Source organism: Burkholderia sp. 9777_1386 (assembly GCF_015712265.1).
Classification (GTDB): domain Bacteria; phylum Pseudomonadota; class Gammaproteobacteria; order Burkholderiales; family Burkholderiaceae; genus Burkholderia; species Burkholderia cenocepacia.
This window is the reverse complement of sequence record NZ_JACCQB010000002.1, coordinates 230,687-286,170: the sequence shown is the minus strand read 5'-3', so window position 1 is coordinate 286,170 and position 55,484 is coordinate 230,687. Positions and strand designations below refer to the sequence as shown.

The 55,484-nt window shown below is 68.3% G+C and carries 55 protein-coding genes (2 of these 55 running past the window's edge); 27 read left to right on the top strand and 28 right to left on the bottom strand.

Features of this window, described 5'->3' with window-relative positions:
• Together H0X91_RS03330 and H0X91_RS03325 are read left to right on the top strand one after the other, a co-directional pair.
• Positions 1-1,063, top strand: partial view of a glycosyltransferase family 4 protein gene (locus H0X91_RS03330; RefSeq protein ID WP_058902862.1) — the 3' portion only. The gene continues 122 nt to the left of window position 1, outside the view; only the last 1,063 of its 1,185 coding nucleotides appear in the window; its start codon lies beyond the left edge, outside the window; the stop codon is at positions 1,061-1,063.
• Positions 1,063-2,229, top strand: coding sequence for a glycosyltransferase family 4 protein (locus H0X91_RS03325; RefSeq protein WP_006482818.1), 1,167 nt, complete (start codon positions 1,063-1,065; stop codon positions 2,227-2,229). Before H0X91_RS03330 ends, H0X91_RS03325 begins: the two co-directional genes overlap by 1 nt.
• Positions 2,230-2,472: 243 nt before the next feature.
• On the opposite strand, the gene H0X91_RS03320 is transcribed toward H0X91_RS03325, so the two are convergent.
• Positions 2,473-3,708 (bottom strand): MFS transporter, encoded by a 1,236-nt coding sequence (locus H0X91_RS03320; protein ID WP_196432800.1) that lies wholly within the window; start codon positions 3,706-3,708, stop codon positions 2,473-2,475.
• A 154-nt stretch (positions 3,709-3,862) separates the two neighbouring features.
• Here H0X91_RS03320 and H0X91_RS03315 point away from each other — a divergent pair, with 154 nt between their 5' ends.
• Positions 3,863-4,333: a winged helix-turn-helix transcriptional regulator gene (locus tag H0X91_RS03315; RefSeq protein WP_171984176.1), complete on the top strand. Its 471-nt coding sequence runs from the start codon at positions 3,863-3,865 to the stop codon at positions 4,331-4,333.
• Between the two features lie 81 nt (positions 4,334-4,414).
• Here the strand turns inward: H0X91_RS03315 and H0X91_RS03310 are convergent, their stop codons facing one another.
• From H0X91_RS03310 to H0X91_RS03300, 3 genes are all read right to left on the bottom strand, one after another.
• Positions 4,415-5,923: an MFS transporter gene (locus H0X91_RS03310; RefSeq protein WP_196432799.1), complete on the bottom strand. Its 1,509-nt coding sequence runs from the start codon at positions 5,921-5,923 to the stop codon at positions 4,415-4,417.
• Between the two features lie 126 nt (positions 5,924-6,049).
• Positions 6,050-6,823, bottom strand: coding sequence for a helix-turn-helix transcriptional regulator (locus tag H0X91_RS03305; protein ID WP_006482167.1), 774 nt, complete (start codon positions 6,821-6,823; stop codon positions 6,050-6,052).
• A gap of 26 nt (positions 6,824-6,849) precedes the next feature.
• Positions 6,850-7,191 carry an FKBP-type peptidyl-prolyl cis-trans isomerase gene (locus tag H0X91_RS03300; protein ID WP_006479474.1) on the bottom strand — a complete coding sequence of 114 codons (342 nt, stop codon included), beginning with the start codon at positions 7,189-7,191 and terminating at the stop codon, positions 6,850-6,852.
• A 581-nt stretch (positions 7,192-7,772) separates the two neighbouring features.
• Here H0X91_RS03300 and H0X91_RS03295 point away from each other — a divergent pair.
• Together H0X91_RS03295 and H0X91_RS03290 are read left to right on the top strand one after the other, a co-directional pair.
• A complete protein-coding gene (locus H0X91_RS03295) occupies positions 7,773-8,690 on the top strand; it encodes a metal-dependent hydrolase (protein WP_012493182.1) in 918 nt (305 codons plus the stop codon).
• A gap of 444 nt (positions 8,691-9,134) precedes the next feature.
• Positions 9,135-10,625, top strand: coding sequence for a sigma-54 dependent transcriptional regulator (locus tag H0X91_RS03290; protein ID WP_020979476.1), 1,491 nt, complete (start codon positions 9,135-9,137; stop codon positions 10,623-10,625).
• Positions 10,626-10,653: 28 nt separating this feature from the next.
• On the opposite strand, the gene H0X91_RS03285 is transcribed toward H0X91_RS03290, so the two are convergent.
• On the bottom strand, positions 10,654-11,037 hold the full coding sequence (locus tag H0X91_RS03285; RefSeq protein ID WP_080331778.1) for a GtrA family protein: 384 nt from the start codon (positions 11,035-11,037) through the stop codon (positions 10,654-10,656).
• A 589-nt stretch (positions 11,038-11,626) separates the two neighbouring features.
• Between H0X91_RS03285 and H0X91_RS03280 the strand changes: the two genes are divergently transcribed.
• Positions 11,627-11,875, top strand: coding sequence for a hypothetical protein (locus tag H0X91_RS03280; RefSeq protein ID WP_077020940.1), 249 nt, complete (start codon positions 11,627-11,629; stop codon positions 11,873-11,875).
• Between the two features lie 224 nt (positions 11,876-12,099).
• Here the strand turns inward: H0X91_RS03280 and H0X91_RS03275 are convergent, their stop codons facing one another.
• Entirely contained in the window at positions 12,100-12,882 is a 783-nt protein-coding gene (locus H0X91_RS03275) for an ABC transporter substrate-binding protein (protein ID WP_006490696.1), read from the bottom strand.
• Between the two features lie 235 nt (positions 12,883-13,117).
• Here H0X91_RS03275 and H0X91_RS03270 point away from each other — a divergent pair, with 235 nt between their 5' ends.
• Both H0X91_RS03270 and H0X91_RS03265 read left to right on the top strand, forming a co-directional pair.
• Positions 13,118-13,537, top strand: a complete 420-nt coding sequence (locus H0X91_RS03270) for an MbcA/ParS/Xre antitoxin family protein (protein WP_006490694.1) — start codon at positions 13,118-13,120, stop codon at positions 13,535-13,537.
• A complete protein-coding gene (locus H0X91_RS03265; RefSeq protein WP_006490695.1) occupies positions 13,534-14,235 on the top strand; it encodes an RES family NAD+ phosphorylase in 702 nt (233 codons plus the stop codon). The genes H0X91_RS03270 and H0X91_RS03265 overlap by 4 nt, the downstream gene beginning before the upstream one ends.
• Positions 14,236-14,269: 34 nt before the next feature.
• Here H0X91_RS03265 and H0X91_RS03260 read toward each other — a convergent pair whose 3' ends face one another.
• The gene (locus H0X91_RS03260; RefSeq protein WP_006493108.1) at positions 14,270-15,001 is read right to left on the bottom strand and encodes a metallophosphoesterase; all 732 of its coding nucleotides are present in this window, start codon (positions 14,999-15,001) and stop codon (positions 14,270-14,272) included.
• Positions 15,002-15,134: 133 nt separating this feature from the next.
• Between H0X91_RS03260 and H0X91_RS03255 the strand changes: the two genes are divergently transcribed.
• Positions 15,135-15,788: a DUF1345 domain-containing protein gene (locus tag H0X91_RS03255; protein WP_006486145.1), complete on the top strand. Its 654-nt coding sequence runs from the start codon at positions 15,135-15,137 to the stop codon at positions 15,786-15,788.
• Between the two features lie 6 nt (positions 15,789-15,794).
• Here the strand turns inward: H0X91_RS03255 and H0X91_RS03250 are convergent, their stop codons facing one another.
• Both H0X91_RS03250 and H0X91_RS03245 read right to left on the bottom strand, forming a co-directional pair.
• Entirely contained in the window at positions 15,795-16,463 is a 669-nt protein-coding gene (locus H0X91_RS03250) for a glutathione S-transferase (protein WP_077190843.1), read from the bottom strand.
• Between the two features lie 97 nt (positions 16,464-16,560).
• Entirely contained in the window at positions 16,561-17,268 is a 708-nt protein-coding gene (locus H0X91_RS03245) for a class I SAM-dependent methyltransferase (RefSeq protein WP_048988747.1), read from the bottom strand.
• A 318-nt stretch (positions 17,269-17,586) separates the two neighbouring features.
• Between H0X91_RS03245 and H0X91_RS03240 the strand changes: the two genes are divergently transcribed.
• Positions 17,587-19,239, top strand: a complete 1,653-nt coding sequence (locus H0X91_RS03240; protein ID WP_006486141.1) for a DUF3459 domain-containing protein — start codon at positions 17,587-17,589, stop codon at positions 19,237-19,239.
• A 69-nt stretch (positions 19,240-19,308) separates the two neighbouring features.
• Here H0X91_RS03240 and H0X91_RS03235 read toward each other — a convergent pair whose 3' ends face one another.
• The 5 genes from H0X91_RS03235 to H0X91_RS03215 form a co-directional block, all read right to left on the bottom strand.
• Positions 19,309-19,893 carry a thiamine phosphate synthase gene (locus tag H0X91_RS03235; RefSeq protein ID WP_034178569.1) on the bottom strand — a complete coding sequence of 195 codons (585 nt, stop codon included), beginning with the start codon at positions 19,891-19,893 and terminating at the stop codon, positions 19,309-19,311.
• Between the two features lie 22 nt (positions 19,894-19,915).
• The gene (locus tag H0X91_RS03230; protein ID WP_006486244.1) at positions 19,916-21,259 is read right to left on the bottom strand and encodes a hemolysin family protein; all 1,344 of its coding nucleotides are present in this window, start codon (positions 21,257-21,259) and stop codon (positions 19,916-19,918) included.
• A 76-nt stretch (positions 21,260-21,335) separates the two neighbouring features.
• Positions 21,336-22,115, bottom strand: a complete 780-nt coding sequence (locus tag H0X91_RS03225; RefSeq protein ID WP_196432798.1) for a sensor histidine kinase — start codon at positions 22,113-22,115, stop codon at positions 21,336-21,338.
• Positions 22,116-22,182: 67 nt separating this feature from the next.
• Positions 22,183-23,106 (bottom strand): DMT family transporter, encoded by a 924-nt coding sequence (locus tag H0X91_RS03220; RefSeq protein ID WP_059722571.1) that lies wholly within the window; start codon positions 23,104-23,106, stop codon positions 22,183-22,185.
• A 37-nt stretch (positions 23,107-23,143) separates the two neighbouring features.
• Positions 23,144-24,001 (bottom strand): LysR family transcriptional regulator, encoded by an 858-nt coding sequence (locus H0X91_RS03215; RefSeq protein ID WP_012493188.1) that lies wholly within the window; start codon positions 23,999-24,001, stop codon positions 23,144-23,146.
• Positions 24,002-24,114: 113 nt separating this feature from the next.
• On the opposite strand from H0X91_RS03215, the gene H0X91_RS03210 reads away from it, so the two are divergent.
• From H0X91_RS03210 to H0X91_RS03200, 3 genes are all read left to right on the top strand, one after another.
• Positions 24,115-24,498: a tautomerase family protein gene (locus H0X91_RS03210; RefSeq protein WP_006486465.1), complete on the top strand. Its 384-nt coding sequence runs from the start codon at positions 24,115-24,117 to the stop codon at positions 24,496-24,498.
• A gap of 139 nt (positions 24,499-24,637) precedes the next feature.
• Entirely contained in the window at positions 24,638-26,263 is a 1,626-nt protein-coding gene (locus H0X91_RS03205) for a CHAD domain-containing protein (RefSeq protein WP_196432797.1), read from the top strand.
• A gap of 53 nt (positions 26,264-26,316) precedes the next feature.
• Positions 26,317-27,153: a TOBE domain-containing protein gene (locus H0X91_RS03200; protein ID WP_043205172.1), complete on the top strand. Its 837-nt coding sequence runs from the start codon at positions 26,317-26,319 to the stop codon at positions 27,151-27,153.
• 174 nt (positions 27,154-27,327) lie between these two features.
• Here the strand turns inward: H0X91_RS03200 and H0X91_RS03195 are convergent, their stop codons facing one another.
• The 4 genes from H0X91_RS03195 to H0X91_RS03180 all read right to left on the bottom strand — a co-directional run bounded on the left by H0X91_RS03195 (position 27,328) and on the right by H0X91_RS03180 (position 30,412).
• A complete protein-coding gene (locus tag H0X91_RS03195; RefSeq protein WP_006486467.1) occupies positions 27,328-28,029 on the bottom strand; it encodes a sulfate/molybdate ABC transporter ATP-binding protein in 702 nt (233 codons plus the stop codon).
• Positions 28,030-28,093: 64 nt separating this feature from the next.
• Positions 28,094-28,771 carry a molybdate ABC transporter permease subunit gene (modB, locus tag H0X91_RS03190; RefSeq protein WP_006486472.1) on the bottom strand — a complete coding sequence of 226 codons (678 nt, stop codon included), beginning with the start codon at positions 28,769-28,771 and terminating at the stop codon, positions 28,094-28,096.
• Positions 28,772-28,781: 10 nt separating this feature from the next.
• Positions 28,782-29,576, bottom strand: coding sequence for a molybdate ABC transporter substrate-binding protein (gene modA, locus H0X91_RS03185; protein ID WP_006486460.1), 795 nt, complete (start codon positions 29,574-29,576; stop codon positions 28,782-28,784).
• Positions 29,577-29,713: 137 nt separating this feature from the next.
• Positions 29,714-30,412, bottom strand: coding sequence for a phosphatase PAP2 family protein (locus H0X91_RS03180; protein ID WP_058902873.1), 699 nt, complete (start codon positions 30,410-30,412; stop codon positions 29,714-29,716).
• Positions 30,413-30,670: 258 nt separating this feature from the next.
• On the opposite strand from H0X91_RS03180, the gene H0X91_RS03175 reads away from it, so the two are divergent.
• Both H0X91_RS03175 and H0X91_RS03170 read left to right on the top strand, forming a co-directional pair.
• A complete protein-coding gene (locus H0X91_RS03175; protein ID WP_196432796.1) occupies positions 30,671-31,780 on the top strand; it encodes an extracellular catalytic domain type 1 short-chain-length polyhydroxyalkanoate depolymerase in 1,110 nt (369 codons plus the stop codon).
• Positions 31,781-31,860: 80 nt separating this feature from the next.
• Entirely contained in the window at positions 31,861-32,037 is a 177-nt protein-coding gene (locus tag H0X91_RS03170; protein ID WP_006486452.1) for a DUF3563 family protein, read from the top strand.
• Positions 32,038-32,146: 109 nt separating this feature from the next.
• Here the strand turns inward: H0X91_RS03170 and H0X91_RS03165 are convergent, their stop codons facing one another.
• The 5 genes from H0X91_RS03165 to H0X91_RS03145 all read right to left on the bottom strand — a co-directional run bounded on the left by H0X91_RS03165 (position 32,147) and on the right by H0X91_RS03145 (position 35,653).
• Positions 32,147-32,566: an organic hydroperoxide resistance protein gene (locus H0X91_RS03165; protein WP_048988685.1), complete on the bottom strand. Its 420-nt coding sequence runs from the start codon at positions 32,564-32,566 to the stop codon at positions 32,147-32,149.
• 154 nt (positions 32,567-32,720) lie between these two features.
• Positions 32,721-33,173 carry a MarR family winged helix-turn-helix transcriptional regulator gene (locus H0X91_RS03160; RefSeq protein WP_006496011.1) on the bottom strand — a complete coding sequence of 151 codons (453 nt, stop codon included), beginning with the start codon at positions 33,171-33,173 and terminating at the stop codon, positions 32,721-32,723.
• A 188-nt stretch (positions 33,174-33,361) separates the two neighbouring features.
• Entirely contained in the window at positions 33,362-34,171 is an 810-nt protein-coding gene (locus H0X91_RS03155; RefSeq protein WP_006486425.1) for a BPSS1780 family membrane protein, read from the bottom strand.
• Positions 34,162-35,160, bottom strand: coding sequence for a homoserine kinase (locus H0X91_RS03150; protein WP_006486428.1), 999 nt, complete (start codon positions 35,158-35,160; stop codon positions 34,162-34,164). The genes H0X91_RS03155 and H0X91_RS03150 overlap by 10 nt, the downstream gene beginning before the upstream one ends.
• Before the next feature lie 97 nt (positions 35,161-35,257).
• A complete protein-coding gene (locus H0X91_RS03145; RefSeq protein ID WP_006486478.1) occupies positions 35,258-35,653 on the bottom strand; it encodes a hypothetical protein in 396 nt (131 codons plus the stop codon).
• A 129-nt stretch (positions 35,654-35,782) separates the two neighbouring features.
• Between H0X91_RS03145 and H0X91_RS03140 the strand changes: the two genes are divergently transcribed.
• Positions 35,783-37,309 carry an AMP nucleosidase gene (locus H0X91_RS03140; protein WP_012493190.1) on the top strand — a complete coding sequence of 509 codons (1,527 nt, stop codon included), beginning with the start codon at positions 35,783-35,785 and terminating at the stop codon, positions 37,307-37,309.
• A 114-nt stretch (positions 37,310-37,423) separates the two neighbouring features.
• On the opposite strand, the gene H0X91_RS03135 is transcribed toward H0X91_RS03140, so the two are convergent.
• Both H0X91_RS03135 and H0X91_RS03130 read right to left on the bottom strand, forming a co-directional pair.
• Positions 37,424-37,714 carry a hypothetical protein gene (locus H0X91_RS03135; protein WP_006486461.1) on the bottom strand — a complete coding sequence of 97 codons (291 nt, stop codon included), beginning with the start codon at positions 37,712-37,714 and terminating at the stop codon, positions 37,424-37,426.
• Between the two features lie 380 nt (positions 37,715-38,094).
• Positions 38,095-38,853 carry a TIGR00730 family Rossman fold protein gene (locus H0X91_RS03130; protein WP_006486470.1) on the bottom strand — a complete coding sequence of 253 codons (759 nt, stop codon included), beginning with the start codon at positions 38,851-38,853 and terminating at the stop codon, positions 38,095-38,097.
• Position 38,854: 1 nt separating this feature from the next.
• On the opposite strand from H0X91_RS03130, the gene polA reads away from it, so the two are divergent.
• The 3 genes from polA (at position 38,855) to H0X91_RS03115 (ending at position 44,399) form a co-directional block, all read left to right on the top strand.
• The gene (gene polA / locus H0X91_RS03125) at positions 38,855-41,608 is read left to right on the top strand and encodes a DNA polymerase I (protein ID WP_112750702.1); all 2,754 of its coding nucleotides are present in this window, start codon (positions 38,855-38,857) and stop codon (positions 41,606-41,608) included.
• Positions 41,609-41,886: 278 nt separating this feature from the next.
• Positions 41,887-43,221, top strand: a complete 1,335-nt coding sequence (locus tag H0X91_RS03120; protein WP_006486476.1) for an NAD(P)/FAD-dependent oxidoreductase — start codon at positions 41,887-41,889, stop codon at positions 43,219-43,221.
• Positions 43,222-43,523: 302 nt separating this feature from the next.
• Positions 43,524-44,399: a dienelactone hydrolase family protein gene (locus tag H0X91_RS03115; RefSeq protein WP_006486435.1), complete on the top strand. Its 876-nt coding sequence runs from the start codon at positions 43,524-43,526 to the stop codon at positions 44,397-44,399.
• 54 nt (positions 44,400-44,453) lie between these two features.
• Here the strand turns inward: H0X91_RS03115 and H0X91_RS03110 are convergent, their stop codons facing one another.
• Together H0X91_RS03110 and H0X91_RS03105 are read right to left on the bottom strand one after the other, a co-directional pair.
• Positions 44,454-45,323, bottom strand: a complete 870-nt coding sequence (locus tag H0X91_RS03110) for a sulfurtransferase (protein ID WP_006486463.1) — start codon at positions 45,321-45,323, stop codon at positions 44,454-44,456.
• 117 nt (positions 45,324-45,440) lie between these two features.
• A complete protein-coding gene (locus H0X91_RS03105) occupies positions 45,441-46,547 on the bottom strand; it encodes an aromatic ring-hydroxylating oxygenase subunit alpha (protein WP_006486437.1) in 1,107 nt (368 codons plus the stop codon).
• A gap of 270 nt (positions 46,548-46,817) precedes the next feature.
• Between H0X91_RS03105 and H0X91_RS03100 the strand changes: the two genes are divergently transcribed.
• From H0X91_RS03100 to folE2, 4 genes are all read left to right on the top strand, one after another.
• Positions 46,818-47,111 carry an exodeoxyribonuclease VII small subunit gene (locus tag H0X91_RS03100; protein WP_006479428.1) on the top strand — a complete coding sequence of 98 codons (294 nt, stop codon included), beginning with the start codon at positions 46,818-46,820 and terminating at the stop codon, positions 47,109-47,111.
• A complete protein-coding gene (locus tag H0X91_RS03095) occupies positions 47,108-47,992 on the top strand; it encodes a polyprenyl synthetase family protein (RefSeq protein ID WP_006479426.1) in 885 nt (294 codons plus the stop codon). The genes H0X91_RS03100 and H0X91_RS03095 overlap by 4 nt, the downstream gene beginning before the upstream one ends.
• A gap of 81 nt (positions 47,993-48,073) precedes the next feature.
• On the top strand, positions 48,074-49,978 hold the full coding sequence (gene dxs / locus H0X91_RS03090; protein ID WP_006486458.1) for a 1-deoxy-D-xylulose-5-phosphate synthase: 1,905 nt from the start codon (positions 48,074-48,076) through the stop codon (positions 49,976-49,978).
• Positions 49,979-50,132: 154 nt separating this feature from the next.
• Entirely contained in the window at positions 50,133-50,942 is an 810-nt protein-coding gene (gene folE2 / locus H0X91_RS03085; RefSeq protein WP_006486446.1) for a GTP cyclohydrolase FolE2, read from the top strand.
• Positions 50,943-51,036: 94 nt separating this feature from the next.
• On the opposite strand, the gene tsaD is transcribed toward folE2, so the two are convergent.
• Positions 51,037-52,077, bottom strand: a complete 1,041-nt coding sequence (gene tsaD, locus H0X91_RS03080) for a tRNA (adenosine(37)-N6)-threonylcarbamoyltransferase complex transferase subunit TsaD (RefSeq protein ID WP_006496003.1) — start codon at positions 52,075-52,077, stop codon at positions 51,037-51,039.
• Positions 52,078-52,207: 130 nt separating this feature from the next.
• Between tsaD and H0X91_RS03075 the strand changes: the two genes are divergently transcribed.
• The 4 genes from H0X91_RS03075 to dnaG all read left to right on the top strand — a co-directional run.
• Positions 52,208-53,428 (top strand): NAD(P)/FAD-dependent oxidoreductase, encoded by a 1,221-nt coding sequence (locus tag H0X91_RS03075; protein ID WP_048988677.1) that lies wholly within the window; start codon positions 52,208-52,210, stop codon positions 53,426-53,428.
• A 105-nt stretch (positions 53,429-53,533) separates the two neighbouring features.
• Positions 53,534-53,746, top strand: coding sequence for a 30S ribosomal protein S21 (gene rpsU / locus H0X91_RS03070; protein ID WP_006479415.1), 213 nt, complete (start codon positions 53,534-53,536; stop codon positions 53,744-53,746).
• A 194-nt stretch (positions 53,747-53,940) separates the two neighbouring features.
• A complete protein-coding gene (locus tag H0X91_RS03065; protein WP_006489061.1) occupies positions 53,941-54,387 on the top strand; it encodes a GatB/YqeY domain-containing protein in 447 nt (148 codons plus the stop codon).
• Between the two features lie 70 nt (positions 54,388-54,457).
• Positions 54,458-55,484, top strand: partial view of a DNA primase gene (gene dnaG, locus H0X91_RS03060; protein WP_059722584.1) — the 5' portion only. It continues 851 nt past the right edge of the window; the window shows 1,027 of its 1,878 coding nt (coding positions 1-1,027); its start codon is at positions 54,458-54,460; its stop codon lies beyond the right edge, outside the window.

Sequence of the window (55,484 nt, the reverse complement as noted above, 5' to 3'; positions counted from 1 at the left end):
CGCGCCCGAGCTGCTGGCCGACCCGCGCGTGCGCTGGGTGCCGGTGAAGGTCGGCGGCTTCTGGCCGTCGAATCTCGTCAAGCAGCAGGTGTTCGCGCTGAAAAGCGCGGCGTGGCTGCGCGCGCACCGCGGCGAATACGACGTGCTGCACGTGAACGGCTTCATCTCGTGGATCAAGGCCGACGTGAATACCGCGCACTTCGTGCACGGCGGCTGGTTCAAGAGTCCGTACTATCCGTTCGGGCCCACCAAGGGGCTGTGGTCGGCTTACCAGTACGTCTATACGCGCGTGAATACCGGGCTCGAGCGCTGGGCGTACAAGCGTTCGCGCGCGATTACCGCGGTATCGCAGAAGGTGGCCGACGAGATTGCCGGGCTCGGCATCGACAGCCGCAAGATCAGCGTGATCTACAACGGCGTCGACGGCAGCGCGTTCGCGGGCGCGCAGGCCGACCGCGCGGCGTTCAAGCTGCCGGACGACGCGTTCCTGCTGCTGTTCGTCGGCGACCTGCGCACGCCGCGCAAGAACCTCGGCACCGTGCTGAAGGCGCTGACGAAGCTGCCCGCGAACGTGCATCTGGCGGTGGCCGGCTATCTGCCCGGCAGCCCGTATCCGGAAGAAGCGCGCGCGCTCGGCATCGATTCGCGCGTGCATTTCCTCGGTCTCGTGAAGAACATGCCGACGCTGATGCGCTCGGTCGACGCGTATGTGTTTCCGTCGCGCTACGAAGCGATGAGCCTGTCGCTGCTGGAGGCGATGGCGGCCGGGCTGCCGGTCGTCACCGCGCGCACGGCGGGCGGCGCGGAAATCATCACGCGCGAATGCGGGATCGTGCTGGAGGACCCGGACGATCCCGCCGCGCTCGCGCAGGCGATCGGCGCGCTCGCGGCATCGCGCGACACCTGTCGCGCGATGGGCGACGCGGCCCGCGAACTGATGACCCGTTTCGGCTGGGCGCACATGGGCGCCCAGTACGTCGCGCTTTACCGGCGCATCGGCCAACCCACGCAGCCGTCCGCCTTCGAGCGGGTCGAGCATGCAATCACGCAGGAGCAACCGTGATGTCCCAATCTTCCCGGCCGATCAAATCGTTGCAGATCGGCATGCACTGGTTTCCCGAACGCGCGGGCGGCCTCGACCGGATGTACTACTCGCTCGTCGGCGCGCTGCCCGGCGCGGGCGTCGAGGTGCGCGGGCTCGTCGCCGGCTCGCCGAAGGTCGCCGACGACACGGGCGGGGCGATCCAGGGTTTCGGTCCCGCGTCGGAGCCGCTCGCGCGCCGGATGCTCGCCGCGCGGCGCGCGCTGCGCGACGAGATCCGCAGCGCGCGGCCGGACGTGATTTCGTCGCACTTCGCGCTGTACACGTTCCCGGGGCTCGACGTGACGCGCGGGATTCCGCAGGTGTCGCACTTCCAGGGGCCGTGGGCCGACGAAAGCCAGGTCGAGGGCGCCGCGTCGCTCGGACAGCGCGCGAAGCGCTATCTCGAACAGGCCGTCTATACGCGCTCGTCGCGGCTGATCGTGCTGTCGCAGGCATTCGGCCAGATCCTGACGAACCGCTACGGGATCGATCCGTCGCGCGTGCGTGTGATCCCGGGCTGCGTCGATACCGCGCAGTTCGACACGCCGCTCACGCCCGCCGAGGCGCGGCATAAGCTGCAACTGCCGCAGGACCGGCCGATCGTGCTGGCCGTGCGCCGGCTCGTGCGGCGCATGGGGCTGGAGGACCTGATCGATGCGATCGGCCTCGTCAAGCGCCGTCACCCGGACGTGCTGCTGCTGATCGCCGGCAAGGGCAAGATCGGCGAGGAACTGCAGCAGCGCATCGACGAAGCGGGGCTGCAGGACAACGTGAAGCTGCTCGGTTTCGTGCCCGATCATCATCTCGCGGCGTTGTACCGCGCGGCGACGGTCAGCGTCGTGCCGACGGTCGCGCTTGAGGGCTTCGGCTTGATCACCGTCGAATCGCTGGCGTCCGGCACGCCGGTGCTGGTCACGCCGGTCGGCGGGCTGCCGGAGGCGGTCGCCGGGTTGTCGAACGATCTGGTGTTGCCGTCGACGGGCGCCGACGCGATCGCGGAAGGGCTCGGCGGTGCGCTGTCGGGCGCGATCGCGCTGCCCGACGAGGCCGCGTGCAAGCGCTATGCACGCGATCATTTCGACAATGCGGTGATCGCGCGCCGCGTGGCCGGCGTGTACGAGGAGGCGATTCAGGCAGCCGGCTGAACGCCCGCGGCGCGCCGCGGAACCGCAGTGGGACCGACGCGGAACCGCAGCGGAACCGACATGCGCCGCGACGTTGCCGGCGCGCCAGCTTCTCCGCCGCGGGGATGCCCCAAGCCGAACCGAAGCGGAATCGCAGCGAACCGAAAGCCCGACCGGCGCGCGTGCGCGGCCGGTTCGCGTGCCGGCCGCCCGCCGAGGGCGGACCGGCGTTTCCCGGTCGTTCCTCCGCATGGCCGGCGCGCCTCACGCGCGCCTGAGCGTCGCGGCCCACACGCCGAGCGCGGCCACGCTCACCGCCGCACCGAGCACGCAGACGCCGGTCCAGCCGGCGCGCGCGTACATCATCGTCGCCGCAATCGCGCCGAGCCCGCTGCCGGCCGAATAGAACAGCATGTAGCAGCCGACGAGGCGCGCATGCGCGTCGGGCCGCGCGCCGAGAATCATGCTCTGGTTGACGACGTGCACGGCCTGTCCGCCGACGTCGAGCAGCACGATGCCGACGATCAGCAGCGCGATCGACGTATTGCCGAACGCGAGCGGCAGCCACGCGCATGCGAGCAGCGCGAGTGCGGCGCCGGTCGTCGCTTCGCCGCGCCCGCGATCCGCGAGCCGGCCCGCGCGGGCGGCGGCCGCCGCCCCGAGTGCGCCGACGAGGCCGAATGCACCAATTTGCGTGTGCGACATCGCGTGCGGCGGCGCGCTCAGCGGCAGCACGAGCGCGCTCCAGAAGATGCTGAACGCCGCGAACATCAGCAGCGCGATCGCGCCGCGCACGCGCAACACACGTTCATCGCGCAGCAGCGCCACCATCGACCGCAGCAGCGCCGCGTAACCGATGCGTTCGCGCGGTTCGCGCATAGCGGGCAGCAGCCGCGACAACACGACCAGCATCGCGATCGCGAGGGCGCCCGATACGAGATAGACGGCCCGCCACCCCGCGATGTCGGTGACGACACCCGCCAGCGAGCGCGCGGCCAGCAGCCCGACCACGACGCCGCCTTGCGCGGCGCCCACCACGCGCCCGCGTTCGCCTGCGCCGGCGAGGGCGGCCGAGCACGCGATCAGTCCTTGCGTCATCGCGGTGCCGAGCAATCCGACCGCGACCATTCCCGCCAGCAGCGCGATGCGTGTCGACGCGGCGGCCACGCCGATGCAGGCCGCGGTCAGCAGCAGAAGCTGCACGGCGATCAGGCGCTTGCGGTTCAGCAGGTCGCCAAGCGGCACGACGAACAGCAGCGCGAGCGCGCAGCCCAGCTGCGTCGCGGTGACGACGCCGCCGACGGCGGCCAGCGATACGCCGAAATCCCGCGCGATCGAATCGAGCAGCGGCTGCGCGTAGTAGACGTTCGCGACGCTCGCCGCGCAGCAGACGGCAAGCAGCACGACGCGCGCCGACGACAGGCGGGCGCCCTTAGCCGGATGGATCGCGCCGGTTGGCGCGTTCGATGCAACGGTGCCGGAATGGCAGGACGATTCCATGGGTTGCCTCACGCAATGTAGTTGCAATTTGAAACTGGTTTGGAGTGTAGGGAAAGTAGTTTTAAAATGCAACCTGTTGGGTGACGGGCCAGCGGCCCGTGCCCGGATGGCCGGCATGCCTGCGAAGGCGGCCGGCGTGATTGCGGAGAGCAACATGGCCAGGCAGAAAAGTCTTGCGGATTCGCCGTGCCCGGTGGCGCGCGCGACCGATATCGTCGGCGATCGCTGGGCGTTGCTGATCGTGCGCGATGCGTTCGACGGCGTGCGCCGCTTCGGCGATTTCCGCGCGAGCCTCGGCGTCGCGAGCAACATCCTGTCCGACCGGCTGAAGATGCTGGTGGACGCGGGCGTGTTCGCCGTCGTGCCGGCGTCCGACGGCACCGCGTATCAGGAGTACGTGCTGACCAAAAAGGGCGAGGGGCTGTTTCCGGTCATCGTGATGCTGCGGCAGTGGGGCGAGGCCAACCTGTTCGCGCGCGGCGAGCGGCATTCGGTGCTGATCGATCGCGGCACCGGGCGCGCGATCCGCAAGCTCGCGCTGCGGCACGACGACGGCCGGCCTTTGAAGGCGGCCGATACGGTCGTGAAGAAGATCGATGACGAAGCGGGCGCGGCGCGTCGGTGAGCGTCATGCGCGAGGGTCGTGCCGTCGGATGGCATTCGGTGCGACAGCACGAGCGCGGCACTGCCGGCTACGCGAGTCGATTCACGCAGACCTTCTTTCGTCGGCGTTACCTGATCCAGCCTCACCTCGGTGACGCGTGACCGCACGCGTGCGATCGACCGGTGGCGTCGCCCGAGGCGCGGGAGAGGCACCGCGATCCGCATCGGTCCGCACACGGGTCGCGAGCAGTGCGGCCGCGACCAGCAGCGCGACCGACACGGCGGTTTCGATCCGCAACCCGCTGACGACCTGCGCTGCACCGCCGTCGCCGGCGAGCGCACCGAATGCCGCGACGCCGATTGCACCGCCGGCCTGCCGTGCGGTATTCAGCACGGCCGACGCGATGCCGGCCCGGTCGGGCGCGACCGATGCGAGCACGGCCGTCGTCATCGCGGGCACCGCGAAGCCCATGCCCGACGGAATCAGCAGGAACGGCACGAGCAGCGCGCCCAGCGGCGTCGCGGCATCGACGACATGCAGCGACCCGTAGCCGAGCGCGGCGACGAGCGCGCCGGCCACCATCGGCATGCGCGGGCCGTGGCGGGCGACGACGCGTCCGCTCGCGAGATTCGACAGCAGGAACCCGCCGGTGAGCGGCAGGAACGCGAGCCCGGCCTGCAACGCCGATTCGCCGCGTGCGCGTTGCAGGTACAGCGCGAGCACGAACACGGTGCCGTAGTACGTGAGGTTCACGCAGATCCCGAACAGCACGGCCGCACTGAACGAGGGGCGGCGGAACAGCGTCAGCGGCAGCATCGGCGTGGCCGTGCACGATTCGATCGCGACGAACGCGAGCGCGGCCAGCGCCGCCAGCGTGAAGCCGCCGGTCACGACCAGGTGCGTGAAGCCGAGCGGCCGCCATTCGATCACGGCGCCGGTCAGCGCGGTCAGCATCGCGATCGCGACGAACTGGCCGCGCGGATCGAGCGAACGGGCCGAGCGTGCCGGGGCAACCTGCTCGCGGCGCGTGGGCACCCACGCGAACGTAGCGGCGAGCCCCGCCGCGCACAGCGGCAGGTTCACGAGGAAGATGCCGCGCCAGCCCCATGCGGCAATCAGCAGGCCGCCGACGACCGGGCCGGCCGCGATCGCGATGGACCCGGCCGCCGTCCACCCACCGACCGCGCGGGCGCGCAGGCGCGGGTCGTGCCGGCACGCGTCGTTGAGCAGCGCGAGCGAATTCGGCAGCATGGCCGCGGCGCCGACGCCTTGCAGCGCGCGGGCCGCGATCAGCATCGCGGGCGCGACGGCGGCGCCGCATGCAAGCGACGCGAGCGCGAACAGCAGGAGGCCGGCGACGTACAGGCGGCGCGCGCCGAAGCGGTCGCCGAGCGCACCGGCCGACAGCATCAGCACCGCGAACGCGAGCGTGTACGCATCGACGACCCATTGCAGGCCGGCGACCGGCAGGTGCAGGTCGGCGGCGAGATGCGCGAGCGCGATATTGACGATCGTCACGTCGAGCTGCGTGACGACGAAACCGATGCTGACGGTGGCGACGACGCGCGCGAGCGCGGGCGGGAAAGCGGGGGACGGTGTGGTCGTATCCATGCGTCCATCGTAGGCGGCGACGGACAGGCGATGTTTCAGCGGGACGCGAAGCGTCGATACGGATGCCGACGCGAATGCGTGCCGCTGGCTACGTGCGTCGATGCGTATTCGGCGAGGCCGATGCGTTCAATGCCGTTCGCCGCGCCAGCGTCCCGGCGCCACGCCGAAGCGCTTCGTGAACGCATGCGTGAACGTGCTCTGGTCCGCGAAGCCGACGCTGCCCGCGATGTCGACGAGCGCATGCCGGCCGTCGGCGAGCAGCACGATCGCGGCGTCGAGCCGCAGCCGCTGCAGGTAGCGATGGGGCGTTTCGCCGAATGCATCGACGAACAGTTGATGAAAGCGCCGCATCCCGTAGCCGCAGTGCGCGGCGAGATCGGCGATGCGCAGCGGTTCGGCGAGCCGCGCGCGCAGCCAGCGGTCGATGCGCGCGAAATCGAGGCCCGACGCGGGCGCGGCGATGCCCGCATCGTCGAGCAGCGCGTCGCACAGGCGCGCCGCGGCCTGCCACTGAAAGCGGTGCGCGGCGGCCTGCCGTGCGTCGCCGTCCGGCGCATCGTGTTGCGCGGCGGCCGCCGCGACCTGCGCGACGAGCGACGTGAGCGCCGGGTCGATCGACACGGCCCGCGCATGGTCGAACAGCCGCTGCGGTACCGCGAGCGAAGCGGCGGGCAGGTCGATCACGAGCTGGCGATTGTCGCCGAGGCCCGCGTAGTCGTGACGCGCGCCGGCCGGAATCAGCCAGGCCGCGTGCCGGTCGATGCGCTGGCCGATTCCGTCCACCGCCATCACCATCGCGCCATCGACGCCGAGCACGACCTGGTGGAAGTCGTGCACGTCCGACGCTTCGCACGTGGCGTAGCGGCGCAGCGCGATGGCGGGGGAGGCGATGCGTTCCATCGGGAAGAAAACGGCCGGGTGCAGGGTCAGACGTCGAGCAGTTCGACTTCGAACACGAGCGTCGCGTTCGGCGGAATCACGCCGCCTGCGCCGCGCGGGCCGTAGCCGAGTTGCGGCGGGATCGTCAGGCGACGCACGCCGCCGACCTTCATGCCCTGCACGCCTTCGTCCCAGCCCTTGATGACCATGCCGCCGCCGAGCACGAACGCGAACGGGTCGTTGCGATCCTTGCTCGAATCGAATTTCTGACCGTCGGTCAGCCAGCCCGTGTAGTGGACGCTGACGGTCTTGCCGGCTTGCGCTTCCGCGCCGGTGCCTTCGGTCAGGTCTTCGTACTTGAGGCCCGATTCGGTCGTGATGACGGACATGATTTCTCCTGAAAGAGGTTGCGTGAAACCGCTATTGTAGGCGAGCGCGCAGCGGGCCGGCGCGCGTGGATTTCGCGCCGTTTCACGCTGAGCGGCGCAGCGTGGCGGGGCGTGCCGGCGTGAGCGCCCGGAACGCAATTGGAACGCGCGTTTGAATTTTTCGCGAGCCGCGGGGGCGAGGGTGCACCGCGACGGTGCGCGGCGCGTATGAATCGATGCGAACGGCTCACGTGACAGGCTGCTGCACGAGCGTTGCCCGATCCCGCGAAAGGCCCGCCGCACGGGGCCTGCGGGCCGATAGCGGGGCGCCGCGCCGCATCCGGCGCCTCGCCCCGACGCGCGCGCCCGCGTTCGAATCGCGGCCCGGCCGAATGTCGTTCGAGCGCCGTTTTTTCCGTCTTTCCGACCGTGCCCTGTTTGGAAGCGCGCATCTACCGCGCGGCTTGCATGCGCCGGCGCGCGCGGCCTATCGTTACATCTGTCGATGTCAGGATTTTGGCGGCGCGCGATGCGCCGCCCGGGCTTGCGCCGGCCGCGTCGGACGATGCGCCGGACGGCTCCGCAACAGGAGAACGATGAACATGAAGTCAGCCGCTTCCGCCACCGCAGCCGGGATCATGCCGGTGCGCCGCGACCTGCGCTTCGACCTGCCGGTCGAACGCGCGAAGGACTGGCATGGCCTCGGGTCGCACGTGACCCATTTCTTCAACGCGCTGTCGCTGCTGTTTCCGGCCGGCGAGCGCTTCTTCATGGATTCGGTGCGCAACTATCGCGACCGGATCGACGATCCCGTGCTGAAGCAGCAGGTGCTCGGCTTCATCGGCCAGGAAGCGATGCATACGCGCGAGCACATCGAATACAACGAGCTGATGCAGGCGAACCGGCTACCCGCGCGCAAGCTGGACCAGCGCGTATGGACGGTGCTCGGCTACATGAAGCGCAAGCTGCCGCATTCGGTGCAGCTCGCGCATACGGTGGCGGCCGAGCATTACACGGCGATGCTCGCCGACTGGCTGCTGCGCGACCCGACGCGCCTCGACGGTTCGGTCGAAGGCTACCGGCAGATGTGGATCTGGCACGCGCTGGAGGAAACCGAGCACAAGGCCGTGTCGTTCGACGTGTGGAATGCCGCGATGAAGCCGGGGCTGCGTCGCTACCTGATCCGCATCGGCGTGTATCTGCTGACGACGCTGACGTTCTGGCCGACCGTGTTCCTGATGCATGCGACGCTGCTGTGGCGCGATCGCGGCGCCGGCCATCACGTGCGCGGCATGCTGCGGATGATCGCGTTCCTGTACGGGCCGCGTCGCGGGCTGTTCCCGCGCATCGCCGGCGAATGGCTGAGCTTTTTCCGGCCGGGCTTCCACCCGTGGGATCACGACAATCGCCACCATCTCGCGCGGGTCGATGCACTGGCCGCCACCTATGGCGAACACGGCGGCGCGCCGGCCGGCCGCGGCCGCGCGAACACGCCCGCGCCGCTCGCGTCGGGCCGCTGACCCCTCACCCCGCCGCACGGCGGGGCGCCGCGCATGTTGCGTTCGTGCATCAGCCGGCTTCTTCCGACGATTGACGAAAATCAACCGGAACCGGTTGCCCGGGCGTCCGCCTGCCCGGCGGACCGGTTGCGCGGCATGGGCCGGCGCACGAATCAGGCGTGCGCCGCGTCCTCCACGATCGCCGTGCGCCAGCACCGGCGCGGCTTTGCGCGTTCGGGGCCGGGCCTTTCCGGTCGCGCGCGGCGCCCGCCACCGGGATAACACCCATCTAGCCGCGGGCCGGCCGCATCGATATACCGTTCATGACAACGTCGACCTCCGGCGCGATTCATGCGCAGGGGGATTTTATTCGGACGGAAATACGGCCAATATGTCGGTTCGATCGTGTCCGTCGTACGCGGCGGCGAGCCGGCGCGCGATACCAACGCCAAGCGGGGAACAACGATGGTTGCAAGGTCACCCGACGCAAACGGGCAGGCGGCGCCCGAGATGACGGACGTGTCCGTCACCGCCCCCGAGGCCGGACGCAAGCTGTTCGTGATCATGCGCACGCCCGACGAGCCGTTGCTGGCACAACTGCGCGGGCTCGGCTGGGAGATCGCGGTCGCGAAGACGGCCGGCGCCGCGCAGAACATGACCTCCGGCGTGAGCGTGGCCGCGGGGCTCGTCGATTTCACCGGCTTCACGTCGCGCGACTATCCCGCGCTGAAGATGTGTCTGAGCCAGCCGGCGATCGGCTGGATTTCCATCGCGCAGGCCGGCATCACGATCGGCCCCGCCGTGCGCGAACTGATCCGCAGCTATTGTTTCGATTACGTGACGCTGCCGCTGCCGTACGAATGGATTTCGCACGTGCTCGGCCATGCGCGCGGGATGGCCGCGCTCGATCGCGTCGACGGCGCCGCCTACGCGGCGTCGATCGGCGAACACGGGATGATCGGCAACTGCGAGGCGATGCAGCAGCTGTTCAGCACGATCCGCAAGGTCGCGAAGACCGACGCGAGCGTGTTCATCTCGGGCGAGTCGGGCACCGGCAAGGAGCTGACGGCGCTCGCGATTCACGAGCGCTCCGGGCGCGGCAAGGGGCCGTTCGTCGCGATCAACTGCGGCGCGATTCCGCATCACCTGCTGCAGTCGGAGCTGTTCGGCTATGAACGCGGCGCGTTCACCGGCGCGAACCAGCGGCGCGCGGGCCGGATCGAATCGGCGAACGGCGGCACGCTGTTTCTCGACGAGATCGGCGACATGCCGGTCGAAAGCCAGGCAAGCCTGCTGCGCTTCCTGCAAGAGGGCAAGATCGAGCGGCTCGGCGGGCAGGAATCGATCGCGGTGGACGTGCGGATCATCTCGGCCACGCACGTCGATCTCGACGGCGCGGTCGAGGCCGGGCGCTTCCGCGCGGATCTCTATCACCGCCTGTGCGTGCTGCGCATCCACGAGCCGCCGCTGCGCGCGCGCGGCAAGGACATCGACATCCTCGCGCACTACGTGCTGCAGAAATTCAAGGCCGACAGCGGCCGCAAGATCAGCGGCTTCACGTCGGCCGCGCTCGACGCGATGCGGCGCTACGAGTGGCCCGGCAATGTACGCGAACTGATCAACCGCGTGCGGCGCGCGATCGTGATGGCCGAGAGCCGGCTGCTGACGCCGCACGATCTCGGGCTCGACACGCCCGGCGAAACCGAACCGGTGACGCTCGAACAGGCGCGGGCGCTGGCCGAACGCACCGCGATCGAGAATGCGCTGCTGCGCAACGACCACCGGATCAACAAGGCCGCCGCCGAACTCGGCATTTCACGCGTGACGCTCTACCGGATGATGATCGAGCACGGGCTGAACGATCACGACAACAACGGCGGCAGCGGCGGGAATGGCGACAGCGGCGGGCACGACGGCGCGCCGTCGGGCGACGCGGGGCATCAGCGGGTCGGCTGAGCGGCGGGCGCGATGCGTGCGGGCCGGCTCAGCGATAGGTCCACAGCCGGTGCAGCACGAACGTGACGGGCGGCACGCACAGCACGACCGCGACGATGCTCCACGCGCGGGCGAGCCCGAGTGCGTCGGTGCCGTGCGCCAGCAGCATCGTCACGGCGAGGCCGGCCATCGCGACCGCGAGAAAGCGCATGAAGTTGCCCCACGTCACCGGCGACGAAAAACTCCACAGCGTATTGGCGAGATACGAGAACGCCGTCGAGCAGACGAACGCGCTCGCGTTCGCGACGACGGGCGTCGCGTCGAACAGCGCGAACATCGCGGCGGCGATCAGCGCATGCAGCGCGGTCGAGCCCAGGCCCGACACGCCGAAGCGGATCAGTCTGGCACGTTCGGCGGCGAAGGTACGGAGCATCGTGGGCAGTGGTCGGCGTGAAGTCGCGTGAAGCGGTGTCGCAGTATAGCCATGCGATCGGCCGCCGCGTCCAGCGCGATGGACGGTACGCGTCGCCGGCGCCGGCATGTAAAGCGCATGAAACATTTCGCGTCGGCCGCCGGAGGAATTGCCGCGCCGAACCGGTCCGGTCGGCCGGTCCGTCGCCGGTAAAAATTCCGCGCTCCATTGTTCAGCCTTATTCCGCAAGGCCCCGCCGTTGCAGGGCCGGCGCGCGCCGCGGCTCCGATGTTTCAGTTTCGTAACTTCCCGTATGCCACACCCGTGCCGGCCGTCAGCCGGCCTGACCATCGCCTTGTCCGGCCGGGCTCGCGCAGCGCTGGCCCGGTCCTTGCGAAGAGGGACATGCGAGAGTCGACGACGCGAGGTCCGTCCGGTCAGGCGGCGCAAGCCTTCGGTACCGGCCAGGACGCAGTCCGCGGGGATGCGGCGGCCGCGCGCGGGGCAGCAGCCGCGTCGCGGCGAGCACGGGACGTCGTCGCCTGATCGCCGGGGCATCGGCATCGTCCGGTTGCCGGAACAAACATCAGACAGCAAACGGGGTAGAAAAATGATCGATCATCACACGCCGCGGTCCGCTGGCCGCGATCGCCGTGATTCGGGACATCGCCGCTCGAACGTCGCGCTTGCGGCCGACCGGCATGCCTCGACAGGCCATCTCTCCGCGCCCGGTGCGAGGCGGATCCGGCTGGTTGCCGGTCATCCGCGCCGGGTCGGCACTTTCCTGCACGCGAACCCGGTCCGCATGGGCATGTGCACACGGGCGCCGGTACCGCGACGCCCGATCTTCGCCTATTGACCAGAACGGCACGACATCCATTCGCATGGCGTGTCGTTGTCTCAGGGAGTCGATCTGCAGTCCAAACAATAATGCAGGGTCCTGCCGCGTGCCGCATACGACGCAAGACGACCCGCATTCGATGCAACGGCGAACCGCTCGATGCCGTTGCCATCCGGTTGCAAGGGGAGGGGCGGTCGGACGCGCGCGACGGAAGCAGTATCCGTACGCGCGCGACGCCGTTTTCAACTGCCGTAGATGTCGAAGTCGAAGTACTTCGACGCGAGCCGCTTGTAGGTGCCGTCCTTGACCATGTCGAGGATCGCGCGATCGATCTTCGCCTTCAGGTCGGTATCTTCCTGGCGCAAGCCGATGCCCGCGCCGATGCCGAGCACCTTTTCGTCGACGAGCTCGGGCCCGACGAACGTGTAGTTCGCGCCGCGCGGCGATTTCAGGAACCCGATCGCGGCCTGCACTTCATCCTGCAGCGCCGCGTCGAGGCGGCCGGCGATCAGGTCGGCATACACGCCGTCCTGGTTCTGGTACGACACGACGTTCGCGCCTTGCTTGCCCCAGTACGCCTTCGCATACGTCTCCTGCGTCGTGCCCTGTTCGACGCCGATCGATTTGCCCTTCAGCGATTCGGCAGTCGGCAGCAGCGGCGAGCCCTTCTTCACGACGAGCCGCGTCGGCTGGTTGTAGATCTTCGTCGTGAAGCCGATCTGCTGCGCGCGTTGCGGCGTGATCGACATCGACGACAGCACCGCGTCGAACTTCTTCGCCTTCAGCGCCGGAATCATCCCGTCGAAATCGTTCTCGAGCCACACGCATTTCGCCTTCAGGCGCGCGCAGATCTCGTTGCCGAGGTCGATGTCGAAGCCGACGAGCTTGCCGTCGGGCGCCTTCGACTCGAACGGCGCGTAGCTGGCATCGGTGCCGAAGCGGATCGTGGTCCAGTCCTTCGCGACGGCGGGGCCTGCGGATACCGCGAGCAGGGCGATCGAAACAGCGGCAATCAGTCTCTTCATGGTGCGTTCCTTGGCGTGGTGCATCCGGTTTCTGTGCGACACGGTCTCCACGGACACGACCCGCGCCGTGACGCGGGGTCCGCACGGCCATTAACGCAGAAAATAAAATAAGAGTCCAGAATGGACAAAAAATATCGATTTGTCGGATGGACGTGCGCGATCGCTGGGTGCGACCCTTGCAAAAATACGAGAATGGACTAATCTTGTTAGTAGATTCGTTTCGAGACTAACCGTCATGTCACAGCCCGCCTACGATTCGCATTCCGCCTTGCCGCACGCTTCGGTCGCGCAGATGTCGGCGGCCGGCCTGCGCGCGTTTTTCAACATCGCGCGCGACTGGGAACTGACGATCGACGAGCAGATCGTGCTGCTCGGGTCGCCCGGCCGCTCGACGTTCTTCAAGTGGAAGGCCGCGCCGGAATCGGCGCGCCTGCCGCGCGATACGCTCGAGCGCCTGTCGCTGCTGCTCGGCATCTACAAGGGGTTGCAGATCCTGTTGCCGCAGCCCGCCGCGGCCGATGCGTGGGTCAAGCGGCCCAACGATGCGGCGCCGTTCGGCGGCAAGCGCGCACTCGACCGGATGCTGGCCGGCAACGTCGGCGATCTGGTGGCCGTTCGCCAATATCTCGATGCGATGCGGGGTGGCTGGGCGTGACGACACCGACCGACGTCACCCGGTGGCCCACGACCACCGTCGACTGGGCACCGGCCTATCGCGTGATTCCCACCCGTTTTCCTGCCATCAACCTGTTCGACCGCGTCGCGTCCGCGGAGGATTTCGACGCGCTCTATGCACTCGAATCGCTGACCAACGACCGCATCCGCAACGAAGTCGGCACGCTCGAGCTCGTGCCGCCCGCCGAGCGCCGCTACGGGCAGGGCTGGGGGCCGATCATGGCCGCGTTCACGCACCTGAATCCGCTGGGCAGCCGGTTTTCGGACGGCAGCTACGGCGTGTTCTACTGCACCCGCTCGCGCGACACGGCGATTGCCGAAACGCGCTATCACAGCGGGTTGTTCCTCGCCGCGACGAAGGAGCCGCCGATGCGCCAGCAGATGCGGCTCTATACCGTGTTCGCGCACGGCGACGTCGCCGACGTGCGCACGTGGCCGCAGCGCGATCCCGCGCTGCTGGACCCGGTCGACTACCGCGCGGGGCAGGCCTTCGGTCGCGCGGTGCGCAACGCGGGTGGCGCGGGAATCGTCTATCCGTCGGTGCGCGATCCGCGCGGCGAGTGTCTCGCCGCGTTCCGCACGACGCTGCTGCGCGACTGCCAGCATGCGGCCTATCTCGAATACAACTGGAACGGCTCGGCCGTCGATGCGGTGTTCGAACTGAATCAGGTCGGCTAGGGTTCGCGTGGGGACGCAGGCGCCGGCCGGCGCGTCAGGGTAGCGGCCAGTCGCCCGCGTGGCGCTCGCGCGCTTCGGTCTGCGTCATCGACCATGTGCGGCCGGTGCGCGGCTCGGCGAGCGTGAGCCGCCCGGCCGGCGCGAACGCACCCGTGTCGATGAACCATTGCGCGCCGATCCGTTGCGGCTCACGCACCGGTGTGTGCCCGGTGCACGTCAGCGACAGTCCGGCCTGCCGCGCCGGATCGGCGAGCCCCTGGACCAGATCGCGGCCCCAGATCAGCCGCTCGCGCACGTCGTGCGGATAGCTGCCGGTATCGAGCTCCGCGTCCGAGCCGAAGAATTCCGCGTGCAGCACGTTGAAGCGCGTCGGGCCGTCGCCGATCACCCGCACGAGCGGCAGCGCGTCGACGCGCGCCGCATGCGCGCGCAGCCGTTCCGGCGGCAAGTCGGCGCCCCAGTCGCCGCCGATCCTGCGCCACGCGTCGGGCGGCAGCTTGCCGCGCGCGACGAGGCTCAGCACTTCCTCGTGATTGCCGCGCACGACGTGACACCACGGCCGGTCGAGCAGGTCGAGCGCGGTGTCGGAGGCCGGGCCGCGGTCGACGAGATCGCCGACCGAGAACAGCCGGTCGCGCGCCGGATCGAAGCGGACGTCGTGCAGCAGCGCGCGCAGCACGTCCACGCAGCCGTGCAGGTCGCCGACGACGAAGTCGCGGCCGGCCGGGTTCGCGGGATGGCGGCAGAGCAGGGCGGGGGCAGTCATCCCCTTATCTTAGGCGCTCGCGCCCATCGCCACGTGACGACGGAATGGCGATAATCGGGGCGCGTTACCCGCCGGCGCGGCGGTTTTCCCGCGCACCGGCCGAATCCTTTCCATCCGCTTTCGGAATCACACGATGACGCTTTATCCGCAGGTATTACGCAACCGGCCGCGCATGGTCGCGGCGTTCGTCGCCGGCGTGCTGTGCGCGGTCCTGCTGCCGTTTCCGCTGCGCCCGACCGCGCGCGCACTGATTGGCTGGGACTGCGCGGTCTGGCTGTATCTCGTGCTGATGTGGGTGCGCATGGTCACCGCGCATCATCACAAGGTGCGCGAAGTCGCGATCCGCGAGGACGAAAACGCGACGACCGTGCTGACGGTCGTGTGCCTCGCGACCGTCGCGAGCGTGGCGGCGATCGCGATCGAGCTCGCGACCGCGAAGAGCGTCGGCTTCAGCGCGGGGCTCAGCCACTACGCGATCACGGGTGCGACGCTGTTCGGCGCGTGGTTCCTGATCCCGACCATCTTCACGCTGCACTACGCGCGGCTCTATTACGGCTCGCCGAGCAGCGATCGCGCGCTCCGCTTTCCGGACCAACACCCGGAGCCCGATTACTGGGATTTCCTGTATTTCGCGTTCACGCTCGCGGTCGCGTCGCAGACGGCCGACGTGTCGCTCGCGAACCGCTCCGCGCGGCGCTCGGTGCTCGCGCAGTCGATCCTGTCGTTCTACTTCAACATGGCCGTGCTCGGCTTGTCGATCAACGTCGCGGCGGGGCTGCTGAGCTGACGCCGGTTACTTGAGCAGGTCGTACCGGCCGCCGCGCTTCAGCGCCCGCTGGTACGCCGGCCGCGCATGGATCGTGTCGAGAAAGCGCGCGATCGCCGGATACCGGCTGCCGCCGCCGCGCGCGGTCGCGGCTTCGAGCGGGAAGCTCATCTGGATGTCGGCCGCGCTGAAGCCGTCGCCGACGAACCAGCCGCTGCGTGCGAGCGCGCCGTCGACATGGCCGAGATGCAGATCGATCTGCGGATCGACGAAACCCGATTGCAGCGTCGCGGCGATCTTGCGCGCGATCGGCCGCGCGAAGAACGGCATCGGCGCATGCGCGATCCGCAGCGCGACGAGCTTGAGCAGCAGCGGCGGCATCGCCGACCCTTCCGCGTAGTGCAGCCAGTACGTGTAGTCGTGCCGCTCGGGCGAGCCGGGCGGCGGCGCGAGGCGCCCGTTGCCGTAGCGTTCGACCAGGTATTCGATGATCGCGCCCGATTCGGCGAACGTGCGGCCGTCGTCGGTCACGACGGGCGACTTGCCGAGCGGATGGATCGCGCGCAATTCGGCCGGCGCGAGCATCGTTTTCGGATCGCGTGCGTAGCGCACGATCTCGTATGGCACATCCAGTTCTTCGAGCAGCCAGAGCACGCGCTGCGAACGCGAGTTGTTCAGGTGATGGACGGTGAGCATGTCGAGGCCGGAAGGGGGCGGGAACGACATCATACCGAGTGCCTGCGGCGCGTTCGCGAATCGCGTGGTGCGGGCCATCGCGGGCCGCATCGAACCGTCACGCGCGTCGCACCGCGATCCACGCGCCCCAGAACAGGCTCGCGAAAAAGCGCAGCGGCGCGTCGAAGCCCGCGTCGCGCAGCAGCGCGAACACGGCTTCCTCGGATGCGGGCGGATCGGCGCCCTGCAGGATCTTCGCGAGTTGCGCGCGCACCGCGTCGGGCGTGGCACCCTTCATGCGCCAGCGCTGCTGCCACGCATCGAGCAGGCGCGGATGGTCCGCGTAGCGGCGATGGTTGCCGGCGAGCACGAGCGGCGCGCCGGGCTTCAGGCGTCGCGCGATTGCGTGCAGCAGCGCGACTTTCGCGTCGTCGCCCGGCACGTGATGCAGCACGCCGATCAGCGTCGCGCCGTCGAACGCGGGCGCGTCGGGCAATGCGTCGACGCCGTCCTCGACGAACGCGGTACGCGCGCCGAAACCCGCTGCTTCGACGTTCGAGCGCGCGAGCGCGAGCATCGGCGCGGACGGGTCGACGGCCGTGAACCGCCAGCCCGGTTCGAGCGCGGCCGTGACGCAGATTTCCTGCCCCGTACCGCCCGCGCCCGCGACGAGAATCCGGGCATCGGCCGCCCCGATCACTGACGCGAGCATGCACGCGGCGAGTTCGTGGCAGGCATCGTAGCCGGCCAGCGCGATGCGCGATTGCTCGGCGTATTCGTGGGCGCGTGACGGATCGAATTTCGCGGCGCTGGCGGGAAGCGACATGGCGGAGTCCTCGGGTCGGTGCGCGGACGACGTGTCCGCGAGCATCACGCAGAGCGTAGGGGCGCGCGGCCGGCGCAACAAGGCGAGCGATCATTCCGGTATGCCGACTACCCGACTCGCCGGCGCGTGACGGTCGCCCGTTTCCACGGGTGGTTGGCCGGGGTCGATTCGCATTTAAAAATGTCTGACCACGGTGCATCGCGGTGGCGAATCCGGCGCATACTCGTTTCTCTCCCCAGCCTGGCCGTCGCATGCCGGGCCCCGATGCGCTGCGCCAGTGGCGCGGCCATGCCGCTCGGTACGCACGAGGAGCGCATGATGTCCGATTGTCCGCACGATCCGTACGCGCAGCACTACATCCATTGCTTGCCGTTTGGCGCGCAGCCCTGCGGCGCGCTCAGCCCGACGCCGCGCACGCATTTCCGCGTGTGGGCGCCGGGCAGCACCCACGTCCAGCTCGAACTCGATATCGGCTACGGCCCGACGCTCGTGCCGATGACGAGCGCCGGCCCGAACTGGTTCGAAGTCTTCGTCGACTGCGGCGCGGGTGCGCGTTACCGCTATCGGCTCGACGATACCGTGTCGATTCCCGATCCCGCGTCGCGCTCGCAACCCGAAGGGCTCAACGGCCCCAGCGAGGTCGTCGATCCGCGCGCGTTCACGTGGCGCAATACGTTCTGGCACGGGCGCGCGTGGGAAGACATCGCGCTCTACGCGATTCGCCCGCACGCGGTGGGCGGCTTCGACGCCGTGCGCCGTCGCCTGCCGCAGCTCGCGCGCCTCGGCGTGACCGCGCTGGAGCTGCTCGCGTCGCCGCACGACAGCCTGCCGTTCGCGCCGCTCGCGGCCGAAGGCGGCCCCGACGCGCTGAAGGCGCTGATCGACGCCGCGCATGGCTACGGTCTCGCGGTGCTGCTGGAGCTCGACTACGCGCGCTTCGGCAGCGGCACCGATGCGTTGCGCCACTACGCAGGGCCGTTCTTCCATACGCGCGACGATCCGCTGCAGGCCGCGCCGCTCGCGCTCGATCATCCGGAAGTGTGCGATTTCTTCTGCGACAACGCGCTGTACTGGATCGACGAATACCGTTGCGACGGGCTGCGCCTGCGCGAAGCCGACCGGATCGGCGTGTCGTGGCTGCGCGAGATCGCGGACCGCGTGCGCGCGGCCGTGCCGGCCGACCGGCTGATCCATCTCGTGCTCGGCAGCGAGCGGCACCCCGCGCATCTGGCCGATACCCATTTCGACGCGCAGTGGAACGGCTGCGGCGAACGCGCGCTGCACCGGCTCACGGGGCGCGACACGTCGGCCCACGAGGGCATTTCCACGCACCAGTCGATTCACACGCTCGCCCGCGCGCTGACCGCGGCGGGCGCGGCGTACCAGCCGGCCGCGTCGGCGGACGGCATGGCCGCCGATGGCGGACTGGCGCTGACGTCGCTCGTGCTGTCCGATGGCGCATGGCGCGACAGCGGCCACGGCGATCACGGGCAGGCGGCCGGACTGGCCGCGCTCGCGCTGTCGTTGCTCACGCCGCAGATCCCGCTGGTCTTCGACGAAACCGCGCGCGACGTCGATCGTGCGCATTTCGTGCAGTCGGCGCTCGCGGTGCGCGCGAAGCTGATCGCGCCAAGGCTGTCCGATTGCCGGCCGCAGGACGCACGCGCGCTGAAGGCGGACGGCGACGGCGATGCCGACGCGCTGTGCGCATCGTGGCGGCTCGCCGACGACGAAACCTTGACGATCGCGTTGAACCTGTCGCCGGACGCGGTGCCGTTCGACGCACCGGGCGGGCGGGTGGTGTTCGAGACGCCGGCGCGCGCGCGCGACCGGGTCGATGAAGGCGAGTTGCCGCCGTATTCGCTCGTCGCGTGGCTGACGGGCGACGTCAATCGCTACGCGTTGACGCACGACGTGCGTCGCATCGACGACGGTTCGTGGCGCGGGATGCGTGCGAACCTGAATGCATGAGCCGATGAAGTTGTGACGCGGCGGGAGCGCGCGCGGTCGCACCCGGCGGCGCGCCCGGCAGGCCCCGAATTACCAGAACCCGCGAATCCCCGCGATGCCGTACGCGCCATGACGGCGCGCGTCGTCGAGATGCGCGCGCGTCATGCCGCCGAGCGCGAACACGGGCATCGCGGCCTGGGCGGCCAGCGTGTCGAATCGCGCCCAGCCGAGCGTCGGCGCGCCGGGGTGGCTGAGCGTCGGCAGTACCGGCGACAGCGTGACGAAATCCGCGCCGGCCTGTGCGGCCAGCAGCAGGTCGTCTTGCGAGTGGCACGCGGCGGATACCCACCGGTCGGCCGGCAGCGGCCGCTGCGTGACGCCGCGCAAGGCGGCGCCGTCCAGATGCCAGCCGGCGCCGTCGAGCCGCATCACGCCGGCTGCGTCGATCGGGCCGTTCAGCATCAGGTGCGCACCGGCGGCGTCGCAGCGCGCGAGCGCCGCGGCGGCCAGCGCCGCGAACGCGGCCGCGTCGAGCGATTTCACGCGCAGTTGCACGAGCGTTTCGCCGCGCGCGAGCACGGCCGACAGCCGGTCGAGGAACGCGGCCCGATCGGCCGCCGACGCGGACGCCGGTTCCGGCGTGATCACGCAGCAGCGCGGCAGCGGCGCGTTCATCGTGCGCCGCAACGTGCGGCCGTCATTCGTCGGCCTCTTTCGCGATCTTCGGATAGACGCGCACGAGCACGATGCGCGGCCCGTTCATCTTCTTCACGACGACGTCGAAGCGGTCGAACGACACGCGCTGCCCTTCGGTCGGCAGGTCGCTCAACGCCTGGATCACGAGGCCGCCGACCGATTCCGCGCGGCCTTCGTCGATGTCGATGCCGAGCGCCTGCTCGAGCGACACGACAGGTAGGCTGCCCTTGCCCATCAGCGTGCCGTCGTCGAGGCGGCTCCAGTCCGCATCGCCCTGGCGGAACTCGTCGTGGATCTGGCCGACCAGCGCGCCGAGCAGGTTGTCGAGCGTCAGGAAGCCGATCGGCTTCTCGCCCTTGTTGCCGACCAGCGCGAAGTGCGGGGCGCCCTTGCGGAAGCGGCGGAACAGCTCCAGCGCCGGCGTGTCGGGCTTCACGTACTGAACCGGGCGCACGTAGTCGGACAGATCGTCGAGCGCGGCGCCCGCGTGACGCGCGAGCAGCAGGTCCTTCAGGTGGATCAGCCCGCTCACCTGTTCGCGCGACGCATCCTCGAACAGCGGATAGCGGCTGAAACGGTGCCGCGCGACGATCTCCATGTTGTCGGGCAGCGGCAGGTCGCGCCGCAGGCCGATCATTTCATGGGCCGGCCGCATCAGGTCCGACACGGTCATCGACGAAAAATCGAGCGAATGCGCGAGCGTGTTCCATTCGTCGTTGCTGTACGTGCCGCGCGCCGGCTGGGCCGCGTTGCCGGCCGCGCTGCGGCGGCTGCGCAGGATCAGCTTCAGCTCGTCGGTCGAATAGTGCGCGTCGCCGCCGTGGTCGGCCGACAGCCCCGCGAGCCGCAGCACCGCGTTGGCGCTGGTATTGAGCACCCAGATCGCTGGATACATCGCCCAGTAGAACGCGTAGAGCGGCAGCGCGACCCACAGGCCGACCTTCTCCGACTGGCGGATCGCCATCGATTTCGGCGCCAGTTCGCCGACGACGATATGCAGGAACGAGATCAGCGAGAACGCGAACACCAGCGAGATCAGATGCACGACGCGTTCGGACTGCACGCCGATCAGGTCGAGCAGCGGGCCGATCAGTTGCGCGAACGCCGGTTCGCCGACCCAGCCGAGGCCGAGCGACGCGAGCGTGATGCCGAGCTGGCACGCGGAAAGATACGCATCGAGCCGGCCGTGGACGACGGCGAGGATGCGCCCGCGCAGGCCGTGCTTGCGGGCGAGGGTCTTGACGCGCGTCGCGCGGAGTTTGACGAGGCCGAATTCGGCCGCAACGAAGAACCCGTTCAGGGCCACCAGGAACAACGCGCCGATGAGCGCGAAGATCTGTAACAAAGAATCGCTCCGGTTATGACAGGCTCATCAGTATAGAGCCAGAAAGGAATTCGTAATGTATCGGGCGACCGCTTGCTTACACCGGCGCCTCGCAGGGAATCGAGAAGGTGATCGTGGCGGTCGCGCTGTCGGCGAACACGTCGTGCGTGAACGTGCCGCCGTGCGCCAGGGCGACGCGCTGGCACAGCGCGAGTGTCCACGCGCTGCGTTTCGCGTCGCGCTCGCGCAGCATTTCGCGCCGCGCGAACGATTCGAACACGTGCGGTTGTTCCGGGTCGACGAGTACGTCGGCGTTCACCGTGCAGGTGGCGCGCGCGGTGAACTGCGCGCCGTCGCGCGTGCACGCGAACGCCACGCGGCTGCCCGCGGCGCTGGCCTCGACGGCCGTCGTCAGCAGGGTCCACAGCGCCTGCGCGACGCGTTCGCGGTCGACCGTGAGCGACGGCTCGCCGTCCGGCAGCGTCGTGTCGAGCGCGACCTGGCGTGCGTCGGCGAGCGCGACACGCACGAGCGCGATCGTGTCGTCGAGCAGCGCACGCAGCGCGAACGGCCGCGGCGCGAGCGCGAGCGTGCGCGTTTCCGCGCGCGGCGCGTCGAGCACGCCGTCGATCAGCGCGACCTGCTGGTCGATGCCCGTGCGGATGCCCGCGAGCGCGCGCTGCAGGTTCGGATCGGCATTGGCGAGCTGGCGCTCGAGCACGTAGGCCCAGCTGTGCATCGCATTCAGCGGGCTGCGCAGGTCGTGCGACGCGGTGGAGAGCGCCTGGTCGCGCAGGAACAGCGCCGCCTGGGCGGCGTAGTGCGCTGCGCGTTCGCGCAGCAGGTCGGCGGCGGGATCGACGGAAGTGGACGTCACGGAGCAGGCCTGTCGGAAGCGGTTGGCGTGAAAGTCACGCGAATCGCCATTATAGGGACGGTGGGCGTCACGCCGGCAGCGCGTCCTCGTCCTTTTTCCGTGCGTCGCCGTTCGGCAGCAACTGGCACGCGAGCAGGCCGGCGAGCATCAGTGCGCAGCCGACCAGCGCGCGCAGCGTCAGCGTTTCGCCGAGCGCGGCCCAACCGGCGATCGCCGCGAACACGCCTTCCATGCTGAAGATCACGGCCGCGTGCGCGGGCGCCGCGTCGCGTTGCGCGACGACCTGCAGCGTATAGCCGACCCCGACCGACAGCAGCCCGCCGTACAGCAACGTCGGCAGTGCGCCGCGCAGCATCGCGACGCTGACCGGTTCGACGGCCAGCCCGACCGCGAGACACGCGACGCCGCACACGACGAACTGCAGGAACGCGAGCACGAGGGGATCGTGACGTTTCGCGAGATGGCCGACCGCCATCACGTGCGCGGCGATGATGACGGCGCCCGCGAGCTGGAACCAGTCGCCGTAGAGCACCGAGAAGTGCTCGTCGATGCTGAGGAAATACAGGCCGATCGCGGCCAGCAACGCGCCGAACCACGTGCCCGCGCCGATCCGGTGACGCACGAACACGCCCATCAGCGGCACGATCACGACGTACAGCGAGCTGATGAAGCCGGCGTTGGCGATCCGCGTGTATTGCAGGCCGAACTGCTGCAGCGAGATCGACACCGAGAGCAGCCCGCCGAGCGCGACACCCGGCAGCAGCAAAGCCGGTTCGCGCCGGATCGCCGCGAGCTGCGCGCGCGACGCGGTATTGACCGTCAGCAGCGGCACCAGCACGAGCGCGCCGAGCAGGAACCGCAGCCCCGTGAACAGGAACGGCCCGATCACGTCGAGGCTCAGGCGTTGCGCGACGAAAGCGGAACCCCAGATCGCGGCGGCGCCGAGCATCAGCAGGTTGGCGCGGAGGTGCTTGCGGGCTTCGGGCTTCATCGGAATTCGTCTGGAGATTGCGGCGGAGCCCGCTAGTTTACGCCGAGATTGCAAGACTGTCGGCGAACCTGCGCAACGCGGCGGCGGCGCGGGCGTCGCGTACGCGCGAATAGAGCACGACCTGCGATTGCGGCAGCGGCGGCAGCCCGAATTTCGCGCCGACGTCGACCAGCGTGCGCGGCGCGACGCGGCGCGCGAGCGGGCACACGGCCAGCCCTGCCGCGGCGGCGGCCGTGACCGCCGCGACCCCGCCGCCCGTGAAGCGCTCGCGCCACGGCAGCCCCGCGCGGTCGAGCGCGCGCAGCGCGGCGGCCCGCACGCCGCACGGGCCGGCCAGCACCGCGAGCGGCAGCGGCTCGCCGGCGCGCGGCGCCCAGTCGGGCGCGGCGAGCCAGGTCAGCGGCTCGGTGAACAGCAGCGTGCCGTCGTCGCGCGGCGGATCTTCGCCGGGCTCGTGGCGGACGATCACCGCGTCGAACCGCCGTTCGTCGTATTGCGGCAGCAGGCTCGTCGACGCCCCGAGATGCATTTCCAGCGACAGGCCCGGATCCTGCCGGTGCAGGCTCGTGAGCACGGCCGGCAGGTCGGGCACCGCGACGTGCTCGCTGACGCCGAGCGACAGGCGCACCGTGCCGGTCGAGATCGCGCCGAGCGCATGTTCGTGCGCGTCGAGCAGCGCGCGGGCGGCCGGCAGGAAATTCTCACCGTCGGCGGCCAGCTTGACGACGCGCGGCGTGCGCGCCAGCAGCGGCTTGCCGAGATGCGCCTCCAGCCGCTTCAGCTTCAGGCTGACGGCCGATTGGGTGGTGCCGAGTGCATCGGCGGCGCGCGTGAAGCTGGCGAGGTCGGCGACCAGCACGAACGCGCGGACGGCATCGAGATCGAGCACTTTCATTTCAAATGAAAATGAATGAAATATTCATCAATGACTGTTCATTATAAGTTGGCGCGCCTAACCTGACGCTGTGTTTTCGTTCTTCAACGTCACTCACCGACAGGAGCAGCACCATGCCATTCACCCGTATCGCCGTACGCGAAGGCAAACCGGCCGCCTACCGCAGGGCCCTCGTCGACGGCGTGCACCGCGCGCTGATGCACACGTTCAACGTGCCGGAGGACGACATCTTCATGGTCGTGACCGAGCATGCGGCCGAGAACTTCGTGTTCGGCCGTCACTACTACGATATCGAGCGCAGCGACGACCTCGTGATGATCCAGATCACCGCGAACAACACGCGCACGCTCGAGCAGAAGCGGGCGCTGTACCGGACGATCGCCGAGAACCTCGCGCAGCAGCCCGGCGTGCGACAGGAAGACGTATTCATCAGTCTGGTCGAAGTGCTGAAGGAGGACTGGTCGTTCGGCAACGGCATCGCGCAATACGCGGTCTGACGTGCCGGCTTGACCTGCCACAGGGCGGCGGGGCCGGATCGACGCCTGCGCGTTTGGGCGGCGTGTACTATGGAAGCTGCTTCACGAGCGACGCCGGCGCGGTCGATGCGCCGGCGGTCCTTCATGTGCAGGAGCCTCCATGTCGCGTGTGCTGGAAATCGTGTTGTCGCTGTCGCTGGAAGGGTGGCCGGTCAAGGCCGCGAGCCGCGCCCGGGGCGCGCAGCGCGAGTTCGGCGCCGAACTCGTGCGCGCGTGGCGGATCTGCCCGCAGGTCCGGATGCGGCGCGGCCACGAGCGCGTGACGATCGAGCCGTGCCAGATCGAGGAGGCCGAGCGGAGCCCCGGCGCGAACTGGTGGACCTGGGTCGAATCGAACGCGCACGGCACGCGGGTCGTCGCCTCGCGCACGCAGACGTTCGCTCCCGGCGTCACGCAGCGTGAACTGTTCGACGCGGAGCACGCGGGGATCGTCGTCGCGACGCCGCTGCCGATACCCGCGACACGTACCGCAGCCGAGGCCGAGGCCGATGCGGCGGCCGCCGAAACCGGCGGCGTTGCACCGGACACCGACGAAGCGCGCGCCCAGGCGGCGGCGCTGCGCATCGTCAGCGAGCGGCGGCGCGGGCGCTGGGCCGACGACAGCGGCGTCGTGGTCGAGATGACGCTCGACGACATCACGCTGCACGGCGGCGGCGAGCCGCCGCGCCGCTACGTCGAGCTGCGCCTGGCCGCGCCCGACTGGGAAACCGTCGCCGCGCGCACGGCGGCGCTGCATGCGCTGTTTGCCGCGGCGCGCGAACTGAGCGGCGCGTGGCCCGCCTTCGTGCAACTGACGAGCGTGATCGACCGCGCCTGTGCGGGCGGACCGGTGGCCGCCGTGCTGGTCAAGGCGCAGTCCGTCGACCTGACCGGCATCCGCACGCAGCGCGCCGCGTTGTTCGCGCTGTCCGGCGACATCACCGCGCAATGGCTCGGCAACGAATGCGGCGTGCTCGAGCGCGACGATCCCGAATTCGTGCACCAGATGCGCGTCGCGCTGCGCCGTCTGCGCACGCTGATGCGCTTCTTCCCGCGCTTTACCGACGATCAATGGAAGGACACGCTCGGCGTCGACCTGCGCTGGCTCGCCGCGCTGCTCGGCACGGTGCGCGATTGGGACGTGTTCGCGACCGAGAGCCTGCCCGCGCTGATCGCGGCCGACGGCGGCGGCAGCGACTGGGACGGCACGCTCGACGCCGCCCGCGCGCAGTCGATGGCCGCGCGCGTCGAGCTGCGCCAGGCGCTGCATTCGGCCCGCTATGCGCGGCTGACGCTCGGCTGGCTCGAATGGCTGAGCGCGCTCGCGCTGCCGGCGGCCGACGGCGACGACGCACCGTCGCTGCGGCGTCACGCGACCAAGCGCGTGCGGCGGTTGTTCGGTCATCTCTATGGATCGCCGTCGCTCACGTCGCTCGACACGGCGGCACGCCATCAGGTGCGGATCGACGCGAAGCGGCTGCGCTACGCGCTCGAATTCTTCGCGTCGCTCGCGTCGCGCCGCACGCGCAACGAGACGGTCAAGACGCTCACGCGCGTGCAGAGCGTGCTCGGCGAAGCGAACGACGCGATGGTTGCGCTGCACCATCTCGAGCAACTCGCGGCGCCGCCGTATCAGCTCGGTTTCGTGCGCGGCTACGGCGCCGCGCTCGAACAGCGCGCGGCGCGCGACGCCGAGACGCTGCTGGCCAGCCTGCGGCCGCCGAAGCTCGACGGCAAGCCGGGCTGAGCGCTGCGCGCCGACCCTATAATGGCCGCCCGTTTCCCGCACGCATGCCGATGATGACCGACGCTCCGCATTCCTCCTCGTCCGCCGAACCGCTCGAACTGGGCGGCGAGCTGTGGCTGCGCGCCGGCGACCAGACGCTCGGCGGCGCGACGCGCATCGCGTTGCTCGCGGCGATCGGCGACACCGGTTCGATCACGCGCGCGGCGAAGGCCGTCGGCCTCAGCTACAAGGCCGCGTGGGATGCGGTCGACACGATGAACAATCTCGCCGGCGAACCGCTCGTCGCGCGTTCGACGGGCGGCAAGGGCGGCGGCGGCACGACGCTGACGCCGCGCGCGACGTCGCTGATCGCCGCATTCCGCACGATCGAGCGCGAGCATCGCCGCTTCATCGAGGCCGCGAGCGCGGCCGTGGCCGGCTTCGACGTCGACTGGGCGCTGATCGGCCGGATCGGGATGAAGACCAGCGCGCGCAACCAGTTGTTCGGCAAGGTCGCGTCGATCGTGCGCGGCACCGTCAACGACGAGGTGACGCTTGCGTTGCCCGGCGGACAGTCGGTCGTCGCCGTGCTGACGCACGAAAGCGCCGACGCGCTGGGGCTGCGGGAAGGGGCGGACGCGTGCGCGCTGGTGAAGGCGTCGTGGGTCGTGCTCGCGGTCGACGATGGCGGGCCCGATCTGAAAGTGTCCGCGCGCAACCGGCTGCACGGCAGCGTCGACGCCGTCGCGGCGGGCGCGGTGAACAGCGAGGTGACGCTCGCGCTCGACGGCGGCGGGACGCTGACGGCCGTCGTGACCAACGACAGCGTCGATGCGTTGCAGCTCGACGCCGGCCGGCGCGCGATCGCGCTGTTCAAGGCGTCGAGCGTGATCCTGGCGGTGACGGGCTGACCCGGCCGCCCGCGCGGCTCCCGGGGCCGGCGTGCGGTGACGGCGCGAAGCCGGTGCCGCGTTCGTCCGCATCGCACCGGCTTCGTGTCCGCTTTCAGCATGTGCCGCGCTGCGGCTTCTCTCAGGCTCCAACGTGGCGACCGGCGCCACGCTCACGACCATGGCGTCGCGCGTTCAGGTGACGCGCGTCGGCCACTCGGCGTGCGGCGGGCTCGCCTGCACGCGTCCTTCGCTCAACTGCACGACCTGGTCGCCGAACGCGGCGACGTCGTCGGGGTCGTGCGAGATCAGCACCATCGGGATGTCGAGCCGCGCCTGCAGTTCGGCGAGCTCGTGGCGCATGCGCTGGCGCATCGCGCCGTCGAGCGCCGCGAACGGTTCGTCGAGCAGCAGGATGCGCGGCTGCGCGACCAGCGCACGCGCGAGCGCCACGCGCTGCTTCTGCCCGCCTGACAACTGCGACGGATATTGCCCCGCGAGCGCTTCGAGGTCGAACGCGCGCAGCCAGTACGCGACCTCCGGCGGCACCGTCTTCGCGCGCGGGTTGCGCAGCCCGGACGTGAGCCCGAACGCGATGTTCTGCCGCACGTTCAGATGCGGGAACAGCGCGTAGTCCTGGAACAGGTACGCGACCCGGCGTTCGCGGGTCGGCACGTCGATGCGGCGCGCGGCGTCGAACAGCGGCTCGCCGTTCAGCGTGATCGTGCCCGCGTCGGGCGTCAGCAGCCCGGCGATCGCCTGCAGCGTCATGCTCTTGCCCGCGCCCGACGGCCCGAACAGCACGACGCGCTGCGTCGTCGCGGTGAACGACATGTCGAGCGTGAAGCGCCGCTCGGCGTTCGCGTAGGTCTTGCGGATGTCGACGACGAGGCTCATGCGGGCCTCCGCCGCGGCAGGCCGCTAGCCGGACGGCGCCGGCGATACGGATGGAACAGGTGCTTCATGTCAGCTGGCTCCGCCGGGCGCGCGACGGCACGAGCCATCCGGTCGCGAGCAGCACGAGCACGCAGGTGATCGACGTCACCAGTACGAGGAAATTGGCCGTGTTGTCGTCGCCCGCCTGCACGGCCGCGTAGATCGCGACCGACAGCGTCTGCGTGCGGCCGGGCAGGTTGCCCGCGATCATCAGCGTCGCGCCGAATTCGCCGAGCGCGCGCGCGAACGCGAGCAGCGCGCCCGCGAGAATCCCGCGCGTGGCGAGCGGCAGCGTCACGCGGAAGAACACCGCGACTTCGCCGAGCCCGAGCGTGCGCGCGGCGCGCTCGAGATGCGGGTCGACGCCTTCGAACGCTGCGCGCGCCGATTTCAGGATCAGCGGAAACGCGACGACCATCGACGCGATCACCGCACCTTGCCACGTGAACACCAGCTCGATGCCGAGCGTGTCGAGCCATGCGCCGAACACGCCGCGCCGGCCGAGCAGCACGAGCAGGTAATAGCCCAGCACCGTCGGCGGCAGCACGAGCGGCAGCGTCAGCACGGAGTCGACGACGTCGCGCAACGGCGAGCGCCAGCGCGCGAGCACGAACGCGGCCGCGACGCCGAGCACGATGTCGAGCGCGGTCGCCCAGCCGGCGACCTTCAGCGACAGCAGCAGCGGGACCCAGGCGTCTTGCATCGCGAGTCGCTCACTTGGCGGGCTTGAAGCCGAACGTCGACAGCACGGCCTGGCCCTGGGACGACGCGACGAAATCGATGAACGACTGCGCCTGCGCGGCGTGGCGGCTGTCCTTGACCACGGCGATCGGGTAGGTGATGGCCGTCCGGGTCGGCACCGTCAGCGCGACCTTCACGCGGCCCGGCATGATCGCGGCGTCGGTGCCGAACACGAAGCCCGCGTCGACTTCGCCGCGGGCGACGTAGTCGAGGCTCTGGCGCACGTTGGCGGCCAGCACGCCCTTCGCGCTGACCGCATCCCACACGCCGGCCGCGCGCAGCGCGCCCTCGGTGTAGCGGCCGACCGGCACCGAGGCCGGGTCGCCGTACGCGATGCGTTTCACGCCGGGCGCGGTCAGGTCGTTCAGCGACGTCGGCGCGGCCGCGTGGCTGTCCGCCGGCACGATCAGCACCAGCGAGTTCGCCGCGAAATCGCGGCGCGTGCCGGGCACGATCACCTTTTCGTTCACCGCGCGATCCATCGCCTTCTGGTCGGCCGACGCGAACACGTCGGCCGGCGCGCCCTTGGCGATCTGCTGCATCAGCACGTCCGATGCGCCGAAGTTGAACAGCACCTTGGTGTCCGGATGCTGCTTCTCGTACGCGTCGCCGACGGCCTTGAATGCGTTCGTCAGGCTGGCGGCGGCCGACACGACCAGTTCGTCGGCGGCGGAAGCGGGCGCGCTGAACGCGAACCCGGCGGCAAGCGTGGCGATCGGCAGCAGGCGAAGCAGGGTGCGGCGAAGCGGACGGACGGTTGAGCGCATGGTGGATTCGTTTCGAATGGGTGGAAACCGTAATCGTAATATAGGGCGGGTTATAACGCTCGACATACTGTTCATGCGACGGTGCGCATGAAATGGTCAGACGTGAAAAGGGGCGGGCGTGACGGCCGGGCTGCCGGTCACGTGTGAAGCGTGCGCGGCGCCGATTCGGTGCGCTGCAGCGACGACGGCTGCGACGCGGGATGGTAGTTCGGGTTGGCCTTCCAGCGCGCGCGGACGAACGGGCGCTCGTGGCCCGACAGTTGCAGCGCGACCTTCGTGACCCAGCGATGCGACGGCACCGTGATGCCGTGCAGCGCCACGGTGACGAGCGCGAGGCTCGCGACGACCGCGGGCACCGACCAGCGGTGCGGCGCCGCGCGCCACGAGCCGGCGATGAACGCGAGCGCGGCGGTCGCGCCGACGATGCAGCCGGTGATCGATTCGGACGGCGAATGCGCGTCGAGCGCGACGCGCGACACGCCCACCGCGATGCCGGCCGCCAGGCCGAGCGCGATGCCGGCGATCCGCACCGGCGTGCGCGTGCGGATCAGCGCGAGGAAAATCGCGACCGGATACACCGACGTCGACAGCATCGCATGGCCGCTGAACCCGGTGAAATCCCACGCGCGAATGCCGATGCCCCAGCCGAGGAACGCGATCTTGGTGAGCGCCACCACGCCGATCGCGGCCGCGAGCACGCCGAGCCATGCGGCCGCGCGCTGCCACGAGTAGCCGAGCGCGAGCCAGACGGCAATCGTGATCGCGAGCGGCAAGGTCAGGCCGGCGCCGCCGAACGCGGTGATCATGATCCACAGGTGAGAGGACAGGTCGAACATCGGAAGGGGACGAACGAAGGCGGGGAGAATGCTTAAATCAACGCGCGAGCCGGGAAGAACGACTACAACGGATACAAGCGGCGAAACCCCAGTATAGCGCCGCGTCCGCATGAGGCCCGTTTTTTGCGCCGCCGGGAACTATCGGCGCGCAGGAAAAATCCCAGAAACAATGTTATGGTGCATTGCACAAAGTCGAACGATGCACCCGTTGTGGTGCCTTCATGGCGCCCCTATTTTTCCTGACTGCGAGCCCGATCGATGACCAAAAGTCTGACCAAGGTATGGCTGGGCGGCATGAAACGCATGCTGTCTCCGGCCGCCAAGCGCGCGGCGCGCGATGCGCAGCGCATCACACGCGACGCACTCGAGGCCGCCACCTCTTCCGCCGTATCCGATCCGTCCCCGCCACGCGAATCGCGCGTGCGGCCGCGCGCGGCCGCGTGGGCCGCGGGCGAATGGACGCGCGGCGAGCATCCGATGGCGCCCGCGCTCGGCCGCCTCGTCCAGAATCTCGCGTACGGGCTCTACGTGCCGCCCGGCCGCCGGCGCGGCGCGATGCCGCTCGTCGTGATGCTGCACGGCTGCCAGCAGTCGGTCGACGAATTCGCGCAGGGCACGCGGATGAACCTGCTGGCCGACAAGCACGGCTTCGCGGTGCTGTATCCGGAACAGTCGCTGCGCGCGCACGCGCACGGCTGCTGGCACTGGTATGAGGACACCGACCGCGCGGGGCGCGGCGAGGCGAATGCGGTGGTGTCGCTGGTCGACGCGCTGGTCGACGAACACGGCTTCGACGCGTCGCGCGTCTACGTGGCGGGGCTGTCGGCCGGCGCCGGTCTGGCGTCGCTTCTTGCACTGCACCATCCGGACCGTTTCGCGGCGGTCGCATTGCACTCGGGGCCGGCGCTGGGCGAGGCGAATTCCGGCATCACCGCGATGGACGTGATGCGGCGCGGCCTGCGGCAGAACCCGGCCGCGGCGGTCGATGCGCTGGTCGAGGCCGGCGCGTATCCGGGCATGCCCGCGCTGATCGTCCAGGGCGACGGCGATCATGTCGTCGCGCCGAAGAATGCCGATCAACTGACCGTGCAGTTCATGCGTCTGAACGGGCTCGCCGACAGCCGCGGCGCGCTGCGCGGCGGCGAACGGGTCGAGACGCGCGAAACGGGCGCCCAGATCACCGATGTGTGCCGCGACGGCGAGCCGGTGGTGCGGCTGTGCCATGTGAAAGGGCTCGATCACGCATGGGCCGGCGGCGACGAAGCCGTGCCGTTTCATGCGGCAGTCGGCCCCGACGCAAGCGCGATGATCTGGGCCTTTTTCGAAGCCAATCAGCGCACTGTGGCGACCGAACGACGCATCGTTTGATCGACGCTGGTCAAAGACTAGGGTTTTCCCTATAATTCGGGAAAACCCTAGTCCAGAACCTTTGAATAGCGAGATCGAACATGTACCTGCTGAGCCACCTCTTCCTGATGCTGACCAAGAACGCTGAAAAGGCCGCGAAAGAGCGCACCGACGCGTACCTGGCCGAAGCCACCGACATCTACGATCTCGAATTCCGCATGCGCAAGATCGATCGCGACGCGGCGCTGAACCGCCCGTATTCGATCGGCGCGCGCTAAGCGGCGCACGCGGGCCTGCCGGCCCGCCATTTCGACGAATCGCGCAAAAGGGCGCGTGCGGCATGTGCCGCACGCGCCCTTTTTGTATTTTTCCTGGCCCTGCGTCGCGTCAGACGACCGTCAGGCGCACCGGCACGTTGTTGCGCGTGGCGTTCGAGTACGGGCACACGTGGTGCGCCTTGTCGACCAGCGCCTGCGCGTCGGCCTTGTCGAGCCCCGGCAGCGACACGCGCAGTTCGATGTCGAGCCCGAAGCCGCCAGCGTCGTTCGGGCCGATGCCCACTTCCGCCGTCACCTGCGTATCGGCCGGCAGCGTCTGCTTGTTCTGGCCCGCGACGAATTTCATCGCACTCAGGAAACAGGCCGAGTAACCTGCGGCAAACAGTTGCTCCGGATTCGTGCCTTCCGCGCCCGTGCCGCCGAGTTCGCGCGGCGCGGCCAGCTTCACTTCCAGCTTGTGGTCGGCGGATACCGCGCGGCCGTCGCGGCCGCCCGTGCTCGTGGCGCTGGTCTTGTACAGAATGTTCATCGTGCAGCTCCTGTCGGGAAGAGGGAGAAAAGCGGTCCGGTCAGACGGGTGTCGCCGGCCACGAGTGAAATATAGAGCACAAATCATTAGTGTGCAAATGAAATTTTGAAGAAAAACCCGGCAGCGCCGGGCGAGGTCGTCTGCGCTTGGCGCGTCAGCGTTCGTTGGCCGCCGACAATGCGTCGCGCAACTGCTGGAGATCGGCGCGCAGCCGGATCAGGAATTCGGGCGTTTGCTGCATCGCGCAAAAGAGCTCGGCGGGCACCGAGCGCGCGCGATCCTTCAGCGCACGGCCGGCCGACGTCACACGCACGTTGACGACGCGTTCGTCAGCCGCGCTGCGCACGCGCTCGACGTAGCCGAGCGCTTCCAGCCGCTTCAGCAGCGGCGTGACCGTCGCGGGATCGAGGTCGAGCCGCGCGGCAATGTCCTTCACGGCCATGTCGTCGCGCTCCCACAGCACGAGCATCGCGAGATATTGGGGATAGGTCAGCGACAGCTTGTCGAGCAGCGGCTTGTACGCCTTCGTCATCGCGTGCGAAGTCGCGTAAAGCGCGAAGCACAATTGCTCGTCGAGCGTCTGGGGCAGCGGGGGCAGGCGATCCATGGTTCGGGAAGCGCGGCGATGCGCGAACGATTTGTACGCAAATTATTTTGCGCGCAAAAGATTCGATTGAACAGGGGCGGCCGGAGGAAAGCGAGACGGGAAAGGGGAATCGGAAGAAGCGCGCCGGGCGACGACCCGGCGCGAAACAGTGCGACGGCGGGCGACATGCGCCGGCCGAAAGAGCGGGTTCAGCGGCCGGACATCGTCGTCGGCGCGCCCGGTTCCTGCACGCCGAAGCAGCCGCGATAGGTCGCGTAGAACGAGCAGTACAGCATCGTGACGATGATGATCGTCACCGGCATCATGATCGTCAGCGCATACGCGCCGGCGCCGAGCGCCTGCAGCAGCAGCGACAGCGCGAGCGACGTGCCGAGCGCGACGGCGAACCACAGCACGCCGTATACGACGAACGCGCCGCGATTGCGCCAGCAACTGACGACGCTGAAGAACAGCGCCTTCGCCGGCGGGACGTCATGCCATGCGACCAGCACCGGCGCGAACCAGAACAGCATCGCGACCGGCAGATAGAGCAGCGTCGCGAAGAACAGCGCGCCGAGCGTGCCTTGCGCGGCGAGCGTCTCGGGCGTCGTGTTCGCTTCGTCGGCCGCGCCCATCATCACGTGGAACAGCGCGCCGCCGTCCACGAACGACGAAGCGGCGAACACCAGCACCATCGACGCGACGTAGATCACGCCGAGCGCGAGCAGCCGCTGGGTCGCGACGGTGCCGTACGAGCGAAAGCCGTCGACGAGGATCGTCGGCATCACGGTCTTGCCGGCCACGGTGTCGCGGCACGCGGCCATGAAGCCGACCGCGATGCCGGGAATGAACACCAGCGGCAGCGCGGAGCCGATCACCGGCACCATCGACACGAGCGTGATGGCGAGCAGGTACGTGAAGAACAGCGTGATGAACGCGAGCGGATTCCGGCGGAACAGCCAGATGCCTTGACGGAACCAGACATAGCCCGTTTTCGCGGGCACTTCGATCAGTTGCATGCGGTTTGGATCTCGGGAAGCGCGGGCGTATGCGCGATACGCTCGCGCAGGATGCGTTCGAAATGGCCGGGGTCGTGCGGCTTGAGCATCTCGGCCGCGCGCGGCAGGTAGAAATCGTACAGGCGCGACACCCAGAAGCGGTACGCACCGGCGCGCAGCATGTCGCTCCAGTGGCGACGTTCCTCGGCCGTGAACGGCCGGACGGTCTGGTACGCGCGCAGCAGCGCATCGGCGCGCGCGACGTCGAGCACGCCGGTCGCGAGGTCGACGCACCAGTCGTTGACGGTCACCGCGACGTCGAACAGCCACTTGTCGCAGCCCGCGAAGTAGAAGTCGAAGAAGCCGCCGAGGCGTACGTCGTGACCGGTGCCGGGCGCCGCGTGCGCGAACAGCACGTTGTCGCGGAACAGGTCGCAATGGCATGGCCCGGCCGGCAGCGCCGCATAGTCGTCCGACGCGAAGAAGCCGGCCTGGTGCGCGAGCTCGCCTTCGAGCAGCGTGCGTTGCGCGTCCGTGATGAACGGCACGATGGCCGGTACGTTCTCCTGCCACCACGGCAGGCTGCGCAGGTTCGGCTGGCTGCGCGGATAGTCGCGGCCCGCGAGGTGCAGGCGCGCGAGCATCTGTCCGACCTCGATGCAGTGTTCGACCCCCGGCGCGAGTTCGGCCGCGCCGTCGAGCTTCGTGACGATCGCGGCCGGCTTGCCGTGCAGTTCGCCGAACAGCGCGCCGTCGTCACGCGGGATCGGGTCCGGGACCGGCACGCCGTGGGCGGCCAGATGGCGCATCAGGTCGAGGTAGAACGGCAGCTGCTGCGCCGTCAGCTTTTCGAAGATCGTGAGGACGTATTCGCCGCGCGTCGTCGTCAGGAAGAAATTGCTGTTTTCGATACCGGACGGAATGCCGCGGAACGCAAGCACGTCGCCCAGTTCGTAGTGGCGCATCCATTGCGCGAGATCGGAGTCGGAAACAGCGGTGAAAACGGCCATGCGGGATGCGTCAGGTCAGGGTGTCGGCACGCGGGCGGCGTGCATCGCGACAGCAGGTGAAGGGGCGGCGCGGCGCCCGGTGCGCCACGCCACGGAATCAGTAGCGCAGGTTCAGCGACGGCAGGCGCGTGATCGGGATGCCCGCGTCGTGCGGCTTCGGCGACGTGTCGGGCGTCGAGCTCATCTGGTAGCGCGTGCCGAAGTTCGATTTCACGTCGATCTCGACCGGCTTGCCGCGGTCGCGGTACTCGGTGACTTCGGTGCCGTTCTTGCTCTTTTCGTGGAAGCTCGGCGTGCGGCGGATGTCGGCGAAGTCCACTTTCGACGTGACTTCGGCGCCCGGCCGGTTGATCTTGCGGAGATCGGGCAGGCCGGCGGCTTCGTTGGCCTCGGCCCGGGCCTGCGCGTCGGCGTCAGGCGTGCCGCCGGCGGCGTGAGCGACGCCGGCGGCGGCAAACGCGACGGCAGCGGCGACGAAAATGAGCGGCTTCATGATGAGTCTCCAGTGAACCTACCGATTTTAGCAAATACTGCGCGCCATCCGGCCCCTGCGTGCGCAGGGGCGGCCATAAGGGCGACCGGGTTCCGTGGTAATGTCGTCGGATCTGACGAGGTGATGAAAATGAAAAACGATTTGAGCCGCCGGCACCGTGTGCTGTCGCCCGAAAGCCCGTCGGTCGAGGCTTTCGACGATCCGGTCGCCGCCGTCGCGCGGCTGTCCGCCATTTACGACACGAATACGGGCTTCCTGCGCGATGCGTTCGCGCGCTATCGCCGCCACGAAGCGATTACCGAGCACGTGCGCGCGTGCTACCCGTTCGTGCGGATCCGGACCGACGTCAACACGCACGTCGATTCGCGCCGCTCGTACGGCTTCGTCGCGGGTCCCGGCGTATTCGAGACGACCGTCACGCGCCCCGATCTCTTCGCGAACTACTACCGCGAGCAACTGCGTCTGCTGTCGAAGAACCACCATGTCAAGATCGAGATCGGCGTGTCGTCGCAGCCGATTCCGATCCATTTCGCGTTTCCGGAAGGCATCCATCTCGAGGGCGAACTCGATCGCGACCGCCTGCTCGCGATGCGCGACATCTTCGACACGCCCGACCTGTCGTATCTCGATGACCGCATCGTCAACGGCACGTTCGAGCCGGCGCCGGGCGAGCCGCATCCGCTCGCGCTGTTCACGGCGGCCCGCGTCGACTTCTCGCTGCACCGGCTGCGTCACTACACGGCGACGTCGCCCACGCATTTCCAGAACTACGTGCTCTACACGAACTACCAGTTCTACATCGACGAGTTCGTGAAGCTCGGCCGCACGCTGATGACCGAAAGCGACGACCCCGAGGTGCGCGCGTACCGCAGCGAGTACAGCGCGTTCGTCGAGCCGGGCGACGTCGTCACGTACAACGCGAACCTCGGCAGCGAGCCGGCCGAGGGCACCGCGCCGCCGCGCCTGCCGCAGATGCCCGCGTATCACCTGAAGCGCGCGGACGGCAGCGGGATCACGATGGTCAACATCGGCGTCGGCCCGTCGAACGCGAAGACGATCACCGATCACATCGCGGTGCTGCGTCCGCACGCTTGGGTGATGCTCGGTCACTGCGCGGGGCTGCGCAACACGCAGCGCCTCGGCGACTACGTGCTCGCGCACGGTTACGTGCGGGAAGATCACGTGCTCGACGCCGACCTGCCGCTGTGGGTGCCGATTCCGGCGCTGGCCGAAGTGCAGCTCGCGCTCGAGCGCGGCGTGGCCGAGGTCACGCGGCTGGAGGGCGCGGAACTGAAGCGGGTGATGCGTACGGGCACGGTCGCGAGCGTCGACAACCGCAACTGGGAACTGCGCGACCATCGCGAGCCCGTGCAGCGGCTGTCGCAGAGCCGCGCGATCGCGCTCGACATGGAAAGCGCGACGATCGCAGCCAACGGCTTCCGCTTCCGGGTGCCGTACGGCACGTTGCTGTGCGTATCGGACAAGCCGCTGCACGGCGAGCTGAAACTGCCGGGCATGGCCGACACGTTCTATCGCGGGCAGGTCGACCAGCATCTGCAGATCGGCGTGAAGGCGATGGAGATCCTGCGCACGAACGGGCTCGACAAGCTGCATAGCCGCAAGCTGCGGAGCTTTGCGGAAGTGGCGTTCCAGTAACGCCACCGCGCAGCGGCATGCGCAACGACAAAGGCCGCACGCGAACCTTCGTTCGCGTGCGGCCTTCATTTTTCTGCTTCCGCGTGCGGGCCTGACGGGCCTTCGCTCGGGCGCTCAGCACTCGCCCTTTTTCGCGTGTCCCGGCGGGCAGTGATAGCCGCCACGACCGCGATAGCGCTGGTGATCCTCCCACTCGCGGCGCTCCCAGTAGCGGCGGCCGTCCCAGTAGCGGTCGCCATGCCAGCCGACGATGATCGCCGGCGCCGGGGCGACCACGACGGGCGCGGGGGCGACGACGACCGGCGCGGGCGTGCCGATGTTGACGTCGACGTTGACGGCGTGAGCGAGGCCGGACAGCGAAAGGCCGAGGCCGGCAAAGGCGAGGGCGATCAGCGAGCGTTGCATGTTCTTTTCCGTGGTGTCGTGATGAATAGGCCGGCGCGACGCGATGGAAGCGAGGGGGACCGTTCCACCGGGGGAACGCCGCGCCGACACAATGCAGTGTGCTGCGGCACGACGGAAAAGGCGAGTCGTGATTATTACGGAGGATTGGCGGCGCGCAGGCACGCGATGGGCCCGCCGTTTGACATTGGGGGCCGGCTGGTGCGGCCGATCCCGCCGCATGGTGCAGCGCCGGCTGCGGAGATTTGACATTCGACCGCGCGCGGCGGTGAACGGGTATTAACAGCGCGTTACAAAGTCACGCCCGGCGAGCCGCCGGAGCGCACTTCCGTCGCATGAAAAGCACAACAGCCGGCGCTCGGCCGGCTGTCGTCACCGACCGGTTACAGATAGAACATCCGGTCTTCTTCCGGGCGCGGCGGATGATCCTCCTCGTCCGAACCCTCTTCCTCGCCGCTGTCCTCGTAGAACGCGAGCACCGCGTCGAGCACCTGGTCGGGGTCGTCGATCACCTGCATCAGATCCATGTCTTCCGGATTGATCAGGCCCATCGGAATCAGTTGATCGCGGAACCACTGCAGCAGCCCCTGCCAGAATTCGCTGCCGACGAGGATGATCGGCACGAGGCGCGATTTTTTCGTCTGGATCAGCGTGAGCACTTCGGACAGTTCGTCGAGCGTGCCGAAACCGCCCGGCATCACGATCACCGCATCCGAGTTCTTCACGAACGTGACCTTGCGCGTGAAGAAGTGGCGGAAGCGCAGCGAGATGTCCTGATAGTGGTTGCCGGCCTGCTCGTGCGGCAGTTCGATGTTCAGGCCGACCGACGGCGCCTTGCCGGCGTGCGCGCCCTTGTTCGCGGCTTCCATGATGCCGGGGCCGCCGCCGGAGATCACCGCGAAGCCGGCGTCCGACAGCTTGCGCGCGATCTGCGCGGCGAGCTTGTAGTGCGGGGTATCGGGTTTGAGGCGGGCAGAACCGTAGATGCTGACAGCCGGGCGGATCTCCGACAGGTACTCGGTCGCCTCGATAAACTCTGCCATAATCGTGAACATCTGCCACGATGCGCGCGCCTTCTTGGCCGTCGCGCGTTCTTGATCTGCGAGCGAACGCAGACTCGGAATCACTTTTCTCTTGTTCATAATGCCTGAAGAACGAAATCTGGAAGGTAAGACCCTGCTATTGGTTGACGGTTCGAGCTATCTGTATCGGGCTTACCATGCGATGCCTGATTTGCGTGGCCCTGGCGGGGAGCCGACCGGAGCGCTCTACGGAATCATCAACATGCTGCGCCGTATGCGCAAGGAAGTCAGTGCAGAGTATAGCGCTTGCGTGTTCGATGCAAAGGGCAAGACGTTCCGCGACGACCTTTATGCCGACTATAAGGCAAACCGTCCGTCGATGCCGCCCGATCTCGCATTGCAGGTCGAGCCGATCCACGGCGCCGTGCGCGCGCTCGGCTGGCCGTTGCTGATGGTCGAAGGCGTGGAGGCCGACGACGTGATCGGCACGCTCGCGCGCGAAGCCGAACGGCACGGGATGAACGTGATCGTGTCGACCGGCGACAAGGATCTCGCGCAGCTCGTGACCGAGCGCGTCACGCTCGTCAACACGATGACCAACGAGACGCTCGACCGCGACGGCGTGATCGCGAAGTTCGGCGTGCCGCCCGAGCGCATCATCGACTATCTCGCGCTGATCGGCGACACCGTCGACAACGTGCCGGGCGTCGAGAAGTGCGGGCCGAAGACGGCCGTGAAGTGGCTGTCGCAATACGAAAGCCTCGACGGCGTCATCGCGCACGCGGCCGACATCAAGGGCGTGGTCGGCGACAACCTTCGCCGTGCGCTCGATTTCCTGCCGCTCGGCCGCAAGCTCGTGACCGTCGACACGTCATGCGATCTCGCGCCGCATCTCGAATCGATCGAAGCGTCGCTGAAGACCGACGGCGAGGCGCGCGAGCTGCTGCGCGACATCTTCGCGCGTTACGGCTTCAAGACCTGGCTGCGCGAAGTCGAGAACGCACCCGCGGAAGGCGGTGGCGCCGATGCGCCGGAAGGCGAGCCGGCCCCGGTGATCGCGGCCGACGTCGTGCGCGAATACGACACGATCCAGACCTGGGAACAGTTCGACGCGTGGTTCGCGAAGATCGACGCGGCCGCGCTGACCGCGTTCGACACCGAGACGACCGCGCTCGATCCGATGCTCGCGCGGCTCGTCGGCCTGTCGTTCTCGGTCGAGCCGGGCAAGGCGGCCTACCTGCCGGTCGCGCACCGCGGCCCCGACATGCCCGAGCAGCTTCCGCTCGACGAAGTGCTCGCGCGCCTGAAGCCGTGGCTCGAATCGGCCGATCGCAAGAAGGTCGGCCAGCACCTGAAGTACGACGCACAGGTGCTCGCGAACTACGACATCGAACTGAACGGCATCGAGCACGACACGCTGCTCGAATCGTACGTGGTCGAATCGCACCGCACGCACGACATGGACAGCCTCGCGCTGCGTCATCTGGGCGTCAAGACGATCAAGTACGAAGACGTGGCGGGCAAGGGCGCGAAGCAGATCGGTTTCGACGAAGTGGCGCTCGCGCAGGCCGCCGAATACGCAGCCGAAGATGCGGACATCACGCTGCAGCTCCATCACGCGCTGTATCCGCAAGTCGCCCGCGAGCCGGGCCTCGAGCGCGTGTACCGCGAGATCGAGATGCCGGTATCGCTCGTGCTGCGCAAGATGGAGCGCACGGGCGTGCTGATCGACGATGCGCGCCTGCACGCGCAGAGCACCGAAATCGCGACGCGCCTGATCGAACTCGAGGGGCAGGCGTACGAACTGGCGGGCGGCGAATTCAATCTCGGCTCGCCGAAGCAGATCGGGCAGATCTTCTTCGAGAAGCTGCAGTTGCCGGTCGTGAAAAAGACGCCGAGCGGCGCGCCGTCGACCGACGAGGAAGTGCTGCAGAAGCTGGCCGAGGACTACCCGCTGCCGAAGCTGCTGCTCGAGCATCGCGGGCTGTCGAAGCTGAAGTCGACCTATACCGACAAGCTCCCGCGCATGGTGAATCCCACCACCGGCCGCGTGCATACGAACTATGCGCAGGCCGTCGCGGTCACGGGCCGCCTGGCGTCGAACGATCCCAATCTTCAGAACATTCCGGTGCGCACGGCCGAAGGCCGGCGCATCCGCGAGGCGTTCATTGCAGCGCCGGGCCACCGGATCGTATCGGCCGACTATTCGCAGATCGAACTGCGGATCATGGCGCACATCTCCGGCGACGCGTCGCTGTTGCGCGCGTTCTCGCAGGGCGAGGACATTCACCGCGCGACGGCCGCCGAGGTGTTCGGCGTGACGCCGCTGGAGGTCAATTCCGACCAGCGCCGGATCGCGAAGGTGATCAACTTCGGGCTCATCTACGGGATGAGCGCGTTCGGGCTCGCATCGAACCTCGGCATCACGCGCGACGCGGCGAAGCTCTATATCGACCGCTATTTCGCCCGCTATCCGGGCGTCGCGCAGTACATGGAAGACACGCGCGCAACCGCGAAGGAGAAGGGCTACGTCGAAACCGTTTTCGGTCGCCGCCTGTGGCTGCCCGAGATCAACGGCGGCAATGGCCCGCGCCGTCAGGCGGCCGAGCGCGCGGCCATCAATGCACCGATGCAGGGCACGGCGGCCGACCTGATCAAGCTGTCGATGATCGCGGTGGACGACTGGCTCACGCGCGACGGGCTTGCATCGCGGATGATCATGCAGGTGCACGACGAACTGGTGCTCGAGGTGCCGGAAGGCGAGCTGTCGCTCGTGCGCGAGAAACTGCCGGAAATGATGTGCGGCGTCGCGAAGCTGAAGGTGCCGCTCGTCGCCGAAGTGGGTGCCGGCGCGAACTGGGAAGAGGCACACTGACGCACCCCCGAGCGATTCCCGTTTCCCGCGGCATATTGTTGCAGGGATGCTGAATATCGAGATGGTTTGCTTGTGGTCAACGCGCAAGCTCCCGGACAATGCATGTCAATCATGTCATTGACGCGGGGCGGCGCGCCCCGCGTTCCGGATCGGATGCATCGAAGTGCTTCGAACTGCACATCGATGATGTCCGAACCGGTTAATCCACCGGGCGGCGCGAGTGCACGGCGTTTGCTTCATCCGGCGGCAGCAGTTTCGAATCGCAAAGGGGGAATCGGATGCATCGGATCATCATCGTAGGCGGAGGTGCCGGCGGCCTGGAACTGGCGACGCGGCTCGGCGACCGTTACGGCGCGCGCGGCAATCGTCCCGCGCGTGCGCTCGTCACGCTCGTCGACCGCAATCCGACGCACATCTGGAAACCGCTGCTGCACGAAGTCGCGGCCGGCAGCATGGACCCGTTCACGCAGGAGCTCGAATATGCGGCGCAGGCGCGCTGGCACGGCTTCGAGTTCCAGCAGGGCGAGCTGACCGGGCTCGACCGCGCGGCGAAGCGCGTCACGCTGTCGCCGATCAACGACAGCGACGGCGCGGAACTGTTGCCGGCACGCGAGCTGGAATACGACACGCTCGTGATCGCGATCGGCAGCACGACCCACTTCTTCGGCGTGCAGGGCGCACCGGAAAACGCGATCGCGCTCGACACGGTCGGGGAGGCCGAACGCTTCCGCAAGCGGCTGATCGCGGCATGCATGCGCGCGGAGCACCAGGCGCCGGCGCCGACCGCGCCGGGCGAGTCGGCCGAGCCGCGTATCCAGGTCGTGATCGTCGGCGGCGGCGCGACGGGCGTCGAACTGTCCGCGGAACTGCGCAATACCGCGCAGGTGTTGTCGGCCTACGGGTTGCACAAACTCGATCCACGGCACGACGTCGGCATCGTGCTGATCGAATCGGGGCCGCGGATCCTCCCGGCGCTGCCGGAGCGCGTCTCGTCGGCGACGGCTGAATTGCTCGGAAAGATCGGCGTGCGGCTGATGCTCGCCGAGCGCGTGACGGAGGTGGCGCCCGGGGCCGTCCACACGGCGAGCGGCAAGGTCGTGCGTGCCGACCTGACGGTCTGGGCTGCCGGCATCAAGGCGCCGTCGGTGCTCGCGAATCTCGATGGGCTCCAGGTCAACAAGCTGGGCCAGCTCGACGTGCGCCGCACGCTGCAAACCTTCACCGACGACAACATATTCGCGCTCGGCGATTGCGCGGCATGCGCATGGCCTGGTAACGAGCGCAACGTGCCGCCGCGTGCGCAGGCCGCGCACCAGCAGGCGAGCTTCCTGCTGAAGGCGATCGGCTGTCGGCTGGAAGGGCGTCCGCTGCCCGAATTCACGTATCGCGACCTGGGCTCGCTCGTGTCGCTCGGCCATTTCAGCGCGGTCGGCAATCTGATGGGCGGGTTGATCGGCGGCAACATGCTGATCGAAGGGCTGTTCGCACGCTTCATGTACATGTCGCTGTACCGGATGCACATTGCCGCGCTGCACGGTTATCCGCGGATGATGCTCGACACGATTGCGCACTGGCTGCGACGCACGACGCTGCCGCGCGTCAAGCTGCACTGATCGCGCTCGTGTGCGGAGCGGGCGGGGAATGCGCATGTCCTGCGTATTCCCCGCCCGTTTTTCTTTTCGATTCGCAAGGATTCGGTCGCGCGGCGATCGTCGCTACGCGCCGCCGCACCGCGTCGTAATCGAGTCTTACACATCTGACAGTTGACGCGACAACGGATTATTGGGCATCTTGTCCGGGTTTTCGTTTGCGGCGGGGTGCCAACCGCCGCAACATCCGCGCCGCGCGCCGGTGCGATGCCCCGTCATGCCGTCTCCGCGATCGTGACGGCGGCGCCCAATCGAGGAGTGCATTCATGTTGAAACCCGAAGTCGACAGCCTGGTCCCCCATGTCCCGTTCTCGCGCCGCAAGTTCATGCAGGCTGCGCTCGGCGGCACCTTCGCGGCGGCCGTGCTGCCCGTGTCGGCGCAGACGGTCACGACCGACAGCGCCGGCCTGGACGTCGACACCATCGAGATCCGCTCGGGCGATGCGAGCGTGCCGGCTTATCGCGCGCAGCCGGTCGACAAGACGAACCTGCCGGTCGTCATCGTGATTCACGAGATCTTCGGCGTGCACGCGCATATCGCCGACGTCTGCCGGCGCTTCGCGAAGCTCGGCTATCTGGCGATCGCGCCGGACCTGTTTGCGCGACAGGGCAACGCGGCGAAATATCCGACGATCCAGGCGCTGGTCGACAACATCGTCAGCAAGGTGCCGGACCGGCAGGTGACGGAGGATCTCGATGCGACGGTCGCGTGGGCAGGCAAGAACGGCGGCGACCTGACGCGCCTCGGCGTGACCGGGTTCTGCTGGGGCGGTCGCCAGGCGTGGCTGTATGCGGAACACAACCCGCACGTGCGGGCCGCGGTGGCGTGGTACGGGTTCGTCGAAGGCAAGACCGACGAGATGACGCCGTTCAACCCGGTCGATCACGCGTCGTTGCTGAAAGTGCCGGTGCTCGGCCTGTACGGCGAGAAGGATCAGAACATCACGCAGGCGTCGCTCGCGAACATGCGCAAGGCGATCCAGGCGAGCGATTCGAAGCTCGCGCGCGAATCGGAGATCGTCGTGTATCCGGATGCCGGCCATGCGTTCTTCGCCGACTACCGGCCGAGCTACGTGAAGGCCGATGCCGAGGATGGCTGGAAACGCGCGATCGAGTGGTTCCACAAGTTCGGCGTGATGTAAACGGCAAGCGGCGGCCGAGGCCGCCGCTGCGTGACTGCCGCGCCGTACGCGCGCTTACGGCGTCGGGCCGGTCGCGATCGGTCGCGACGGATCGGCGCTCCATTCGCTCCACGAACCCGGGTACAGCGACGCGCCGTGCAGGCCCGCCACTTCCAGCGCCAGCGCGTTGTGGCAGGCGGTGACGCCGGAGCCGCATTGCAGGATCACGCGGTTTGGCTCGGTGCCGGCCAGCACGGTGGCGAACGCCTCGCGCAATTCATGGCCGGTCTTGAAGCGGCCGTCGGCGGCCAGGTTGTCCTTGAAGAAGCGGTTGCGCGCACCGGGAATGTGGCCGCCCACCCGATCGATCGTTTCATTCTCGCCGCGATAGCGGTCCGGTGCGCGTGCATCGATCACCACGCGCGCGGCCGACGACACGTTCGCGAGCACGGCCGCTGCATCGACCGTCGATTCGAGCGGCGTTGCGGCGCGGAAGTCGCCGGCGGCCGGTTGCGGCACGTCGGTCGTCAGCGGCTGGCCGGCCGCTTCCCACGCCTGCAGGCCGCCGTCGAGCACCGCGACCGAATCGTGGCCGAGCCAGCGCAGCAGCCACCACAGGCGCGCCGCATAGGCGCCGCCTTGCGCGTCGTACGCGACGACTTGCTGGCCCTGCTTGAGGCCGCGGCTGGCGAGCAGCGTGGCGAGCGCGTCGCGGGTCGGCAGCGGATGGCGGCCGTTGGTGCCCGTCTTGCGGCCCGACAGGTCGCGGTCGAGATGAAGGTATTGCGCGCCGGGAAGGTGGCCGGCCGCGTAGGCGGCTTCGCCGGCGCCGGGATCGGCGAGATCGAAGCGGCAGTCGAACAGCGCCACGCTGCCGGGCGCCGCGGCCAGGCGCTCGGCGAGATTGGCGGCGGAGATGAGCGTGGTGTAATGAGTGTGTGGCATGACGGCTCCCTGGAGTGCAAATGGCCTGACACTCCAAGTCTAAACAAAAAAAGACGGGCCGAAGCCCGTCTTTTCGTTTGCCGGCGGCCGGGCGGCGGCAACGCGCCGCCTCCGCTGTCAGAGGTCGCCGAGGTGGCGGCGCAGGAACTCGTGGAAGTGCTGCATCCCGTCTTCCATCGGGCTCTGGTACGGGCCGACCTGCGACTCGCCACGCGCCATCAGCGCACGGCGGCCCGCGTCCATCCGCATCGCGATCTCGTCGTCCTCGACGGCCGTCTCCATGTAGGCGGCGCGCTCGGCCTCGACGAATTCGCGTTCGAACAGCGCGATTTCCTCGGGGTAATAGAACTCGACGATGTTGGTCGTCTTCTGCGGCCCGCGCGGGATCAGCCACGACACGACCAGTACGTGCGGATACCACTCGATCATCAGGCCCGGGTAGTAGACCATCCAGATCGCGCCGAACTCCGGCGGCACGCCGTTGCGGAACTTCAGCACCTGCTCGTGCCATTTCTGGTAAGTCGCGCTGCCCGGTTTCGCGAGGGCGTTGTGCACGCCGACCGTCTGCACGCTGTACCAGTCGCCGAACTCCCATTTGAGATCGTCGCACGACACGAAGCTGCCGAGGCCCGGGTGGAACGGGACGACGTGATAATCCTCGAGGTAGACCTCGATGAACGTCTTCCAGTTGTAATCGCACTCGTGCACTTCGACGTGATCGAACTGGTACTCGGAGAAGTCGAAGTGATGCTTCGTGCCGAGGTTGGCGAGATCGCGCGCGACGTTGCGGCCCTCGGCCTCGAACAGCAGCCCCTGCCAGTTCTGCAGCGGGCTCTTGCCGAGGTTCAGGCACGGCTTGTCGGGGAAGTGCGGTGCGCCGAGCAGCTCGCCTTCGAGGTCGTACGTCCAGCGGTGCAGCGGGCACACGATGTTCTGCGTGTGGCCGCGCCCGTTGAGCATGATCGCCTGCCGGTGGCGGCACACGTTCGACAGCAGTTCGATCTGGTTCGTCTGGTTGCGGACCAGCACGCGGCCTTCCTTCTCGGACGGCAGCGCAAAATAATCCCCCGCCTCGGGCACCATCAACTCGTGCCCGACGTAACGAGGTCCTTTCTTGAAGAGGGTTTCGATCTCGCGCTCGAGTAGCGCCTCATCGAAATATGCAGTGACTGGAAGCTGGCTGTGGGCCGACTTCAACTGAAGCGCATCGCTCAGATTGGACATTCCCACTCCCGGTGTTAGCGTGAAAGCAGTGAACAACCCAACCATCGAAAAATCGATTTAGGGAAACGGAGAATTATACCCGGTTCGCCTCGCAAGGCTAGGATTAAGTGCCTGATTTGTGTCAATTTTTTGTCGGGCGGCGGTCGAAAGGCGCACACTGTGCATCGAAGATGGGACCGGGATTGTGCGCGGGCGCCCAAGACGGCAGGTCGGAAAATTCTCTTTTGCCGTAGAATGTCCGACTTGTTTTGAAATTTGACACCCTCGTCCATGGCGAAAACCGCATCCCCAGGCGCCACGCCGCCCGGCAATGGCACCGAACCGTTGCCGGACAATTACGAGATGGCGCTCGCGGAACTCGAGACGCTGGTTGCCCGGATGGAAGGCGGCGCGCTGAGCCTCGAGGATTCACTGGCGGCGTATCGCCGCGGTGCGACCCTCGTTGCGTTTTGCCAACAGCAGCTCGAGAAAGTGGAGCAGCAGGTTCGCGTGCTCGACGGCGCGACGCTGAAGCCGCTTTCGTCCGGAACGGCCGCCACGGACGGCGAAGACGACGATCTATGACATTCGAACAATGGATGCGGTCCGTGCTTGACCGTGTCGAGGACGCACTCGGCCACTATCTGCCGGCTGAAACCGCGATGCCCGCGAAACTTCACGAGGCGATGCGCTACGCGGTCCTCGGTGGCGGCAAACGCGTTCGCCCGCTGCTGTGCCATGCAGCAGGCGAGCTGACCGGTGCGACGGAGGCGGCACGCAACGCGGCGGCGGCGGCGCTGGAGATGATCCACGTCTACTCGCTCGTGCACGACGACATGCCGTGCATGGACGACGACGCGCTGCGTCGCGGCAAGCCGACCGTGCACGTGCAGTACGACGAGCCGACGGCGCTGCTGGTCGGCGATGCGCTGCAATCGCAGGCGTTCGTCGCGCTGACCGACGCCGACGCGCTGTCGCCGGTGCAGCAGGCGGCGCTCGTGCGCGAGCTGGCGCTCGCGAGCGGCTCGATCGGCATGGCCGGCGGGCAGGCGATCGACCTGGCGAGCGTCGGCCTGAAGCTGACGCGCGAACAGCTCGAGACGATGCACCGGATGAAGACGGGCGCCTTGCTGCGCGCGGCCGTGCGGATGGGCGCGCTGGCCGGCGAGACGCCTTCGGCGGAAACGATGGCTGCGCTGGACGTGTACGCGGGGGCCGTGGGTCTGGCCTTCCAGGTCGTCGACGACATTCTCGACGTCACGACCGATTCGGCGACGCTTGGCAAGACGGCCGGCAAGGACGCGGCGAACGACAAGCCGACCTATGTATCGATCCTCGGTCTCGAGGCGTCGCGCGAGCTGGCAGCGCAGCTGCGCGCCGAAGCGCACGACGCGCTGAAACCGTTCGGCGCACGCGCACAGCGTCTGGCCGAACTTGCCGACCTGGTAGTGAACCGGGTCAGCTGACGCGAAAGCCCGCCGCCGCGCACACGCTACGGTGCGTGCAAAAGAATGCGGGCGCGTTTGATTTCCTACAATGGAACGACGATGTACGACTTGCTGAAAACCATCGACGACCCGGCGGATTTGCGCCGCCTCGATCGTCGCCAACTGCAACCGCTCGCGGATGAACTGCGCGCGTTCGTGCTCGACAGCGTGTCGAAGACGGGCGGCCATTTGTCGTCCAACCTCGGGACGGTCGAGCTGACGATCGCGTTGCACTACGTGTTCAACACGCCGAACGATCGCATCGTCTGGGACGTGGGTCACCAGACCTACCCGCACAAGATCCTGACGGGCCGCCGCGACCAGATGCATTCGCTGCGTCAGTACGACGGCATCTCGGGCTTCCCGCGTCGCAGCGAATCCGAATACGACACGTTCGGCACCGCGCACTCGAGCACGTCGATCTCGGCGGCGCTCGGCATGGCGATCGGCAGCCAGCTGAACGGCGACGACCGCTTCTCGATCGCCGTGATCGGCGACGGCGCGATGACGGCCGGCATGGCGTTCGAGGCGATGAACAACGCGGGCGTGTCGGAAGATGCGAAGCTGCTCGTGATCCTCAACGACAACGACATGTCGATCTCGCCGCCGGTCGGCGCGCTGAATCGCCATCTCGCCCGCCTGATGTCGGGCCGCTTCTATGCGGCTGCGCGCGCGGGCGTCGAGCGCGTGCTGAGCGTCGCGCCGCCGGTGCTCGAACTCGCGCGCAAGCTCGAGGAGCACGCGAAGGGCATGGTCGTGCCAGCCACGCTGTTCGAGGAGTTCGGCTTCAACTACATCGGCCCGATCGACGGTCACGATCTCGATTCGCTGATCCCGACGCTGCAGAACATCCGTGAACTGCGCGGCCCGCAGTTCCTGCACGTCGTGACGAAGAAAGGCCAGGGCTACAAGCTCGCCGAAGCGGATCCCGTGCTCTATCACGGCCCCGGCAAGTTCAACCCGGCCGAAGGCATCAAGCCGTCGACGACGCCCGCGAAGAAGACGTACACGCAGGTGTTCGGCGAGTGGCTGTGCGATGAAGCCGAGCGCGATACGCGCGTGGTCGGCATCACGCCCGCGATGCGCGAAGGCTCCGGCATGGTCGAGTTCGAGAAGCGCTTCAAGGATCGCTACTACGACGTCGGCATCGCCGAGCAGCATGCGGTGACGTTCGCGGGCGGTCTCGCGACCGAAGGGCTGAAGCCCGTCGTCGCGATCTACTCGACGTTCCTGCAGCGTGCGTACGACCAGCTGATCCACGACGTCGCGCTGCAGAACCTGCCGGTCGTGTTCGCGATCGACCGCGCGGGCCTCGTCGGCGCGGACGGCGCGACGCATGCGGGCGCGTACGATCTCGCGTTCATGCGCTGCATCCCGAACATGACGATCATGGCCGCATCCGACGAGAACGAATGCCGCCAGATGCTGCACACGGCGCTGCAGCAGCCGAACCCGACCGCGGTGCGCTATCCGCGCGGCGCGGGTACGGGCGTGGCGACGGTGAAGGAATTCACCGAGATCCCGCTCGGCAAGGGCGAAGTGCGTCGCCGCACGTCGCAGCCGGAAGGCAAGCGCGTCGCGATCCTCGCGTTCGGCACGATGGTCGCACCGTCGCTCGCCGCGGCCGAGGAACTCGACGCAACGGTCGCGAACATGCGCTTCGTGAAGCCGGTCGACGCAGCGCTCGTGCGCGAGCTCGCCGAAACGCACGACTACGTCGTCACGGTCGAGGAAGGTTGCGTGATGGGCGGCGCGGGCTCGGCCTGCGTGGAAGCCCTGATGGAGAGTGGGGTTATCCGACCCGTACTACAATTGGGCCTCCCTGACCTGTTCATCGATCACGGCGACCCCGCGAAGCTGCTGTCGCAATGCGGCCTCGACGGCGCGGGCATCGCGAAATCGATTCGCGAACGCTTTCTGAATCCGGCGGCCGATGTCGCCGGTCAGGCGAAGCGCGTCGCGTAAGCTGGCGCCGCCCGCGGGCGGCGTCGGTGCGACTGGCGCAACCGGTCTTCATTGATGCGGAAAACATGGGCCTGCGGGCCCATGTTGCTTTTCCGGCTGCCGCATGATGCGGCGTGCGCGTCGTCGGACGCGCGGCTTACAAGGATTGAACAAGATGAACCAGATGAATCCCGCCTTCGTGATGCCCGACGTGCAGAGCACGGTGGATACCCGTCAGATCCCGATTCAGCGCGTCGGCGTGAAGGCGGTCCGGCATCCGTTGACGGTATGCACCGAAAGCGGCGACGTGCAACCGACCGTCGGTGTCTGGAACCTCGACGTCCGTCTGCCGGCCGACCAGAAAGGCACGCACATGTCGCGCTTCGTCGCGCTGCTCGAAGAGAATCGCGCGCCGCTGACGGTCGAGCGCTTCCGCGCGATGCTCGCGTCGATGCTCGAGAAGCTCGAGGCCGAGGCCGGCCGCATCGAAGTCACGTTCCCGTATTTCGTGAACAAGACGGCGCCGGTGTCCGGCGTGCAAAGCCTGCTCGACTATGAAGTGACGCTCGCGGGCGAAAGCCGCAACGGCGATACGCGCCTGTTCCTGAAGGTGCTCGTGCCGGTGACGAGCCTGTGCCCGTGCTCGAAGAAGATCTCGCAGTACGGCGCGCACAACCAGCGCTCGCACGTGACGATCGACGCGGAGCTGGCTGCGGATCTGCCGGTCGAGGCGCTGATCCGCATCGCGGAAGAGGAAGCGTCGTGCGAACTGTGGGGTCTGCTGAAGCGGCCGGACGAGAAGTTCGTGACCGAGCGTGCATACGAGAACCCGAAGTTCGTCGAGGATCTCGTGCGGGACGTCGCGCAGCGTCTCGATGCGGACGAGCGGGTGGTTGCCTACGTGCTCGAAGCCGAGAACTTCGAGTCGATCCACAATCACAGCGCGTATGCGCTGATCGAGCGCGACAAGCGGCAGGCTGCATAACGCTGCGGCGTTTTGTCACGCCAATGAAAAGGCCGCTCGAACGAGCGGCCTTTTTGTTTTCCTGCCGGTGGTGACGCGTGGCGCGTGACGCGAGTCAGCCCGCGAGCGATGCGAGATCCCAGCGCGGCTTCACCGTGAACGCGTAGTCGGCATTCGCCTGTTCGGGCCAGCGGCCGAGCCGCAGTGCGCCCGCGAGCGCGATCATCGCGCCGTTGTCGGTGCAGAGCGCGAGATCGGGGTAGTGCACGTCGAAGCCGCGCTTGGCCGCGGCCGCCGACAGTGCCGCGCGCAACTGGCGGTTCGCGCCGACGCCGCCCGCGACCACGAGGCGCTTGAGCTTCGTCTTCTTCAGCGCGGCGAGCGACTTCGCGACGAGTACGTCGACGGCCGCATCGACGAAGCCGCGCGCGAGGTCGGCCTTCGCGCGTTCGAGCGCTTCGCCGTCGAGCTTCGCCGCTTCGAATTTCTTCATCTGCGTGAGCACGGCCGTCTTCAGGCCGCTGAAGCTGAAGTCGAGATCGCCCGAATGCAGCATCGGGCGCGGCAGCACGACCGCGCCCGGCGTGCCCGTTTCGGCGAGCTTCGATACTTCCGGGCCGCCCGGGTAGCCGAGGCCGATCAGTTTCGCGGTTTTGTCGAACGCTTCGCCGGCCGCGTCGTCGAGTGTTTCGCCGAGCGTCTCGTACACGCCGACGTCGGTCACGCGCATCAGCTGCGTGTGGCCGCCGGACACCAGCAGCGCGACGAACGGGAACGGCGGCGGCGCGTCGACCAGCAACGGCGACAGCAGATGGCCTTCGAGGTGATGGATGCCGACGGTCGGCTTGTTCCATGCGAGCGCGAGCGCATTCGCGATGCTCGCGCCGACCAGCAGCGCGCCGGCGAGGCCGGGGCCCTGCGTGAACGCGATCGCGTCGATGTCGTCGCGGCGCGTGCCGCTTTGGGCCATCACTTCCTCGAGCAATGGCAGCGCGCGGCGGATGTGGTCGCGCGACGCGAGCTCGGGCACGACGCCGCCGTAGTCGCGGTGCATCGCGATCTGCGAATGGAGCGCGTGCGCGAGCAGGCCTCGCTGCGTGTCGTAGAGCGCGAGGCCGGTTTCGTCGCAGGAGCTTTCGATGCCGAGAACGAGCATGGGTGAGGGCGGGGCACGCCGTTTCGGACGCGCCGCAGGTAGGTCAACGTAACCGGAAAGTATAGCAGGCGAGGGCAGGCGGCCGCTGGCGGCGGCCCGGGCCCGACGCCGGGCAGGTACAATCCGCGCCATGGAAACCTATGACATCGCCGTGATCGGCGCGGGCGCCGCCGGCATGATGAGCGCCGCGGTCGCCGGGCAGCTCGGCCGCCGCGTGGTGCTGCTCGATCACGCGCCGCGGCTTGCCGAGAAAATCCGCATCTCGGGCGGCGGCCGCTGCAACTTCACGAACCTGTACGCCGGGCCCGACAACTACCTGTCGTCGAATCCGCATTTCGCGCGCTCGGCGCTCGCGCGCTATACGCCGCGCGACTTCCTCGGGCTGCTCAAGCGCCATCACGTGACCTGGCACGAAAAGCACAAGGGTCAGCTTTTTTGCGACCACGGCAGCGACGCGATCATCGACGTGCTGAAGCACGAGTGCGACGCGGGCGGCATCGCGTGGCGCCGGCCCGTCGTCGTCGACGCGGTGCGCCATGCGCCATCCGACGGCTTCACGCTCGACACGCAGCAGGCGGGGCCGATCGGTGCGCGCGCGCTGATCGTCGCGACCGGCGGCCTGTCGATCCCGAAGATCGGCGCGACCGACTTCGGCTACCGGCTCGCGAAGCAGTTCGGCCACAAACTTGTCGATACGCGGCCGGCGCTCGTGCCGCTGACGTTCGCGCCGCAGGACTGGGCGCCGTTCGCGCCGCTGTCCGGCGTATCGCTCGAAGTGCGCGTTTCGACCGGCGACAAGAAGCGCGGCGGCGAATTCGTCGAGGACCTGTTGCTGACCCATCGCGGGCTGTCCGGGCCGGGCATCCTGCAGATCTCGAGCTATTGGCAGCCCGGCGATCCGATTCGCGTCGACCTGCTGCCGCAGCGCGATACGGTGGCCGACCTGCTCGACGCGAAACGCACGTCGAAGCGTCAGATCGGTTCGCTGCTCGCCGACTGGGTGCCGTCGCGCCTCGCGCATGCGTGGCTCGACACGCATCGCGTCGCGGCCGACGCGCGACTCGCGGACCTGCCGGACAAGACGCTGCGCCAGATCGGCGACGCGCTGTCCGGCTGGATGCTGACGCCGAACGGCACCGAAGGCTACAAGAAGGCCGAAGTGACGAAGGGCGGGGTCGATACGCGCGAGTTGTCGTCGGCGACGATGATGAGCGCGCGCGTGCCGGGGCTGTTCTTCGTCGGCGAGGCGGTGGACGTGACGGGCTGGCTCGGCGGCTACAACTTCCAGTGGGCATGGGCGTCCGGCACGGCGGCCGGGCAGGCCGCGGCCGAGTACGCGCGCGGCGCCTGACGCGCCGGCCGGCGCCCGGTTGGCGGGGCCCGGCCCCGTGCCTTTGGGCAATCGCTCTGCTATACTCGGTAGTCTTTCCCTGCAAACCTTTATTCGTGTCGGATCATGACGATCATTCGCGTTAAAGAGAACGAGCCGTTCGAAGTTGCAATGCGTCGCTTCAAGCGCACGATCGAGAAGAACGGTCTGCTGACCGAGCTTCGCGCGCGCGAGTTTTATGAGAAGCCGACCGCAGAACGCAAGCGCAAGAAGGCTGCTGCGGTGAAGCGTCATTACAAGCGTATTCGCAGCCAGACGCTGCCGAAGAAGCTGTACTGAACGATTGGGCGCCGCGCGGTTCGCTGAGCGGCGCACCGGCGACTCCGTGCGATCGGGTGCGATCGCGCAACCGATCAGGCGGCGAGTCGCCGATGCCGGATTCGAGCAACCCGCTTGAGACACTGTCCCAAGCGGGTTTTTGTGTTGACGCCCGTTCGCGGGCGTCGGATTCACGTTTCCATCCCGGGTGAAAGATGAGTTTGAAAGAGCAGATCAGCGAAGACATGAAGGCCGCGATGCGCGCGAAGGACAGCGAGCGCCTGGCAACGATTCGCCTGCTGATGGCCGCGATCAAGCAGCGCGAAGTCGATGATCGGGTCACGCTCGACGACGCGGGCATCACGGCCGTGATCGACAAGATGATCAAGCAGCGCAAGGATTCGATCAGCCAGTTCCAGGCGGCCGGCCGCGACGATCTCGTCGCGAAGGAGCAGGCCGAGCTGACCGTGCTGGGCGGCTACATGCCCGCGCAACTGTCGGACGCCGAAGTGGCGGCCGAAGTCCAGGCGGCGGTCGCGCAAACCGGCGCAGCCGGCCCGCAGGACATGGGCAAGGTGATGGGTGTGCTGAAGGCCAAGCTCGCCGGCCGTGCCGACATGACGGCCGTTTCCGCGCAGGTCAAGGCCGCGCTCACGAAGTAAAACCCGTTCCCGGCGCGCCCAGCGATGCGTGCGCCGGGCCTCGTATTGTCTTTTTTCGCTCGATCCCACGGTGATTCCGCATTCGTTCCTGCAGGATTTGCTGAACCGCGTCGATATCGTCGACGTGGTGGGTCGGTACGTGCAGCTCAAGAAGGGCGGCGCCAACTTCATGGGGTTGTGCCCGTTCCATAACGAGAAGAGCCCGTCGTTTACCGTCAGTCCGACCAAGCAGTTCTATCACTGCTTCGGTTGCGGCGCGCACGGCACGGCGATCGGCTTCCTGATGGAACATGCGGGGCTCACGTTCCCGGAGGCCGTGCAGGAACTCGCGCAGTCCGTCGGCCTGACCGTGCCGCACGAGCCGTCGATGCGCGGCGGCGGTGGGGGTGGCGGCGGTGGCGGCGACTATCCGGCGCCCGTGTCGAAATCGGTGGCGACCGCGCTGTCCGACGCGATGACGGCGGCGTGCGACTACTATCGCAAGCAGTTGCGCGGCGCGACCGTCGCGATCCAGTACCTGAAGAACCGGGGCCTGACCGGCGAGATCGCCGCGCGCTTCGGGCTCGGCTATGCGCCGGACGGCTGGCAGAACCTCGAGGCCGCGTTCCCGGACTATCGCGACGAGTCGCTCGTCGAGGCGGGGCTCGTGATCGTCAGCGAGAAAACCGACGCGCAGGGCGTCGCGCGCCGCTACGACCGGTTCCGCGAGCGGATCATGTTCCCGATCCGCAACGTGAAGGGGCAGGTGATCGGGTTCGGCGGCCGCGTGCTCGGCAGCGGCGAACCGAAGTACCTGAACTCGCCCGAAACCCCGCTGTTCAACAAGGGCAGCGAGCTGTACGGGCTGTTCGAGGCGCGCCTCGCGATTCGCGAGCGCAAGTACGTGCTGGTCGTCGAAGGCTACATGGACGTCGTCGCGCTCGCGCAGCTCGGCTTTCCGAACGCGGTCGCGACGCTCGGCACCGCGTGCACGCCGATTCACGTGCAGAAGCTGCTGCGCCAGACCGACACGGTCATTTTCAGTTTCGACGGCGATTCGGCCGGGCGGCGCGCGGCGCGGCGCGCGCTCGAGGCATGCCTGCCGCATGCGGGCGACA

Coding starts and splice junctions, on each gene's coding strand:
- H0X91_RS03325 (WP_006482818.1), top strand. CDS start 1,063: ATGTCCCAATCTTCCCGGCCGATCAAATCGTTGCAGATCGGCATGCAC.
- H0X91_RS03320 (WP_196432800.1), bottom strand. CDS start 3,708: ATGGAATCGTCCTGCCATTCCGGCACCGTTGCATCGAACGCGCCAACC.
- H0X91_RS03315 (WP_171984176.1), top strand. CDS start 3,863: ATGGCCAGGCAGAAAAGTCTTGCGGATTCGCCGTGCCCGGTGGCGCGC.
- H0X91_RS03310 (WP_196432799.1), bottom strand. CDS start 5,923: ATGGATACGACCACACCGTCCCCCGCTTTCCCGCCCGCGCTCGCGCGC.
- H0X91_RS03305 (WP_006482167.1), bottom strand. CDS start 6,823: ATGGAACGCATCGCCTCCCCCGCCATCGCGCTGCGCCGCTACGCCACG.
- H0X91_RS03300 (WP_006479474.1), bottom strand. CDS start 7,191: ATGTCCGTCATCACGACCGAATCGGGCCTCAAGTACGAAGACCTGACC.
- H0X91_RS03295 (WP_012493182.1), top strand. CDS start 7,773: ATGAAGTCAGCCGCTTCCGCCACCGCAGCCGGGATCATGCCGGTGCGC.
- H0X91_RS03290 (WP_020979476.1), top strand. CDS start 9,135: ATGGTTGCAAGGTCACCCGACGCAAACGGGCAGGCGGCGCCCGAGATG.
- H0X91_RS03285 (WP_080331778.1), bottom strand. CDS start 11,037: ATGCTCCGTACCTTCGCCGCCGAACGTGCCAGACTGATCCGCTTCGGC.
- H0X91_RS03280 (WP_077020940.1), top strand. CDS start 11,627: ATGATCGATCATCACACGCCGCGGTCCGCTGGCCGCGATCGCCGTGAT.
- H0X91_RS03275 (WP_006490696.1), bottom strand. CDS start 12,882: ATGAAGAGACTGATTGCCGCTGTTTCGATCGCCCTGCTCGCGGTATCC.
- H0X91_RS03270 (WP_006490694.1), top strand. CDS start 13,118: ATGTCACAGCCCGCCTACGATTCGCATTCCGCCTTGCCGCACGCTTCG.
- H0X91_RS03260 (WP_006493108.1), bottom strand. CDS start 15,001: ATGACTGCCCCCGCCCTGCTCTGCCGCCATCCCGCGAACCCGGCCGGC.
- H0X91_RS03255 (WP_006486145.1), top strand. CDS start 15,135: ATGACGCTTTATCCGCAGGTATTACGCAACCGGCCGCGCATGGTCGCG.
- H0X91_RS03250 (WP_077190843.1), bottom strand. CDS start 16,463: ATGCTCACCGTCCATCACCTGAACAACTCGCGTTCGCAGCGCGTGCTC.
- H0X91_RS03245 (WP_048988747.1), bottom strand. CDS start 17,268: ATGTCGCTTCCCGCCAGCGCCGCGAAATTCGATCCGTCACGCGCCCAC.
- H0X91_RS03240 (WP_006486141.1), top strand. CDS start 17,587: ATGTCCGATTGTCCGCACGATCCGTACGCGCAGCACTACATCCATTGC.
- H0X91_RS03235 (WP_034178569.1), bottom strand. CDS start 19,893: ATGAACGCGCCGCTGCCGCGCTGCTGCGTGATCACGCCGGAACCGGCG.
- H0X91_RS03220 (WP_059722571.1), bottom strand. CDS start 23,106: ATGAAGCCCGAAGCCCGCAAGCACCTCCGCGCCAACCTGCTGATGCTC.
- H0X91_RS03215 (WP_012493188.1), bottom strand. CDS start 24,001: ATGAAAGTGCTCGATCTCGATGCCGTCCGCGCGTTCGTGCTGGTCGCC.
- H0X91_RS03210 (WP_006486465.1), top strand. CDS start 24,115: ATGCCATTCACCCGTATCGCCGTACGCGAAGGCAAACCGGCCGCCTAC.
- H0X91_RS03205 (WP_196432797.1), top strand. CDS start 24,638: ATGTCGCGTGTGCTGGAAATCGTGTTGTCGCTGTCGCTGGAAGGGTGG.
- H0X91_RS03200 (WP_043205172.1), top strand. CDS start 26,317: ATGACCGACGCTCCGCATTCCTCCTCGTCCGCCGAACCGCTCGAACTG.
- H0X91_RS03195 (WP_006486467.1), bottom strand. CDS start 28,029: ATGAGCCTCGTCGTCGACATCCGCAAGACCTACGCGAACGCCGAGCGG.
- modB (WP_006486472.1), bottom strand. CDS start 28,771: ATGCAAGACGCCTGGGTCCCGCTGCTGCTGTCGCTGAAGGTCGCCGGC.
- modA (WP_006486460.1), bottom strand. CDS start 29,576: ATGCGCTCAACCGTCCGTCCGCTTCGCCGCACCCTGCTTCGCCTGCTG.
- H0X91_RS03180 (WP_058902873.1), bottom strand. CDS start 30,412: ATGTTCGACCTGTCCTCTCACCTGTGGATCATGATCACCGCGTTCGGC.
- H0X91_RS03175 (WP_196432796.1), top strand. CDS start 30,671: ATGACCAAAAGTCTGACCAAGGTATGGCTGGGCGGCATGAAACGCATG.
- H0X91_RS03170 (WP_006486452.1), top strand. CDS start 31,861: ATGTACCTGCTGAGCCACCTCTTCCTGATGCTGACCAAGAACGCTGAA.
- H0X91_RS03165 (WP_048988685.1), bottom strand. CDS start 32,566: ATGAACATTCTGTACAAGACCAGCGCCACGAGCACGGGCGGCCGCGAC.
- H0X91_RS03160 (WP_006496011.1), bottom strand. CDS start 33,173: ATGGATCGCCTGCCCCCGCTGCCCCAGACGCTCGACGAGCAATTGTGC.
- H0X91_RS03155 (WP_006486425.1), bottom strand. CDS start 34,171: ATGCAACTGATCGAAGTGCCCGCGAAAACGGGCTATGTCTGGTTCCGT.
- H0X91_RS03150 (WP_006486428.1), bottom strand. CDS start 35,160: ATGGCCGTTTTCACCGCTGTTTCCGACTCCGATCTCGCGCAATGGATG.
- H0X91_RS03145 (WP_006486478.1), bottom strand. CDS start 35,653: ATGAAGCCGCTCATTTTCGTCGCCGCTGCCGTCGCGTTTGCCGCCGCC.
- H0X91_RS03140 (WP_012493190.1), top strand. CDS start 35,783: ATGAAAAACGATTTGAGCCGCCGGCACCGTGTGCTGTCGCCCGAAAGC.
- H0X91_RS03135 (WP_006486461.1), bottom strand. CDS start 37,714: ATGCAACGCTCGCTGATCGCCCTCGCCTTTGCCGGCCTCGGCCTTTCG.
- H0X91_RS03130 (WP_006486470.1), bottom strand. CDS start 38,853: ATGAACAAGAGAAAAGTGATTCCGAGTCTGCGTTCGCTCGCAGATCAA.
- polA (WP_112750702.1), top strand. CDS start 38,855: ATGCCTGAAGAACGAAATCTGGAAGGTAAGACCCTGCTATTGGTTGAC.
- H0X91_RS03120 (WP_006486476.1), top strand. CDS start 41,887: ATGCATCGGATCATCATCGTAGGCGGAGGTGCCGGCGGCCTGGAACTG.
- H0X91_RS03115 (WP_006486435.1), top strand. CDS start 43,524: ATGTTGAAACCCGAAGTCGACAGCCTGGTCCCCCATGTCCCGTTCTCG.
- H0X91_RS03110 (WP_006486463.1), bottom strand. CDS start 45,323: ATGCCACACACTCATTACACCACGCTCATCTCCGCCGCCAATCTCGCC.
- H0X91_RS03105 (WP_006486437.1), bottom strand. CDS start 46,547: ATGTCCAATCTGAGCGATGCGCTTCAGTTGAAGTCGGCCCACAGCCAG.
- H0X91_RS03100 (WP_006479428.1), top strand. CDS start 46,818: ATGGCGAAAACCGCATCCCCAGGCGCCACGCCGCCCGGCAATGGCACC.
- H0X91_RS03095 (WP_006479426.1), top strand. CDS start 47,108: ATGACATTCGAACAATGGATGCGGTCCGTGCTTGACCGTGTCGAGGAC.
- dxs (WP_006486458.1), top strand. CDS start 48,074: ATGTACGACTTGCTGAAAACCATCGACGACCCGGCGGATTTGCGCCGC.
- folE2 (WP_006486446.1), top strand. CDS start 50,133: ATGAACCAGATGAATCCCGCCTTCGTGATGCCCGACGTGCAGAGCACG.
- tsaD (WP_006496003.1), bottom strand. CDS start 52,077: ATGCTCGTTCTCGGCATCGAAAGCTCCTGCGACGAAACCGGCCTCGCG.
- H0X91_RS03075 (WP_048988677.1), top strand. CDS start 52,208: ATGGAAACCTATGACATCGCCGTGATCGGCGCGGGCGCCGCCGGCATG.
- rpsU (WP_006479415.1), top strand. CDS start 53,534: ATGACGATCATTCGCGTTAAAGAGAACGAGCCGTTCGAAGTTGCAATG.
- H0X91_RS03065 (WP_006489061.1), top strand. CDS start 53,941: ATGAGTTTGAAAGAGCAGATCAGCGAAGACATGAAGGCCGCGATGCGC.